Annotated in this window: 48 protein-coding genes (1 of these 48 running past the window's edge); 27 read left to right on the top strand and 21 right to left on the bottom strand. The window is 63.9% G+C overall.

What is annotated here, in order from left to right; all coding sequences use genetic code 11:
• From G522_RS0109245 to G522_RS0109210, 8 genes are all read right to left on the bottom strand, one after another.
• Positions 1 to 407 carry the start of an AGE family epimerase/isomerase gene (locus G522_RS0109245; RefSeq protein WP_026790796.1) on the bottom strand. 859 nt of this gene lie to the left of the window's left edge, so the window shows 407 of its 1,266 coding nt (coding positions 1-407); the start codon lies at positions 405 to 407; its stop codon lies beyond the left edge, outside the window.
• Positions 408 to 517: 110 nt separating this feature from the next.
• Positions 518 to 2,605, bottom strand: a complete 2,088-nt coding sequence (locus tag G522_RS0109240) for an alpha-galactosidase (protein WP_026790795.1) — start codon at positions 2,603 to 2,605, stop codon at positions 518 to 520.
• 204 nt (positions 2,606 to 2,809) lie between these two features.
• On the bottom strand, positions 2,810 to 3,733 hold the full coding sequence (locus tag G522_RS0109235) for a metal ABC transporter substrate-binding protein (RefSeq protein ID WP_026790794.1): 924 nt from the start codon (positions 3,731 to 3,733) through the stop codon (positions 2,810 to 2,812).
• An 87-nt stretch (positions 3,734 to 3,820) separates the two neighbouring features.
• Positions 3,821 to 4,048 (bottom strand): sulfurtransferase TusA family protein, encoded by a 228-nt coding sequence (locus G522_RS0109230; RefSeq protein ID WP_026790793.1) that lies wholly within the window; start codon positions 4,046 to 4,048, stop codon positions 3,821 to 3,823.
• Between the two features lies 1 nt (position 4,049).
• Positions 4,050 to 4,220 carry a hypothetical protein gene (locus tag G522_RS30010; protein WP_156886886.1) on the bottom strand — a complete coding sequence of 57 codons (171 nt, stop codon included), beginning with the start codon at positions 4,218 to 4,220 and terminating at the stop codon, positions 4,050 to 4,052.
• A 4-nt stretch (positions 4,221 to 4,224) separates the two neighbouring features.
• Positions 4,225 to 4,824, bottom strand: coding sequence for an SCO family protein (locus G522_RS0109220; RefSeq protein WP_026790792.1), 600 nt, complete (start codon positions 4,822 to 4,824; stop codon positions 4,225 to 4,227).
• Positions 4,825 to 4,936: 112 nt separating this feature from the next.
• The gene (locus G522_RS0109215) at positions 4,937 to 5,437 is read right to left on the bottom strand and encodes a disulfide bond formation protein B (RefSeq protein WP_026790791.1); all 501 of its coding nucleotides are present in this window, start codon (positions 5,435 to 5,437) and stop codon (positions 4,937 to 4,939) included.
• A 305-nt stretch (positions 5,438 to 5,742) separates the two neighbouring features.
• A complete protein-coding gene (locus G522_RS0109210; RefSeq protein ID WP_026790790.1) occupies positions 5,743 to 5,940 on the bottom strand; it encodes a DUF1674 domain-containing protein in 198 nt (65 codons plus the stop codon).
• 88 nt (positions 5,941 to 6,028) lie between these two features.
• Between G522_RS0109210 and htpX the strand changes: the two genes are divergently transcribed.
• The 9 genes from htpX to mbfA all read left to right on the top strand — a co-directional run bounded on the left by htpX (position 6,029) and on the right by mbfA (position 16,178).
• Positions 6,029 to 7,012: a zinc metalloprotease HtpX gene (gene htpX, locus G522_RS26250; protein ID WP_036838625.1), complete on the top strand. Its 984-nt coding sequence runs from the start codon at positions 6,029 to 6,031 to the stop codon at positions 7,010 to 7,012.
• A gap of 140 nt (positions 7,013 to 7,152) precedes the next feature.
• Positions 7,153 to 8,448, top strand: coding sequence for an RsmB/NOP family class I SAM-dependent RNA methyltransferase (locus tag G522_RS0109200; protein WP_036838749.1), 1,296 nt, complete (start codon positions 7,153 to 7,155; stop codon positions 8,446 to 8,448).
• A gap of 149 nt (positions 8,449 to 8,597) precedes the next feature.
• Positions 8,598 to 10,343, top strand: a complete 1,746-nt coding sequence (locus G522_RS26245) for a heparinase II/III family protein (protein ID WP_051228474.1) — start codon at positions 8,598 to 8,600, stop codon at positions 10,341 to 10,343.
• 114 nt (positions 10,344 to 10,457) lie between these two features.
• The gene (gene purH, locus G522_RS0109190; protein ID WP_026790788.1) at positions 10,458 to 12,047 is read left to right on the top strand and encodes a bifunctional phosphoribosylaminoimidazolecarboxamide formyltransferase/IMP cyclohydrolase; all 1,590 of its coding nucleotides are present in this window, start codon (positions 10,458 to 10,460) and stop codon (positions 12,045 to 12,047) included.
• Positions 12,048 to 12,254: 207 nt separating this feature from the next.
• Positions 12,255 to 12,542 carry a PepSY domain-containing protein gene (locus tag G522_RS0109185; protein ID WP_036838743.1) on the top strand — a complete coding sequence of 96 codons (288 nt, stop codon included), beginning with the start codon at positions 12,255 to 12,257 and terminating at the stop codon, positions 12,540 to 12,542.
• A 4-nt stretch (positions 12,543 to 12,546) separates the two neighbouring features.
• Positions 12,547 to 13,095: a cytochrome b/b6 domain-containing protein gene (locus G522_RS0109180; RefSeq protein ID WP_026790786.1), complete on the top strand. Its 549-nt coding sequence runs from the start codon at positions 12,547 to 12,549 to the stop codon at positions 13,093 to 13,095.
• Complete coding sequence (locus tag G522_RS26240; protein ID WP_051228473.1) at positions 13,095 to 13,796, top strand: response regulator transcription factor; 702 nt, start codon at positions 13,095 to 13,097, stop codon at positions 13,794 to 13,796. The genes G522_RS0109180 and G522_RS26240 overlap by 1 nt, the downstream gene beginning before the upstream one ends.
• Positions 13,793 to 15,190, top strand: coding sequence for a sensor histidine kinase (locus G522_RS0109170; protein WP_026790785.1), 1,398 nt, complete (start codon positions 13,793 to 13,795; stop codon positions 15,188 to 15,190). The genes G522_RS26240 and G522_RS0109170 overlap by 4 nt, the downstream gene beginning before the upstream one ends.
• 10 nt (positions 15,191 to 15,200) lie before the next feature.
• A complete protein-coding gene (mbfA, locus tag G522_RS0109165) occupies positions 15,201 to 16,178 on the top strand; it encodes an iron exporter MbfA (protein ID WP_026790784.1) in 978 nt (325 codons plus the stop codon).
• A 67-nt stretch (positions 16,179 to 16,245) separates the two neighbouring features.
• On the opposite strand, the gene acs is transcribed toward mbfA, so the two are convergent.
• From acs to G522_RS0109140, 5 genes are all read right to left on the bottom strand, one after another.
• The gene (gene acs / locus G522_RS0109160) at positions 16,246 to 18,207 is read right to left on the bottom strand and encodes an acetate--CoA ligase (protein WP_245586627.1); all 1,962 of its coding nucleotides are present in this window, start codon (positions 18,205 to 18,207) and stop codon (positions 16,246 to 16,248) included.
• 112 nt (positions 18,208 to 18,319) lie between these two features.
• Complete coding sequence (locus tag G522_RS0109155) at positions 18,320 to 18,973, bottom strand: class I SAM-dependent methyltransferase (protein WP_026790782.1); 654 nt, start codon at positions 18,971 to 18,973, stop codon at positions 18,320 to 18,322.
• Positions 18,970 to 19,383 (bottom strand): EVE domain-containing protein, encoded by a 414-nt coding sequence (locus tag G522_RS0109150; protein WP_026790781.1) that lies wholly within the window; start codon positions 19,381 to 19,383, stop codon positions 18,970 to 18,972. The genes G522_RS0109155 and G522_RS0109150 overlap by 4 nt, the downstream gene beginning before the upstream one ends.
• A gap of 31 nt (positions 19,384 to 19,414) precedes the next feature.
• The gene (locus G522_RS0109145; RefSeq protein WP_026790780.1) at positions 19,415 to 19,699 is read right to left on the bottom strand and encodes a YciI family protein; all 285 of its coding nucleotides are present in this window, start codon (positions 19,697 to 19,699) and stop codon (positions 19,415 to 19,417) included.
• Positions 19,700 to 19,960: 261 nt separating this feature from the next.
• Positions 19,961 to 20,281 (bottom strand): hypothetical protein, encoded by a 321-nt coding sequence (locus tag G522_RS0109140; protein ID WP_026790779.1) that lies wholly within the window; start codon positions 20,279 to 20,281, stop codon positions 19,961 to 19,963.
• A 314-nt stretch (positions 20,282 to 20,595) separates the two neighbouring features.
• Between G522_RS0109140 and G522_RS26235 the strand changes: the two genes are divergently transcribed.
• The 5 genes from G522_RS26235 (at position 20,596) to pyc (ending at position 29,639) form a co-directional block, all read left to right on the top strand.
• Positions 20,596 to 21,141, top strand: coding sequence for a peptide deformylase (locus G522_RS26235; protein WP_051228472.1), 546 nt, complete (start codon positions 20,596 to 20,598; stop codon positions 21,139 to 21,141).
• A 34-nt stretch (positions 21,142 to 21,175) separates the two neighbouring features.
• Positions 21,176 to 21,967, top strand: a complete 792-nt coding sequence (locus G522_RS0109130) for a DeoR/GlpR family DNA-binding transcription regulator (protein WP_026790778.1) — start codon at positions 21,176 to 21,178, stop codon at positions 21,965 to 21,967.
• 219 nt (positions 21,968 to 22,186) lie between these two features.
• Positions 22,187 to 23,746, top strand: coding sequence for an OpgD/OpgG family glucan biosynthesis protein (locus G522_RS26230; protein ID WP_051228471.1), 1,560 nt, complete (start codon positions 22,187 to 22,189; stop codon positions 23,744 to 23,746).
• Positions 23,734 to 25,917 carry a glucans biosynthesis glucosyltransferase MdoH gene (gene mdoH / locus G522_RS0109120; RefSeq protein ID WP_210162905.1) on the top strand — a complete coding sequence of 728 codons (2,184 nt, stop codon included), beginning with the start codon at positions 23,734 to 23,736 and terminating at the stop codon, positions 25,915 to 25,917. Before G522_RS26230 ends, mdoH begins: the two co-directional genes overlap by 13 nt.
• 281 nt (positions 25,918 to 26,198) lie before the next feature.
• Positions 26,199 to 29,639 carry a pyruvate carboxylase gene (gene pyc, locus G522_RS0109115; RefSeq protein WP_026790776.1) on the top strand — a complete coding sequence of 1,147 codons (3,441 nt, stop codon included), beginning with the start codon at positions 26,199 to 26,201 and terminating at the stop codon, positions 29,637 to 29,639.
• Positions 29,640 to 29,717: 78 nt separating this feature from the next.
• Here the strand turns inward: pyc and G522_RS0109110 are convergent, their stop codons facing one another.
• Positions 29,718 to 30,545 (bottom strand): inositol monophosphatase family protein, encoded by an 828-nt coding sequence (locus G522_RS0109110; protein ID WP_026790775.1) that lies wholly within the window; start codon positions 30,543 to 30,545, stop codon positions 29,718 to 29,720.
• Between the two features lie 130 nt (positions 30,546 to 30,675).
• On the opposite strand from G522_RS0109110, the gene G522_RS26225 reads away from it, so the two are divergent.
• The 4 genes from G522_RS26225 to G522_RS0109090 all read left to right on the top strand — a co-directional run bounded on the left by G522_RS26225 (position 30,676) and on the right by G522_RS0109090 (position 37,430).
• The gene (locus G522_RS26225; protein WP_036838622.1) at positions 30,676 to 31,557 is read left to right on the top strand and encodes a YihY/virulence factor BrkB family protein; all 882 of its coding nucleotides are present in this window, start codon (positions 30,676 to 30,678) and stop codon (positions 31,555 to 31,557) included.
• 112 nt (positions 31,558 to 31,669) lie between these two features.
• Entirely contained in the window at positions 31,670 to 31,984 is a 315-nt protein-coding gene (locus tag G522_RS0109100; protein ID WP_026790774.1) for a hypothetical protein, read from the top strand.
• Positions 31,985 to 32,179: 195 nt separating this feature from the next.
• Positions 32,180 to 36,928, top strand: coding sequence for an NAD-glutamate dehydrogenase (locus tag G522_RS0109095; protein ID WP_026790773.1), 4,749 nt, complete (start codon positions 32,180 to 32,182; stop codon positions 36,926 to 36,928).
• Positions 36,929 to 37,016: 88 nt separating this feature from the next.
• Positions 37,017 to 37,430, top strand: coding sequence for a DUF2794 domain-containing protein (locus G522_RS0109090; RefSeq protein ID WP_425414051.1), 414 nt, complete (start codon positions 37,017 to 37,019; stop codon positions 37,428 to 37,430).
• A gap of 1 nt (position 37,431) precedes the next feature.
• On the opposite strand, the gene G522_RS0109085 is transcribed toward G522_RS0109090, so the two are convergent.
• Genes G522_RS0109085 through G522_RS0109075 form a run of 3 tightly spaced genes read right to left on the bottom strand, consistent with a single transcriptional unit; the run spans position 37,432 to position 39,641 of the window.
• Positions 37,432 to 38,484, bottom strand: coding sequence for an aldo/keto reductase (locus G522_RS0109085; RefSeq protein WP_026790771.1), 1,053 nt, complete (start codon positions 38,482 to 38,484; stop codon positions 37,432 to 37,434).
• 20 nt (positions 38,485 to 38,504) lie between these two features.
• Entirely contained in the window at positions 38,505 to 39,038 is a 534-nt protein-coding gene (locus tag G522_RS0109080; protein WP_026790770.1) for a DinB family protein, read from the bottom strand.
• A 42-nt stretch (positions 39,039 to 39,080) separates the two neighbouring features.
• Positions 39,081 to 39,641: an arylesterase gene (locus G522_RS0109075; protein ID WP_156886883.1), complete on the bottom strand. Its 561-nt coding sequence runs from the start codon at positions 39,639 to 39,641 to the stop codon at positions 39,081 to 39,083.
• 191 nt (positions 39,642 to 39,832) lie between these two features.
• Between G522_RS0109075 and G522_RS0109070 the strand changes: the two genes are divergently transcribed.
• The 4 genes from G522_RS0109070 (at position 39,833) to G522_RS0109055 (ending at position 44,635) form a co-directional block, all read left to right on the top strand.
• The gene (locus G522_RS0109070; RefSeq protein WP_026790768.1) at positions 39,833 to 40,528 is read left to right on the top strand and encodes an ABC transporter ATP-binding protein; all 696 of its coding nucleotides are present in this window, start codon (positions 39,833 to 39,835) and stop codon (positions 40,526 to 40,528) included.
• Entirely contained in the window at positions 40,525 to 43,083 is a 2,559-nt protein-coding gene (locus G522_RS0109065) for an ABC transporter permease (RefSeq protein WP_026790767.1), read from the top strand. Before G522_RS0109070 ends, G522_RS0109065 begins: the two co-directional genes overlap by 4 nt.
• A 134-nt stretch (positions 43,084 to 43,217) precedes the next feature.
• Positions 43,218 to 43,967, top strand: a complete 750-nt coding sequence (locus tag G522_RS0109060; RefSeq protein WP_026790766.1) for a Bax inhibitor-1/YccA family protein — start codon at positions 43,218 to 43,220, stop codon at positions 43,965 to 43,967.
• Positions 43,968 to 44,098: 131 nt separating this feature from the next.
• Complete coding sequence (locus G522_RS0109055) at positions 44,099 to 44,635, top strand: GNAT family N-acetyltransferase (RefSeq protein WP_036838732.1); 537 nt, start codon at positions 44,099 to 44,101, stop codon at positions 44,633 to 44,635.
• A gap of 56 nt (positions 44,636 to 44,691) precedes the next feature.
• On the opposite strand, the gene G522_RS0109050 is transcribed toward G522_RS0109055, so the two are convergent.
• Complete coding sequence (locus G522_RS0109050; RefSeq protein ID WP_026790764.1) at positions 44,692 to 45,723, bottom strand: aspartate-semialdehyde dehydrogenase; 1,032 nt, start codon at positions 45,721 to 45,723, stop codon at positions 44,692 to 44,694.
• 533 nt (positions 45,724 to 46,256) lie between these two features.
• On the opposite strand from G522_RS0109050, the gene G522_RS26220 reads away from it, so the two are divergent.
• Complete coding sequence (locus G522_RS26220) at positions 46,257 to 47,537, top strand: methyl-accepting chemotaxis protein (protein ID WP_051228470.1); 1,281 nt, start codon at positions 46,257 to 46,259, stop codon at positions 47,535 to 47,537.
• 111 nt (positions 47,538 to 47,648) lie between these two features.
• Here the strand turns inward: G522_RS26220 and acnA are convergent, their stop codons facing one another.
• A complete protein-coding gene (gene acnA / locus G522_RS0109035) occupies positions 47,649 to 50,345 on the bottom strand; it encodes an aconitate hydratase AcnA (RefSeq protein WP_026790763.1) in 2,697 nt (898 codons plus the stop codon).
• 312 nt (positions 50,346 to 50,657) lie between these two features.
• Between acnA and ccmA the strand changes: the two genes are divergently transcribed.
• On the top strand, positions 50,658 to 51,299 hold the full coding sequence (gene ccmA / locus G522_RS0109030) for a heme ABC exporter ATP-binding protein CcmA (RefSeq protein WP_245586626.1): 642 nt from the start codon (positions 50,658 to 50,660) through the stop codon (positions 51,297 to 51,299).
• An 8-nt stretch (positions 51,300 to 51,307) separates the two neighbouring features.
• On the top strand, positions 51,308 to 51,967 hold the full coding sequence (gene ccmB / locus G522_RS0109025; RefSeq protein ID WP_026790761.1) for a heme exporter protein CcmB: 660 nt from the start codon (positions 51,308 to 51,310) through the stop codon (positions 51,965 to 51,967).
• A gap of 99 nt (positions 51,968 to 52,066) precedes the next feature.
• Here ccmB and G522_RS0109020 read toward each other — a convergent pair whose 3' ends face one another.
• Positions 52,067 to 54,085, bottom strand: a complete 2,019-nt coding sequence (locus tag G522_RS0109020; protein ID WP_026790760.1) for a HAMP domain-containing methyl-accepting chemotaxis protein — start codon at positions 54,083 to 54,085, stop codon at positions 52,067 to 52,069.
• 220 nt (positions 54,086 to 54,305) lie between these two features.
• A complete protein-coding gene (locus G522_RS0109015) occupies positions 54,306 to 55,265 on the bottom strand; it encodes a 2-hydroxyacid dehydrogenase (protein WP_026790759.1) in 960 nt (319 codons plus the stop codon).
• Between the two features lie 145 nt (positions 55,266 to 55,410).
• Between G522_RS0109015 and G522_RS0109010 the strand changes: the two genes are divergently transcribed.
• Positions 55,411 to 56,337 (top strand): SMP-30/gluconolactonase/LRE family protein, encoded by a 927-nt coding sequence (locus G522_RS0109010; protein ID WP_026790758.1) that lies wholly within the window; start codon positions 55,411 to 55,413, stop codon positions 56,335 to 56,337.
• Between the two features lie 170 nt (positions 56,338 to 56,507).
• Complete coding sequence (locus G522_RS26215) at positions 56,508 to 57,530, top strand: LacI family DNA-binding transcriptional regulator (RefSeq protein WP_051228469.1); 1,023 nt, start codon at positions 56,508 to 56,510, stop codon at positions 57,528 to 57,530.
• Positions 57,531 to 57,671: the final 141 nt, after the last annotated feature.

Genomic DNA, 57,671 nt, shown 5'->3' with positions numbered 1-57,671 from the left:
AGCACGTGAGCGTGGCCATAGGCCTGCTTGGTGGGATCGGTCAGCGTGCCGTAGCCGACACCCCAGTGATAGCCGCCATTCGCCGCGTCGCGGTGATCGTTCCAGAGGAAATCCATGCCCTGATCGATGACGGCATCGGCACCCGGCCGGCCCATCAGCGAGGCGATGCCGAAGGCGTGCACCATGCGGGTGGTGATGTGCAGATTGCGCGATGGCTGCAGGCCGCCGTCGGCACCCGGCGCCATCGGCTTCCCGGCTTCGTCGAGTTCGAAATAGCCGCCTAGGGGATTGCGGCAACCGGCTTCGAAAAAGGAAAACAGGGCGTCGGCGCGGCCGAGCAGCCACAAACGGTGGGGCGCACGCTCAACCCAACGGCTGCGCGCAGCGGATTTCAAGTCCTTGAGCATGTCCTCTCCTCCCGAACGTCGATGCGTCGGCTGCTTCTTTTTTAGCACCGCCCGCCGTCGGGACAACTTCAGGAGATCACAGAGCCCCGCCTTTCGTTTGGAATGGTTGATTACGGGGCGGGCCGCAGTTCCAGCAGAAGGGCGGTCTCCGGTCTTTGCATCGGCAACGGCAGGCCGGCGCTTGCCAGTGACGCGGCGCTGAAGGTCAGCTCGCCGGACAAGAGTTTCATCTGGCCATCGCTCATCCGGATGAAGCCGGTGGGGCAGTCACCGTGGGCGGCAGCGATGCGCCACATTTGCTCCGGTGCGCCCGGCAAACGCAGGACCAGCGGCTCCGGCTGCTCGGCGATCATCGTCGGCCCCTGCGCCACGAAGACGGCGGCGTGGTCGGAGGTCATCGCCCCCCAGACATAGCGGCCGTCACGCGGGTCCAGATTGAAGTTGGCGCCCGGTGCATACAGCAGCGGCCTCAGGCGCTTGTGAAGGGCGATGTAGCCGGCGAGCTCCGTACGCTCTGCTGCGGTCATGTCGAGCGGGTTAAGTTCGACGCCGAGGTGGTAGGCCATCGCCACCAGCGCCCGGAAGGTCAGAGACAGCGTCCGGCCGCTCTGGTGGCTGGGGTTGGCCGAGACGTGGGCGCCCATGATTTCCGGCGGCAGGAACAGGCTGGCGCCGCGCTGGATCTCCAGCCTGTCGAGCGCGTCGGTGCAGTCCGATGTCCAGACACGCTGGGTGTTGGCAAGCGCGCCGTAGTCGGTGCGGCCGCCGCCCGACGCACAGCTCTCGATTTCGACATGCGGGAAGGCCGCGCGGACGCGGGCCATCAGCGCATGTGTGGCGCGGGTTTGAGCGGTGGTTACCGCCCGGCCGTCGGCGCCACCGACATGCGTCAGATCGCGATTCATGTCCCACTTGATGTAGGAGATGGCGAGCGTGGACAGCACGGCCGCTATCTTGTCGAACAGATAGTCGGCAACTTCGGATCGCGTCAGGTCGAGCACCTGTTGATGGCGCGATCGCAGGAACGGGCGTCCCTCCACCTTGAGAGCCCAATCTGGATGGGCGCGATAGAGATCGGACTCCTCATTGACCATTTCCGGCTCGAACCAGATGCCGAATTGCATGCCGAGCGAAGTGACGTGGTCGACCAGCGGCTTCAGGCCGTCCGGATACTTGCGACGATCGACGATCCAGTCACCGAGCGAGGTGGTGTCATCGTCGCGGCGGCCGAACCAGCCGTCGTCGAGAACGAAGCGCTCGATGCCCAGGGCGGCGGCGGCATCGGCCTGCGCCTTGAGGGAGTCGAGGCGGTGGTCGAAGTAATTGCCTTCCCATGTGTTCAGCGTCACCGGACGTGGGGGCATTTTTCCGTCAGGCCAGGAGAGAACTTCCGAACGCACGAAGGCTTGCAGCGCCGCCGCGTCCTCGGCGGCATAGACGACGGGACTCTGATAGCTGTCGCTGCGGGACAGGCGGATTTCCCCCGGTTCGAACAGCGCACCGAGATGGACGAGGCGGCGGCCGTCGTCGAGCGTGTCGACGGCGACGAGATGGTTGCCACTCCAGCCGAGGTGGAAGGCGAAGCGGGCCGCGCCGACGGCGACGCCGAGGTAGGGTTGGCGATCATGACTGGTGCGGCCACGCCGGCTTTCCTGCAAGGTGATTCCGGGGGCGAAGGGATGGCGGCGAATCTGGAATTCCCGTCCCCACATACCGGTGAAGCGGGTGGCAGTGGCGTCACCCGCCGGCAGTAGGAAGCTGCCGGCCATGCAACGATCAAGGGTGTAGACCCCGTCCTTCACGGAACTCAGGCGGGTCGAGAGGCCGAACACACCGGCTTCGCTTGTCAGGATCGAAATCTCGATGTCGATGCCGGCAACGGCGTCGCTTGCCGTGAGCACCGTGATCTTGCCGTCACGACGGACGGCCCAACCGGAGAAATCGAGAAGGAAATCGCGGCCATCGCGGTGGCCGGAAATGGCCGGCCAGCCGAAGGCGCCAAGACCGGTCACCGGTAGTAACACGGCTGACGGGACGTCGACGTCCATACCGTTGATACGGCTCGAGCGTGGTACGTCCGGCCAGAAGGCCGGGGCCGCCGCGCCACGACCGAAAGCAAGGATTTCCGGCATGCCGCGGTCGGGAAGGCCGAGAACGAGCGAAAGCGGACCGGCGGAAAGGCTGAGGGTGGACGGCATGGGCGAATCCCGGATCGTTGGTTCAGAGGAGGACGATTGAGCGGCACAAGATTCCCCGCGCCATCACCATCGCCATCGCTCTGCCGGTATAGTTCGTCCCCAGTCCAGCGTTCCAGGGGCATTTTCAGGAAATCAGCTATTTGAGCCGAGATTCCCTGCCGTCAGCATGAAATTACTTGTTGAATTGCAATTCGCGTCCCTGGATCAATGCCCCTGCGTCAGCGCCTCGGTCAGGGTGCCGATATTGTGCCTGATCATGTCGACGTAAGTCGGCGCCGGGCCATCCGCTGCGGAGAGCGCGTCGGTATAGAGTTCGCCACCCACCACGGCGTGGGTCTCGGCGGCGATCTGATCGATCATCCGGCGATCCTTGATGTTTTCGACGAAGATCGCCGGAATGGCATCGTCTCGGATCTGGCGGATGATGCGGGCGACGTCGGCGGCCGATGCCTCGGATTCGGTGCTGACGCCCTCAGGCGCCAGGAGCGTCAGGCCGTAGGCGGTGCCGAAATAGCCGAAAGCATCGTGGCTGGTAATGATCTTGCGCCGGTCGGCCGGCAGCGCTCTCACCGCGGTGCGCGCCTCGGCGTCGAGCGCTTCCAGCTCGGCAATATAGGCGGCGGCGTTGGCGTCGTAGACTGATTTGCCCGCGGAGTCGGCCGCGTCGAGGCCGGCAGCGATGTTCTTCGCGTAAATGACGGCATTGGCGACGTCCTGCCAGGCGTGCGGATCGATGCCCTGATGGTCCGCGGAACCGCCCGCCTCGGTGTGATCGTGGCCGGCTTCTTCGGCCATCTTTCGAGGAGCGACACCGGTAGAAGCCACGATCACCGGTCCCTTGTAGCCGGAGGCTTCGGCGAGACGGTCCATCCAGCCCTCAAAGCCGAGGCCGTTGATGACCAAGAGCTTGGCACCGGCAACCGCTCTCACGTCGTCGGGCGTCGGTTCGTAAACGTGGGCATCGCCATCGGCGCCGACCAGAGTGGTGACGGTGATGCGGTCGCCGCCGACGCGGCTCACCATGTCGCCCAGGATGGAAAAGGAGGCGATCACTGGCAATCGGTCGGCGGCCATGGCCGGCCCAGCCGCGAGCATGGCAAGAAGGGAGGCGAGGCAGAGACGGTTCATCGGACTCTCTACGTTATGTTATAACATAACTATGGTTGGACCGGACGGGAGACGCTGTCAAGTCTCGCCGGGCTGGAGAAGCGCCTCTCAGCTCTTGGCGATGGTGAATCGCAGGACGGAGCCGTCCTTTTCCTCGCCGACCAGCCGATGTCCTTTTTGCCGGCAGAAATGAGGGATATCGATCGCCGCCATCGGATCGGTGGCCTCGACGATCAGAACACCGCCCGGCGCGAGTGCGTGCAGCGCCTTGCCCGTCTTCAAGACGGGCAGCGGACAGTTGAGCCCCTTGAGGTCGAGACGCAAAGGTTCGGTCATGTCAGGGAAGGGCGGAGCGGCAGAGATCGACGAAGGCGCGGACATTGTCCGATCCGGCCGACAGTGCCACGCCGAAGGCGATGACGGCCAAAGGCAAGGCGAGCGAAGCCAGGTAATCGGAGAGACGCGTCCCCTTGCCGGCACCCTTGCGAGTATCGCGTTGGTCGGTCATCGGCTCAGCTCCCGGCGATCAGCGTCTTGAGCTTTTCAAGTGCTTTGTCCTGGTCTTCCATGTAGGCGATGGTCCCGTGGAAACGGCCATCAGCGCCGAACATGAAGCTCGATGCGGTATGGTCCATGCCATAGTCCCCGTCGGTGCCGGGTACCTTGCGAGCGTAGATGCGGAAAGCCTTGATGGCGGCATCGATCTGCTCGCGGCTGCCGGAAAGGCCGAGCACGATATCGCCGAAGGATGATAGGTAGTCCTTCAGCACGGCCGGTGTGTCGCGCTCGGGATCGACGGTCACGAACAGCAGGTCGACCTTGGCGGCGTCCGGGCCAAGCTGCTGCTTCAAGGCCGCGTATTCACCGAGCGTGGTGGGGCAGACATCCGGGCAATGGGTGTAGCCGAAGAAGATGACATGCGGCCGCCCGGCGAAGGTCTTCTCTGTTACAGCGCGGCCATTCATGTCGACGAGGCTGAACGGGCCGCCGATGTCGCTCGCAGCGATGCTGGCCTTTTCCATGAAAGGCAGCCGGCCGCCGAACACCAGCCAGCCGGTGGCACCGAACAACACCGCCACAAGCAGCCAGACGACGATGCGCACAGCCTTCATGTCTTCCCCCAAGCGGATACGACCAGCAAACACCGGTAGGCATGATCCTAGTGTATTTACCGATCAACGCCTACTGGTTGGTCCCATGACCGACCACCCGATTTATCGCTCGTCAGATCAACGCATCGCGACGAGCGAAAATGCCGCGCCAGCTCATGATGCCGACAAACAGCATCGACAGCGTGTCCCAGCCGGCAAACGACAGGCCAAACAGGCTGACCGGCGCTTCCGAGCAGGAGACGAGGCGGGTGCCTTTTACTGCTGCCATCAGGTCGGCAGCGCTGTTGACCACGGTCGGTGCACCGCCGCAATCGGACGGACCTTCCCAAAGCTTCCATTCGGCGCCGGTATGATAACCCGCCAGCACCGAACCGCAGAGGAAAATAGCGCCGCCAACGAAGTAGAGGAGGCGGGCAAAGCGCGGCATACGCTTTGACAGGAGGAGGCCGATCAGAAGGATCGGCAGGCCGGCGTAATAGAAGAGGCGCTCTTCAAGGCAGAGTTTGCAGGGCAGATAGCCGCCGATGATTTGGAAGCCCCAGGCAGCAATAATGGCACAAAGACCGGCCAGAAAAGCGAGGCCGGGAGCACGAATGGCGGCGGGAGCGGACATGGAACACCTGATCGTCAAATGCGGCTGGTCCGGCCTAACACCTTGGAACGAGCCGTGCAATCGACGATTGGGTTGCTGAGTGTCGGCCGTCGGAGGGGAAAGCGCCCCCGGCCGCGCCATAAAGGCGCAACGCCTGCAAAAACGAATTCCGGGGGGCTGGGGGGCTGGATTGAGCCGGAACCCGTCCGCAGCGTCATTGCCGGGGGACGAAGGCATCCTGCTGGCCTCCCTTGGCGCCGCCAAGGCGGGAATGGGGCCAAACTGTGAAGATGATCAGAGCTTCGTGATAGCCTCGATCGGCGGGCTCAGAAGTCGGCAGCGATGCCTTTCACTTCCCAGTCGCCATAGCGGGCTGGCTCGAGGCCGCCTCGACCGCCAATTTCCTTCGGGCGGATCTCGGCCGCTGCGCGGCGGCGCTCCTCGGCTTCGGCCAATGCGCGACGGGCAGCGGATGACAGCACTTTTTCAGGCGCTGAGCGGGGTTTTTCCGGGGTGTCGGTCATGAACCTATCCTTGATGGCAGGCAGGCGGCGTACCATCTTCTTCATCTGAAATCCGGTTCAGAATAACAGCCGGAGACCGGAAGCACAGATGAATTTCTTCAAGACCTCCCTCCTGCTCGCCGCGATGACGGCGATCTTCATGACCGCCGGTTATCTGATTGGCGGTCAAGGCGGCATGCTGATCGCGCTGGTGGTCGCCGCCGGCATGAACCTGTTTTCCTACTGGAATGCCGACAAGATGGTGCTGGCGATGCACCGCGCCCGTCGCGTCGACCGGGTGAGCGCGCCGGAATACTATGACATCGTCGCGCGCTTGGCCGCCAACGCCGGTCTGCCCATGCCGGCGGTCTATATCGTCGACAATCCACAGCCCAACGCCTTTGCCACCGGCCGCGATCCTGAGCATGCCGCCGTCGCGGCCACCACCGGCCTGCTGCAGATGCTCGACCGTGACGAGATCGCCGGCGTCATGGCGCATGAGCTGTCCCATGTTCAGAACCGCGATACGCTGACCATGACGGTGACGGCAACGATTGCCGGCGCTATTTCCATGCTGGCCAATTTTGGCCTGTTCTTCGGCTCGATGGGCCGTAGCAGCGAGAACCGCAGTCCGCTCGGCGGCATCGGCATCCTTCTCGCGGCGATCGTGGCGCCGCTCGCCGCCATGCTGGTGCAGATGGCCATTTCCAGAACGCGCGAATACGCTGCCGACCGGCGCGGTGCCGAGATTTCCGGCAATCCGCTGGCGCTTGCCTCGGCTCTCGACAAGATCGCCGGCGCCGCCAAACGCGTGCCGAACATGACAGCGGAGCAAAATCCTGCTACGGCGCATCTGTTCATCATCAATCCGCTGTCTGGCGCCAGGATGGACAACCTGTTTTCGACCCACCCGGACACCGGCAACCGCATCCGCGCCTTGATGGCGATGGCGGATGACGGCGGCTTCGGGCGGCGCAGCCCCGAACCTGTTGCGGATGGCCCCTGGGCCAGGCCGAGCGGTTCCCGGAGTGGCCCGTGGGGTAACGGAGGCGGGTCTGCCGGACGGCCTTCGAACCGTGGACCGTGGGGATGACCGCAGACAACAGTGGCCGCAAGGGCGGCGGGAAAGCCGGCAATACATTCAGGCCGGCACGCCCCCATGATGGCCCGAAGGGCGCCTTCCAAGGCGGGCGTCCACCTCAGGCCGGTCGCCGTCCGCCACGGCCGCAGGGCATGGAGGCGCGCGCCGTCGCCGTGGATCTGGTCGACGGTGTCCAGAAGGGCCGCCTTCTCGACGCGCTGCTCGACAAGGGCGCCGCAGCCGAGCGCTATCAGCGCCTCGATCCGCGCGATCGGGGTCTTGCCCGTGCCATCGTCGGCTATGCCTTGCGCCGTCACGGTCAGATCGATGACGCCGTCGCCCGTTTTCTGACGCGACCGCTGCCGGATGACGCCGGTTCGCTCAAGGCGGTGATTGCCGTTTCGGCTGCCCAGATCCTATTCATGGATGTTGCCGACCACGCCGCCGTGGCGCTCGGCGTCGAGCTCGCCGGTGCCGACAAGGCGGCGCAGCCGTTCAAGGGGGTGGTCAACGCGGTGTTGCGCCGGGTCTCCGAGAACAAGGCGACCATCCTGGCCGAGCAGGATGCGATCACCCTCAACACGCCCGTTTGGCTGATGGAGCGCTGGACCGCCAACTACGGTGCGGATACCGCGCGCGATATCGCCGCCATGAACGCGTTCGAGCCGACGCTCGACCTTTCCGTAAAGTCTGATCCCGACGGATGGGCCGCCCGGCTCGGTGGCGTCAAGCTTCCTAACGGCTCGGTGCGCCTTCCCGTCATTGGCGCCGTGGAGAAGATCGAAGGTTACGAAGAGGGCGGCTGGTGGGTGCAGGATGCTGCCGCCACCTTGCCGGTCCACCTCTTGGGCGATGTCAAAGGCAAGAAGGTCGTTGATCTTTGCGCGGCGCCCGGCGGCAAGACCGCGCAGCTCGCCGCGCTTGGCGCCGACGTGACCGCCGTCGATGTATCCTATCATCGCCTGCAGCGTCTTGAGCGCAACCTCTACCGGCTTGGTCTCAAGGCCAACCTGGTCAAGGCCGACGCCACCGAATGGCTCGGCGGCACCTTCGATATGGTGCTGCTCGACGCGCCCTGCACGGCCACCGGCACGCTCCGCCGCCATCCCGATGGCGCCGTGGGCAAGAAGCTCGCCGATGTCGCCACGCTTGCCGCTCTGCAGCGCCGTTTGATCGATCAGGCGATCCGCATGCTCAGACCGGGTGGTCTTCTGGTCTTTTCCACCTGCTCGCTGGAACCCGAGGAAGGTCCCGATCAGATTCGTCGCCTCCGGTTGATCGAAGCGCCGCTCGACGTGGTGCCGGTAACGGCGGACGAGGTGTTCGGCATGGAAGAGATTGTCACGCCCGACGGCTTTGTCCGCACCCTGCCGTCGCACCTCAAGCTGGAAGATCCCCGGCTTTCCGGTCTGGACGGCTTCTTCGCCGCTCGTCTCCGACGTCAGTGACGGAGGGCAGCCGGCCCCGTCATCGAAAAATTTGATCGGTTCCGCATACCACTTGGTAACCAAGCCAGGCGTCTCATGCCGTGATGAGCGCCTCCGGTCCCTCCGGAGGGCGAGTGATTCTTGCTCCAGCACCGAAAGGGGGCCTGACGATGCGCGCACAAGTCGCCGGCACGGCCCGGCTGGTGCTGTTCGCCAGCGAACTGGCCCTGCGCCGCTTTGTGACGGCGCTGGAACGCGGCCCCTTCTCGCGCTGGCGGTGGCCGGGCTCGACGCCTGAACGGCTGGTCATCGCGCCCCAGGATATCCGCACCACCGATCCGACTGTTGCCGCCGACATCTACGCCGGTCTCTTCGCCTTTGCCGGCAAGATGGTGGAGACCGGTGGTCGCTCACCGTTTGACATGCCCTCGCCATCTCAGGAATGGACGCGGGCGCTGCATGGCTTCTCCTGGCTGCGACATCTGAGAGCGGCGGAGAACGCGCTCGTCCGCCAGAATGCGCGGGCTCTGGTCGCCGACTGGATCGCCCAGGAAGCACACGCGCCGCCTGAAGCCTATGAAACCGAGAACATGGCCCGGCGGGTGATCGCCTGGATCACCCAGTCGCCCCTCATCCTGAGGGATGCCGATCGTGCTTTCTATCGCCGTTTCCTGCGGTCATTGGTCAGGCAGGTGCGCCGGTTGCGCGGTCGCCAGAGCGATGCCGTCGATGGTTATCCGCGGCTGCTCGCCGCCGTGGCCGTCGGAGTATTCGCGCTCTCCGCCGATAATCAGGGTCGGCTTGCCCGTCAGGCCGGCTTGCGGTTGGAGCAGGAACTCCGCCGACAGATTCTGCCCGACGGTGGACATATCAGCCGCGATCCCTCGGTCATCGCCGATCTCCTGACCGACCTGCTGCCGCTGCGCCAGGCCTATTCCAACCGTGGCGTCAATCCGCCGCAGGCGCTGCTCGTCGCCATCGACCGGATGATGCCGATGCTGCGCTTCTTCCGCCATTCGGACGGCAGTCTGCCGCATTTCAACGGCATGAGCGTCAGCCACGCCGGTCAGCTTGCGACGCTCAACGCTTATGACGACACCCATGGCCGTCCGGTCGAAAACGCCAGCCATTCCGGCTACCAGAGGCTGGAGGCCAACGGTACGGTGATCCTGATGGATGCCGGCGGCATTCCGCCCGTTGGCGTCAGTCAGAAGGCCCACGCAGGCTGCCTGTCGTTCGAGATGTCGAGTGGCTCCAATCGTTTCATCGTCAACTGCGGCGCCGCCGACGATCCGCGCTGGCATTCGGCGGCCCGCTCGACACCGGCTCATTCGACGCTGTCTCTGGAGGACATCTCGTCGGGCGTGTTCCTCGACACGCCGCGCCTTGTGCGCCGGCTTGGACCGGTCATGATCGACGGCCCGCGCAACGTGCCGGTGGCTCGTGAGGACCGCGACGATGTCATCGCCTTGGCGGCAAGCCACGACGGCTATGTTGGCCGGTTCGGCGCCATCCACGAGCGGCGGCTCGTGTTGCGCATCGACGGCGGCGAAATCGTCGGCTCCGACAGGCTGACCTTTACCGGCCGCAAGCCGCGCCACGATCGCTTTGCCATCCGCTTCCACCTGCATCCGCTGATCCGGGCGAACCGCACTGCCGGCGGCGACGTGCTGCTCGTCGCGCCCGATGGCGAGGCCTGGACTTTTACATGCGGCCTGATCGCGCCGGAACTCGAGGACAGCGTGTTCCTGTCCGACACGCTCGGCCGGCGCAAGAGCCTGCAGATCGTGCTGCCGGGACGGGCGCGCGTGACGCCGGAAGTCGCCTGGGCGCTCACCCGCACCGCCGAAGGACAACGCGGTCGTCCGCGCGGCCGTGACCCTCGGTCCGGTCCGGACCTGTTCGCCGGCACCTGATAACGATTTTCGCGAAGAAAGCGGCGATAGCCGTCCCAAATCGATTGGGCGCGGGTTCCGCGCGGCGGCCTTTCGTGCTATCGCGCGGCCATCCCCACTTCCGGAGAAATCCCCATGGCTGGCCATCCCGATCGCGTCGCTCCCAAGCGCGCGCTGCTTTCCGTTTCCGACAAGACGGGCCTCATCGAGTTCGCTCGCGCCCTCGCGGACCGCGGCGTCGAACTGCTGACCACCGGCGGGTCGAAGAAGCTTTTGAGCGAGGCCGGCATTCCCGTCACCGAAGTGGCCGATTTCACCGGTTTCCCGGAGATCATGGACGGCCGCGTCAAGACGCTGCATCCCAAGGTGCACGGCGGCCTTCTCGCCGTTCGCGACGACGCCGGTCATGCCAAGGCGATGGCCGACCACGGCATCCTCCCCATCGATATCCTGGTGGTCAATCTCTACCCCTTCGAGGAGACGATCGCTCGCGGCGCCGGCTATGACGAGACCATCGAAAATATCGATATCGGCGGTCCGGCGATGATCCGCGCCGCCTCGAAGAACCATGCCTATGTTACGGTTCTGGTGGAACCGGCCGATTATGACAGCGTCATTGCTGAAATGGATCAGGGGGGCGTTACCTTCGACACGCGCCGCCGCCTTGCCGCCAAGGCCTATGCCCGTACCGGTGCCTATGACGCGGCGATCTCTGGCTGGTTTGCCAGCGTGCTCGGCGGCAAGACCGGCGATTTCGTCGCCATAGGCGGCAAGCTGGCCGAGGACATGCGCTACGGCGAGAACCCGCACCAGTGGGCGCGGTTCTACCGTTCGACGGAGATCCGGCCGGGCGTGTCGACGGCGACGCAGCTTCAGGGCAAGGTGCTCTCCTATAACAACATCAACGACACCGACGCCGCTTTCGAGCTGGTGGCCGAGTTCGACCGGGCGGTGCCGGCCGTCGCCATCATCAAGCACGCCAACCCCTGCGGCGTCGCCACCGGCGCGACGCTGCTCGAGGCCTATACCAAGGCGCACCGCTGCGATCCGGTATCGGCCTACGGCGGCATCGTGGCGCTGAACGGCACGCTCGATGCCGACACGGCCAAGAAGATCGTCGAAATCTTCACCGAAGTGATCATCGCGCCGTCGGCCACCGATGAGGCGATCGCCATCGTGGGCGCCAAGAAGAACCTGCGTCTTCTGGTCACCGGCGGTCTGCCCGACCCGAAGGCGCCGGGCATCACCGCCAAGACGGTGGCCGGTGGTCTGCTCGTCCAGTCGCGCGACAACGGCGTCGTCACGGCCGCCGACCTCAAGGTGGTGACCAAACGTGTGCCGACCGATGCCGAGCTTGCCGATCTGCTGCTCGCCTTCAAGGTCTGCAAGCACGTGAAGTCCAATGCCATCGTCTACGTGAAGGATGGCGCCACCGCCGGCATTGGTGCCGGCCAGATGAACCGCGTCGATTCGTCCCGCATCGCGGCCATTCGGGCTGGCGAAGCGGCGGAAACGGCCGGGTTACCGGAGTCGCTGGCCAAGGGATCGGTGGTCGCATCCGATGCTTTCTTCCCCTTCGCTGATGGTCTTGAATCGGCGATTGCCGCCGGCGCCACCGCGGCCATCCAGCCGGGTGGCTCCATCCACGACGCCGAGGTGATCGCGGCCGCTGACAAGGCTGGCATTGCCATGGTGTTCACCGGCATGCGCCACTTCCGGCACTAGAATGAAACGCTTCTCGAAGAATAAGGGATCGATCTAGTCCCTTGTTATTAAGCTGTGTTTTGCGGAGGGCCGAAGCCAAACTTTCCGCGGAACGCCTTGGGGGGCAGCGGCAATCCGCTCCTCCGACAGGAAGTCGACAGGTTTCTCGATCCAAGGTTGGCGGGCCGGCGCGATCAACGCGCCGGCCCGTTTTTCGAGGAACCGTTTATGAAGACCTCCCTGATTGCCGTCGCATTCGCCGTCGTGCTGACCCCTGTCGCCGCCTTTGCCGATGACGAAAACGCCAAGTGCACCGATGCTGCCAAGGATACCTGGCTGAGCATCGATGCCGTCAAGGCCAAGGCTGAGGCCGCCGGCTACACCAAGATCAAAAAGGTGAAGGTGGAAGGAACCTGCTACGAGGTCTACGCCTTCGACAAGAATGGCAAGAAGGCCGAAGTGCTGTTCAACCCGTCCACCGGCGAGAAGGCCGGCGACGAGACGGGCCAGAACTGACACCATGACTGATGCGTCCGCTGGCGGCAGCACGCCGCCGCGGACGGTCCGGGTCTGGGATCCGGTCGTCCGCCTCTTCCACTGGACGGTGGTGATAGCCGTCTGCCTGAATCTGTTCGTTCTCAAGCCGGGTCGGCTTTATCATCGCTACGTCGGCTATGTGGTGATCGGAGCCGTGGTGATCAGGCTCATTTGGGGCTTTGTCGGCACGCGCTATGCCCGCTTCTCGGATTTCTTTCCGACGCCGTCACGCCTCGTTCCCTACCTCAAGGCGCTCGTCCGGCGCGAGGAGCCGCGCCACATCGGCCATAATCCGGCCGCTGCGGTGATGATGCTGGCCCTCATGGTCTTGTTGCTGGCCACTGGAATTACCGGCTGGATGACCACGCTCGACGCCTTCTGGGGAGAAGAGTGGCTTGAGGAGTTGCATGGGGGCTTTGCCAACGCCATCATGGTGCTGGCGCTGGTCCATGCGGCTGCCGCCATCCTAGAAAGCCTGCGCCACCGGGAGAATTTGGTCTGGTCGATGGTGACGGGTAGAAAGCGCGCCTGATGCGTCTTCTTCTGGTCGAGGACAGTGCCCGCCTCGCAGCCCTGCTTGGAGAAGCAGTGCGCGAGGCTGGCTGGCGCCTCGATGCGGTTGGTACATTGACTGAGGCGGAAGCGGCAATTGCCGCGACCGACTTCGATCTGATCCTCCTCGATCTCGGCCTGCCGGATGGCGATGGGCTGGATCTGTTGCGAGCGATCCGTCGCGCCGCCGACGTAACGCCGGTGCTGATCATCACCGCCCGTGGCACCGTCGAGGAACGCATTGCCGGCCTCGACGCCGGTGCCGACGATTATCTGGTCAAACCCTTTCACCACCGCGAGTTCCTGGCGCGATGCCGGGCCATGCTGCGACGATCGCCGACGGCGTTGCAGCCGGTGCTGGTCGCCGGCCAGCTCACCTATGATCCGGCAACCGCCCTTCTGAGCGCCAATGGCGAAGCGATTGCCTTGCCGCCGCGCGAAAGGGCGCTCTGCGAGGCGCTGATGCGCGATGTCGGCCGTCTGGTGCCGCGCCGCCGGTTGGAGACGACATTGTCCGACTATGATAGCGAGCTCACCACCAATGCGCTCGACCTTGCCGTTTCGCGTCTGCGCAAGCGGCTCGAAGGCCTTGCCAGCGGCGTTGAGATCGCCACGGTGCGCGGCCTTGGTTATCTGATGCGGGAATGCCTTGCCGAGGATGCCGGCGAGGCGGCGCCATGAGCGGACGCCGGCGCAAGCGGCTTGCCGGATTGGTTGCCCGACGCATTCTGATTTTCGCTTTCCTGGCCATGCTGCTGCAAGTGGCCCAGATCTTCTCTCGCTATTGGTTCGACGACCAGGAACTCGGCTATATCCTGATCGAACGGGAGACCGAGGCGATCGCCGCATCCATCCATCGCGTGGCCGGGGTCTTGACGATCGACCCGAAAGCGCCGGTTCTCAGCCGTTATAGTGGTGTTGTCGACGAGGCCGATGACGCCGGTCTGATCCATGACGATGGCAATCTTGCCAACCATCTGCCGCCTGCCACCTTCGTGCGTATCCGCACCGAGGAGGGGCGGGCCGTCTACTCCAACTGTGGCGAAGAGTGCGAAGAGCATTTCCTCCCCCCATCGGAAGAGGCGCCGGATGACTGGCATCGAATGATCGAACCGGGCAAGCCGCTCAGCGTTGCTGGTGGCCGTGCCTTCCTCATCGATGGCGAGCGGGTGCTTGTCGATGTGGCGGTCCTTCACGACCCGGACGATTTCCTCGCCGCCATCCTGACCGGCGAAATGATCGATCACATGTTGGTGCCGATGGGACTGATGCTGGCCCTGACAATCGGCGCCAGCATATTCTCGATCAGCACGGCGCTCCGGCCTGTGTCGGCGGCGGCCCGAGCGGCCGATGCCATCGACCCTCGCTCTCCGGTGCCCCTGGCGATCGACGACGCGATGCCTAAGGAAATCGCCGGTTTTGTCGAAGCGATCAACCGGCTGTTTGCGCGCACCGCCGAGATGGTGAAGGCTCAAAAGGTATTTTCGGCGGCCGTCGCCCATGAGATACGAACGCCGCTGGCGGTCTTGCGCCTTGAGCTCGACAGGATCAACGATCCCCGTGCTCGCCGGGCCCAGGCCGATATCGAGCGCCTGTCGCATATTCTAGAACAGCTGACGGCGCTGGCTCGTCTCGATGTCGTGGATGACGCCGCTTTTGTTGAAACCGACCTTGCCGATCTCGCCGCCGGTATGGTTGCCGACATGGCGCCTCTCGTCATCGATCGGGGCTCGACCATTGCCTTCGAAGGTGGAGGGGCGGTGAAGGTGGAGTTGGTACCTTCGCTGATACAGAATGTGGTGCGAAATCTGATAGAGAACAGCCTGAAGCACGCTGGCCGCGGCGTCGATATTCTCGTAGTGGTCAGTGAGGATGGCAGTCTCACTGTCTCCGACAACGGCTCAGGTTTTGTTCCTTGCGAAGTGCAGGGCGAATTCGGTCGCGTGAAGGCATCGGGGTCGCTCGGCCTTGGCCTTACCATCGTCGAGCGGATTGCCGAACTGCATGGGGCTGCACTTTCCATTCGCTCCGCTCCGGGCGAAGGTTGCAGTGTCCGCTTCGCCTTCGCCCATTGATGAGGAAACGATGTTCAATTCACTTGGCAACCGCCGTCGGTTTTCCGACCTCAACGAGCAGGAGATCCTGGCGCTGGCCATCTCCAGCGAAGAGGACGACGCCCGCATCTATGCGAGTTATGCTGAAAAGCTGCGCAAGGACTTTCCCGCGACGGCGGCGATGTTCGATGACATGGTCAAGGACGAAGACGGCCATCGCCGCTTCCTGATCGCCGAGCACCAGCGGCTGTTCGGGCCGGTGATCCCATTGATCCGGCGCGAACATGTGGCCGGTTACTATGCCCGCCAGCCGGTGTGGTTGGTCGAAAATCTGGGGGTCGAGCGTATTCGCGAAGAAGCGGCGCGCATGGAGGCGCAGGCCTATAAATTCTATCTGGAGGCGGCCAAGCGGGTCTCGGATGCCGGTGCCCGCCGCCTGCTCGGAGATCTCGCCGAGCAGGAACGCCACCATATGGAAGGCGCCGAGGCTGCCCGCGAGGAGAATGTCGGGCCATCGGCGGAGCAAGAGGAGGCGATGGTCGCCCGTCGCCAGTTCATCCTCACCTACGTGCAGCCGGGTCTCGCCGGGCTGATGGATGGCTCGGTGTCCACCTTGGCGCCGATCTTCGCGACCGCCTTTGCCACGCAGAACTCCTGGACCACCTTCCAGGTGGCGTTGGCCGCCTCGGTGGGAGCAGGCATTTCCATGGGCTTCACCGAAGCCGCCCACGACGACGGCGTCATCTCCGGCCGCGGCTCGCCGATCAAGCGCGGCCTTGCCTCCGGTATCATGACAGCGCTCGGTGGCCTTGGTCATGCGCTGCCCTATCTGGTCCCCAATTTCCATCTGGCGACGGCGATTGCGCTCTGTATCGTCTTCATTGAGCTTTGGGCGATCGCCGGCATCCAGAACCGCTATATGGAAACGCCGTTCTTCCGGGCGGTGATTCAGGTGGTGATTGGCGGTGCGTTGGTACTTGCCGCCGGCATCCTGATCGGTGGTGGCTGACGTATCCGGCGGAATTTTACACACTTCGCGAAAAACAGCGGGGCGGCATGGGCCGCCCCCTTTGTTATCAGGCGTGCCGGTTCTGGCGATGATCGATCAGATCGGTCACCACCGAGGGATCGGCCAGCGTCGAGGTGTCGCCGAGCGAGCCGAAGTCATCCTCAGCAATCTTGCGCAGGATGCGGCGCATGATCTTGCCCGAGCGCGTCTTGGGCAACCCCACGGCGAACTGGATCTTGTCGGGCGAGGCGATCGGTCCGATCTCCTTCCTCACCCACTGCGTCAGCTCGCTGGCCAGCGTGTCGGTCGGTGTTTCGCCTTCCATCAGTGTGACATAGGCGTAGATGCCCTGTCCCTTGATGTCGTGCGGGTAGCCGACGACGGCGGCCTCGGCCACTTTCGGATGGGCGACCAGCGCGCTTTCCACTTCCGCCGTCCCCATGCGGTGGCCGGCGACATTGATGACGTCATCGACGCGGCCGGTGATCCAATAATAGCCGTCCTCATCGCGTCGGGCGCCGTCGCCGGTGAAATACATGCCCAGATACGTGGAGAAATAGGTCTGCACGAAGCGGTCGTGGTCGCCATAGACCGTACGCATCTGGCCGGGCCAGCTTGTCAATATCACCAGGTTGCCTTCAGCTGGCCCTTCCAGGACGTTGCCGAGCGCGTCGACGATGGCCGGCTCGACACCGAAGAACGGCCGCGTCGCCGATCCCGGCTTCAGGCGGGTGGCGCCAGGCAGCGGCGTGATCAGGATGCCGCCGGTCTCGGTCTGCCACCAAGTGTCGACGATCGGGCAGCGGCCGTCGCCGACCACGCGGTGGTACCAGAGCCAGGCCTCCGGGTTAATCGGCTCGCCGACCGTGCCGAGGATGCGGAGCGATGCTCTCGATGTGCGCTTCACCGCTTCTTCGCCATGGGCCATCAGCGAGCGAATGGCCGTCGGCGCCGTGTAGAAGATCGTCACCTTGTGGCGGTCGATCACTTCCCAGAAGCGCGACGGATTGGGATGGCTCGGCACGCCCTCGAACATCAGCGTCGTCGCGCCGTTGGCGAGCGGACCGTAGAGCACATAGGAATGGCCGGTCACCCAGCCGACGTCGGCGGTGCACCAGTAGACATCGTCTTCGTGACAGTCGAATACCCACTGGTGGGTCAGCGAAGCATAGACGAGGTAGCCGCCGGTGGTGTGCAGCACGCCCTTGGGACTGCCGGTCGATCCGGACGTGTAGAGGATGAACAGCGGGTCTTCGGCGCTCATCGGTGAGACGGGACAGTCGGTGGCCATGTCCTTGGCCGCCTCGTCATAGTAGACGTCGCGTCCCTCCTGCATGGCGACTGGCTTGCCGGTCCGGCGCACCACCAAGACCTTGGATACCCCTGGGCATTTTTCGAGCGCCGCGTCGACGTTAGCCTTGAGCGGAACGCGGCGGCCGCCGCGTATGCCTTCGTCGGCGGTGATGACCACCGAGCAGCCGGCATCGCGGATGCGGCCGGCAATGCTGTCGGGCGAGAAACCGGCGAATACTGCGGAATGGACGGCGCCGATGCGAGCACAGGCCAGCATGGCGAAGGCGGCCTCGGGAATCATCGGCAGATAGATGGTGATGCGGTCGCCACGCCTGACGCCAGCCGTCTTCAACACATTGGCAAACCGGCAGACCTCTTCCTGAAGCTCGCGATAGGTTATGGCGCGCTGGTCGGCCGGATCGTCACCTTCCCAGAGGATGGCCACCTTATCCGGCGTGCGGTCGGCATGGCGATCAACGCAGTTATAAGCGGCGTTGAGAATGCCGTCCTCATACCAGCGGATCGATACATGATGCGGATCGTAGGAGGTGTTCTTCACCCGCGTGAAGGGCTTGATCCAGTCAAGCCGGCCGGCCATCGCCCCCCAGAAGCCGTCGGGATCTTCGATGGAGCGCTTATAGAGCTCCAGGTACTTGTCGTTGTCGATAAAGGCCGACGCGGCAAGCGCCGCAGGCACCTCGAAAACCTCACCACCGGACATATGTGACACCTCCATCGCGCAGGGCTCCCCCTCGTCCCCACGCCAATCGGCTGCACTATGGTCCGGCAAAACACGTAAATCCATTAGCCGCCCGGCTAATTGGCGCGGCGACGATGCCGAGGCTTGCTCAGATGAAGCGCCAGACGCGGGTCGTTTTGACGTCGCGATCCTCGATGGCGCGGGGCACGGCTACCTCGTAGCTTGCCAGCGGCTCGATGCCGGCGGCGGGCAAATAGGTACGACCGGGATCGCCAAACAACACGGCGGCACCGGCCGATTGGGCAGCGCGCAGGAAGGGCTCGACACGCACGGCCATCGGCCGCTCGTAGAAAACGTCGCCGGCCAGCACGAGATCGAAGCCGGCGGCGCCACAGTCGAGAAAGTCGGTGTCCGGTGCGCTCAACACTATGCCGTTGTCGGCGGCGTTGATCAGGATGGCAGCGCGGGCGTAGGTGTCGATGTCGGCGGCGACCACCTCACGGGCGCCGGCGAGCTTGGCGGCGATGCCGACCACACCAGAGCCGGCGGCGAAATCGAGCACGCGGGCACCGCGAACGATATCGGGATGGTCGAGCACGTAACGGGCGAGGGCCTGACCGCCGGCCCAGGCAAAGGCCCAGAACGGTGGGGGCAGACCGGCGCGGCCGAGGTCGGTCTCGGTCGCCTGCCAAAGGTCCATCGCCTCGTCGGCGAGCCGCAAGCGGATCTCCGGCACCAGCGGCGGCGCCTTGGAACGGGTTTCGCGCAAAATGAATGCGCGCTCGCGGGAAAGGTCGGTCACCGCTCGGCCATGGCGAGGACGATATACCACTCCTCGTCGGTCACCGGCTGCACCGAAAGGCGCATCGAGGTGACCAGGCTCATCTTGGACAGCGAGGGCTCGGCCTTGATCTCGGCCAGCGTGACCGGACGCTTGAGGTCGCGGATCGCTCGCACGTCGACACAGTCCCAACGCGGATCATTGGTGGTGCTGTCGGGGTGGGAGAGGGCGGCCACCTCGCAGATGCCGACAACGGCGAGGCCCTCGTTGGAGTGATAGAAAAAGCCCTGATCGCCTACCTGCATCGCTCGCATGTTGTTGCGGGCGAGATAATTGCGCACGCCATCCCATTCGGTACCGGCCGCGCCCCGTGCCTTGAGGTCGGCAAAAGAGAACTTGAAAGGTTCGGACTTGAACAGCCAGTGGGCCATGGGCGCTCCCTGTTGCGGCGTGGCGGCGGCGTCAGCCGGGCGCGCCGATCACCCATTTCCATGGCTTGATGTCAACACTTTCGAACAGGCCGGCGCGGGCATAAGGGTCCTCGGCCAGCACGGTCTGCAGCGTCTTGAGGTCGACAGCCTCGGTGATCAGCAGCGAGCCGATCATGTTGCCGGCTTCGTCGAGATAGGGGCCGCCAACCAGGATCGTGTCGGCGTTGGCTTTAACGTAGTCGAGATGGGCAGCGCGGTTGGCCTGCCGGACGGGGAGAAGCCCCACCTTGTCGATGCAATTGACGACATAATGCATGGTTCGCCTCGAATGCGGACGATGGAATGAGGCGGACCCTAGAGCATTTCCCAGCGAGAGGGAACACTCTGATCGAAAAGGAGATGCCTGGGCTGGGGTTCCCGCCTCTCGTCATGAAATGCGAGGCGAAAGCTCGACCAGCGGTGTTCCAAAGCAAGCAACCCCAGCGGAACGAACCGCTGGGGCCACTTGTCGGAAGGTCTAGCATCTGTCGTCATCGCCCGTTGCGGCCGCTCGCGTTCCTGCGGCCGGTCCAGACGATCAGATGGCGACGACGTTCGGTACGGCGGAGGTAGCCGGCGCGCCGAGGGCGCGATGATAAGCAGCACCGATGCCGCTGAAGATGCCGGGAGCGAATACGTCGATCACCTCGGTGCGGACACGGGCGGCGTAATCGCCGGCCACCGACAGGAAGGTGAGCGGCGGGAAAACGAAGGTCCGCTCGGTGGAGCTGACGGTCGGCGCCGATATGGCTGCCATGACCACCGACTTCGGAACGTTCATGTTGAAGGCGAAGGCCCCGGTGGAAGAAGCGGCAACGAGGAGGGAAGCGGCTGCCGCGGCGACGAGAAGGCGTTTCATCTTGCAGGAACTCCGGAACGCGATTGCCTGGTTTGTATCAGTGCCGGTTGAAGGCCTCGTTCCGAGATAAACGGCAATTTTTGCCTTTCCGTCAGGTTTTTGTTAACCCGCGGCGCATCCCTCTTTACTGGTTGTTAGCCATGCTGGCGCCGCATTTACAGTAGCTTGGCGGAAATGGCGCTTCTTCGGCTTTTTCGCGGTGAATGGCCGTTAGGAATTATGAATTTTCCGATCCCATTAAATGGTAATACTTATGAAGTTCCCCGGCTGAGCAATGGTAAGACTTTGTTGATGCTGTTCAGAGATTCCCATCCATGACGTTGCCGAGCCTGCTGACATACCCAGATTTCCGGCTTCGGGTTGTTGCCGAACCGGTCACGGCGTTCGACGACGGGCTGGTCACGCTGGCCAACGATCTCGTTGCCGCTGTCGTCGCGGCACCGGCGATCGGCCTTGCTGCCTCGCATATCGGCGTTCTCCGGCGGGTTATTGCCGTACGGCCATCGGAGGCGGAAGCGGTGCGAGTCTACGTCAATCCGGTCATCGCGTGGGCTTCGGCGGAGACCATGATCAACGAGGAGGGATCGGTCTCCATGCCTGGCGTCAGCGCCGAAATCGAGCGGCCGCGCGCGGTGCGTGTCGGCTACTCGGATCTTCAGGGTATCAGTTGCGTCGAGGAAGCCGAGGGCTTTCATGCCGCCGTACTGCAACATGAGATCGATCAGCTCGACGGCGTGTTCTGGATCGTGCGGCTGTCGCGCCTCAAAAGGGAGCGGGTGATCAAGCGATATCAGAAGCTCGGCAGCCCTTCTGCCTCCTTTGCCACTTTACCGCCGCGAGATTTCCCCATTCATAGCTAGACTGAGCCCGCTAACTGCTTTTCCTTGGAGAGCTATGCTGATCGATCGCCAACACGCCATTTTGGATCTCGCTCGCGAGGTCGGCCGCGTTTTGGTCGACGATCTCGCGGCGCGCTTCGAGGTGTCGCCGCAAACCATCCGCAAGGATCTCAACGAACTCTGCGATCGTCGCCTGCTGGCCCGCGTTCATGGTGGAGCCGTGCTCGCCTCCACAGTGAAGAACGTCGGCTATGAGGCGCGGCGTCAGATCGCTGCTTCGGAAAAGCGGGCCATCGGCGAGGCGGCCGCCTCGCTCATTCCCAATGACGCATCGCTGTTCATCAATATCGGAACGACCACCGAGGCGGTGGCGCAGGCGCTGCTACAGCATTCAGGACTGATGGTCATCACCAACAATATCAATGTTGCCAACCTGATGCGCGCCTATGCGGGCATCGATGTGGTGATCGCTGGCGGACAGGTTCGCCATGCCGACGGCGGCATCATTGGTGAGGCGGCGGTGGATTTCATTCGCCAGTTCAAGGTGGATTTCGCCATCGTCGGCACGTCGGCCATCGACGAGGACGGCGCGCTTTATGACTATGATTTTCGCGAAGTGAAGGTGGCGCAGGCCATCATCGCCAATGCGCGTCGTGTCATCCTGGTGGCTGATGAGACCAAGTTCGAGCGCACGGCGCCGGTGAGGATTGGTTCGGTTGCGCAGGTTGATGTCTTCGTTACCGATCGTTGTCCCCGCGAAAGCGTGCGTCGCTTATGCGGCGAAGCGGAGGTTGAGCTCATTGAAACCGCTTCCAGTCATGGCGGGCATGCGGGTGACGCTGTATAATTTCGTCGGCTGGCCGCGTATGGTTCTTTGCACCATCGTGTCGGTCTGGTATCCACGTGACATGTTGGAATCCAACGGGGTAAGAGGGCATTTTGGGGAGGCCGGGTGAGCCGGCACCGCATCGTGGTGGTGGCGTGGGAACTTTATGTCTCGCGCACTGTTCCCGCGCCCAAGTGAATGACGAGTGGAGCCGCTGTGGACCTTTCTGACGGGAATCCCATGATCGATCGCCGTGACTTTTTGACGCAAGCATTGACGGCGATCGGCGCTGTCGTGGTTGCGACTGGCGTGCCAGTCGCGGCGCGGGCGGCGACGCAGCAGCACCAGTTCGCCGTCACCGGGCCGTTCACCCGTTCGACGGTGGCCGAGATCGCGCGTGCTCTGGCCAAGAAGGCCTACGAGGCGCCGGACACCAGCTTGCCGCCGATCCTCGAAAATCTGACCTACGATCAATATCGCGATATTCGATTCCGTCCCGAGGCAGCGATCTGGGCAGACAAAGGTTTGCCCTACCAGATGCAGCTCTTCCACCGCGGTTCCTATTTCAAGGAGCCGGTGGAGATGGCGCTCGTCGCGAATGGTCAGGCGACGCACGTTCCTTACGATCCCAATCTGTTCAGTTATGGGCCGTTGGTGCCGCAGCCGATTCCGGCTGAAGACATCGGCTTCTCCGGATTCCGTCTGCATTCGCCGCTCAACAAGCCCGATGTGTTTGACGAGGTGCTGGTGTTCCAGGGGGCGAGCTACTTCCGTTCGCTTGGCAAAGACCAGACCTATGGCTTGTCGGCGCGTGGTCTCGCTCTCAAGACCGCCGATCCCGAAGGCGAAGAATTTCCGCTGTTCCGAGCTTTCTGGGTCGAGACGCCGGCCGCCGGTTCGGATACCTGCGTCGTCAACGCGCTGCTCGACAGTCCCTCGGTGTCGGGTGCTTACCGCTTTACCATCCGACCCGGACTGCCGACCACCATCGACGTCGAGGCGCAGCTGTTCCCGCGTGCCGATCTCGAGAAGGTCGGTCTCGCGCCTGGCACGTCGATGTTCTACTTCTCGGCCAACGGTCGCACGGAGATCGACGACTTCCGGCCGGAAGTGCACGATTCGGACGGCATGCTGATGGTTACCGGCCGAGGTGACCGCTGGTGGCGGCCGCTGGCCAATCCTAAAGAGTTGCAGATTTCCGCCTTCCAGGATCGTAGCCCGCGCGGCTTCGGCCTTGTTCAGCGCGATCGCAGTTTCGATTCCTACCAAGATCTCGAAGCATCCTATCAGCGGCGGCCATCGCTTTGGATCGAGCCGGTAGGCGATTGGGGCGCTGGTGCGGTGACGTTGGTGGAAATTCCCACCAATTCCGAAATTCACGACAACATCGTCGTCTACTGGGCGCCGCAGGACAAGATTCCGGGCGGCACTGAGTATTTCTTCGCCTACCGTCTGTTCTGGGGCAATGACCCGGCATTGGCGGCCGGCTCTGCCTATGTCACCGCGACGCGGTCAGGGCGGGCGGGTGTCGGCGGACCGACGCCGGTGCGCCTCTTCGTCATAGACTACGGCTTCTTCCAAGGCGTCGATCCCGCCAAGCTCGGCAATGCCAAGGCATCGGTTCAAGCGTCCAAGGGCACGGTGAAAAACGTCGTCGTCGTCCCCAATTCCGAAACCAAGGGACTGCGCCTCTCGTTCGAACTCGATCCGCAGAACGAAACTCTGATTGAGCTGACGGCGGCGCTGACCTTCGAAACGGGGCCGGCAGCCGAGACCTGGGCCTTCCGATGGACAGCATAATTCGCGACGTCGCCGTCAGTGGGCGATACGCTACCGGAATGCCGCCGGAGCATCCGGCCGACATGCCGCCGCAGGATCTCAAGCGGTTCAGCCGCAAGAGCCGGCGGCATCTGGTGAATTCTCACAGTCGCTCGTCGTTTCTGAAGCGCTTCGCGGTGATCGGCGGTACGGCTGCGTTGCTCGGCTATGCCGTCAGCGAGATGTACGCGGTGCTGGCACTTGGCGATCTTACGCCCATCGAGCGTATCGTGCTGGGCCTGTTCACCATCACCTTCGCCTGGATCGCCCTGTCGTCGGTGGCCTCGGTGTTCGGGTTTCTGAAGTTGGTCAGCCGCCGGTTCGCCCGGCCGGCGCCATGGTCGGACGAGCCGCTGCGCAAGCGCACGGCGATGCTGATGCCGACTTACAACGAAGACCCGTCGCGCATCTTCGCCGCCATCGAGGCGATGGCCCGCGATGTCGAGTCGCTCGGTCAGAGCCACGCCTTCGACTGGTTCGTGCTGGCCGATACCACCGATCCTGACGTGGTGTTGCAGGAAGAAGCGGCGCTGCTGGCCGCTCGCGAGCGCATCGGCGGCTTTACCCGGATCTATTACCGCCGCAGGCGTAACAACACGGCCAAGAAGGCCGGCAACGTTGGTGACTTCTGCAAGCGCTGGGCGAGTGCCTACGACCATCTTCTGGTGCTCGATGCCGACAGCCTGATGGAAGGGCGGACCATCGTCGAGTTGGCGCGCCGGATGGAAGCCGACCCCGACGCCGGCCTCATTCAGACGATTCCCATGCTCGTCAACGGCACCACGATCATGGCCCGGCTGCAGCAGTTTGCCGGCCGTGTTTACGGACCGGTGGTCGGCACGGGACTCTCCTGGTGGGTCCAGAAGGAAGGCAACTTCTGGGGCCATAATGCCATCATCCGCACCGAGGCCTTTCTGAATTCGGCCGGCCTGCCGGAGCTCGGCGGCAAGCCGCCGTTCGGCGGCCACATCATGAGCCATGACTTTGTCGAGGCGGCGCTGATCCGCCGTGCCGGCTGGAACGTCATCATCGCCGACGATCTCTCCGGCTCCTACGAGGAAAGCCCGCCGTCACTGGTCGACCTCGCCATCCGCGACCGCCGCTGGTGTCAGGGTAACCTGCAGCATTTGAAGGTGATCGGCGGGCGGGGCCTGCACTGGGTGTCGCGCTCGCATATCCTCACCGGCATCATGAGTTATCTCGCTTCGCCCTTGTGGCTGCTCTTGATCCTCTCCGGTCTCGCGCTGACGCTGCAGGCCCATTACATCCGGCCGGAATATTTCAAGGACGAGTTCCAGCTGTTCCCGTCCTGGCCGCGGATCGACGCCGAGCGAGCGCTCAGCCTGTTCGCCCTTACCATGGGCGTGCTGTTCCTGCCCAAGGTGCTCGGCCTCCTCGCCTTCTTCCTGAACTCGCGCGACCGCAAGGCATCGGGCGGCTTCGTCGGCCTCCTACTGTCCTTCCTTTTCGAAATGGTGGTATCGGCCCTGGTCGCGCCGATCATGATGCTGATCCAGACGGGCGCGGTCACCGAGATCGTGCTACATCGCGATGCCGGCTGGAAGCCGCAGCGGCGCGACGACGGCGGCTTGCCGATCGGCGATCTTATCGTTCGCCATCGCTGGCACGTGCTGGCCGGCCTGGCGTTGGCCTGGGCAGCGATCGCCGACAGCTGGGAGCTGTTCGCCTGGTTGTCGCCGGCCATTGCCGGCATGGTGTTCGCCGTGCCGATTTCCGGCCTTACCGGTTCCAACGCCGTCGGTCGCTTCGTGAAATGGCTTGGTCTGCTGAGAATTCCGGAGGAGCACCATCGTCCCAATATTCAAGGACGCATGGATGAGGCTCGGCCTGCCTATGTCGAGGCGGTTGCCACCGCGCCCAACCTTGTCGAAATCGTCGCCGACCCTGATCTTTTGATGCAGCATCTCGCGTTGATCGATCGCATGGCGCCGCGTCCGCCCGGACGCGTCGACCCGGTGTCGGCACTGGCGCTGGCCAAGATCGGTGAGGCGGAGACCATTGAAGAGGGTGTCTCCTTCCTCGACTCCAAAGAGCGGGCAACGCTGATTGCCACGCCGCGCATTCTCGACGCGCTGGCGCAAAAGCCGCTGAGGCGCCACAGCGTGGCGGAGAAGACGGCTCGGTCCGCCTGAGCAAAGCGATGGCGGCCGCCGCCATCGCCATGCGTGCTGGATGCAGCCGGCATGCGCGTTTTGCATGACCTATTCCGCTTTCGACTGGACCGTCCCCGCGAGACGTGCCGTAAGTCGCGGTGAAATCTACCAAATCTAAATCGGTTTGATCGCTTCGGCGCCTTACGGTGCGTTTGGCCTTGCCCCCAAAGGACGATGGCAAAAAGTGCCGTGGGGATATGACATTAGCTCCCAAGCCTGCTAGGGAAACCCCCAACGTAGTTTCCCCTATGGAGCTTGCCGTGCCGATCACCAAGGTGCTTGTCGCCAACCGATCCGAAATCGCCATTCGCGTTTTCCGCGCTGCCAACGAGCTCGGCCTCAAGACGGTCGCCGTCTATGCCGAGGAGGACCGGCTGGCGCTGCATCGCTTCAAGGCCGATGAGGCCTATCAGATCGGGGCTGGCCTCGGACCGATCGAGGCTTATCTCAGCATTTCTGAGTTTCTGCGTGTCGCCAAGGAATCCAAGGCCGACGCCATTCATCCCGGCTATGGCCTCCTGTCGGAAAGCCCGGAGTTCGCCGAGGCTTGCCGCGACGCCGGCATTACCTTCATCGGCCCGTCACCCGAGACCATGCGCCAGCTCGGCAACAAGGTGGCGGCCCGCAATCTTGCCATCGAGGCGGGCGTGCCGGTGATGCCGGCCACCGATCCGCTGCCCGACGACATGGAAGTGGTCAAGGCGGAAGCCAAGCGCATCGGTTATCCGGTGATGCTGAAGGCCTCCTGGGGCGGCGGTGGCCGCGGCATGCGCGTCATTCGTGACGAGGCGACCTTGCTGCGCGAAGTGGTCACCGCCAAGCGCGAGGCCATGGCGGCCTTCGGCAAGGACGAGGTTTATCTCGAAAAGCTGGTCGAGCGGGCCCGTCACGTCGAGGTGCAGATCCTCGGCGATATCCACGGCAACATCGTCCACCTGTTCGAACGCGACTGCTCGGTGCAGCGACGCCACCAGAAGGTGGTCGAGCGGGCGCCGGCCCCCTACCTCACCGACGCCCAGCGCGCGGAAATCACAGGCTTTGGCGTGACGATTGCCAAGGCGGCCAATTATTACTGCGCCGGCACCGTCGAGTTCCTGATGGACTCCGACAGTGGCGCTTTCTATTTCATCGAGGTCAACCCGCGCATTCAGGTCGAGCATACCGTCACCGAGGAGGTGACCGGTATCGACGTGGTGCGCGCTCAGATCCGTATTCTCGAGGGCGCCAGGATCGGCTCGCCCGAGTCGGGTGTGCCGGTGCAGGAAGAGATTCGCCTGCATGGTCATGCGTTGCAGTGCCGCGTCACGACCGAGGATCCCGAGCAGAATTTCATTCCCGACTACGGCCGCATCACCGCCTATCGCGGTGCCACCGGCTTCGGCATCCGTCTCGATGGCGGTACCGCCTATGCCGGCGCGGTGATCACCCGCTTCTACGATCCGCTATTGGAGAAGGTGACAGCCTGGGCGCCAACACCGATCGAGGCGATCAACCGCATGATGCGTGCGCTGCGCGAGTTCCGCATCCGCGGTGTCGCCACCAACCTGACCTTCCTTGAGAGCATCATCTCTCATCCGAAGTTCCAGCAGAACCGCTACACCACCCGTTTCATCGACGAAACGCCGGAGCTGTTCCAACTGGTCAAGCGCCGCGACCGCGCCACCAAGCTCCTGACCTATATCGCCGATGTCACCGTCAACGGTCATCCTGAAACCCGTAAGCGTCCGAAGCCTGGCGAGGGCCCCAAGCCGGTGGTGCCGACCTTCTCCGGTGGCATCACTCCGGGGACCCGCGATTTGCTCACCTCGCGCGGGCCCGAGGCACTAGCGAAGTGGATTCGCGAGCAGAACAATGTCCTGATCACCGACACCACCATGCGCGACGGTCACCAGTCGCTTCTGGCGACGCGCATGCGTACGCACGACATGGCCAACATCGCGGAGGCCTACGCGCGTGGTCTGCCGGGACTGTTCAGCCTGGAATGCTGGGGTGGCGCAACATTCGACGTCGCCATGCGTTTCCTGACGGAGGATCCGTGGGAGCGCCTTGCCAAGATCCGTGACAAGGCGCCCAACATCCTCATGCAGATGCTGCTGCGTGGCTCAAATGGCGTTGGCTACAAGAATTACGCCGACAACGTCGTGCGGCATTTCGTGCAGCAGGCTGCCGCTAGTGGCGTCGATGTGTTCCGCGTGTTCGATTGCCTCAACTGGATCGACAACATGCGCGTCTCGATGGATGCCGTGCTCGACCAGGGCAAGGTGCTCGAGGCGGCGATCTGCTACACCGGCGACATCCTCGATCCCGACCGCGCCAAGTACGACCTGAAGTATTACGTCGGCATGACGCGCGAGCTGGAGCATGCCGGCGCTCATATCATCGCCATCAAGGACATGGCCGGCCTGTTGAAGCCGGCGGCCGCCCGCGTGCTGTTCAAGGCGATGCGCGAGGCGACCGACCTGCCGATCCATTTCCACACCCACGATACCTCCGGCATTTCCGCCGCGTCGGTGCTGGCAGCGGTGGAGGAGGGCGTCGATATCGTCGATGCCGCCATGGACGCCTTTTCCGGCAACACTTCGCAGCCTTGCCTCGGCTCGATCGTGGCGGCACTGGAAGGCGGGCCGCGGCCGACCGGCCTCGATCAGCAGGCCATCCGCCGCATCTCCTTCTATTGGGAGGCGGTGCGCAACCACTATGGCGCATTCGAGAATGACCTGAAGGGACCGGCTTCGGAGGTCTATCTCCACGAGATGCCCGGTGGCCAGTTCACCAACCTCAAGGAACAGGCCCGCTCGCTGGGCCTGGAGACCCGCTGGCACGACGTGGCCAAGACCTATGCAGACGTCAACCGCATGTTCGGCGACATCGTCAAGGTAACGCCGTCGTCCAAGGTCGTGGGCGACATGGCGTTGCTGATGGTCTCCTCGGCGCTGACCTCGGCCGACGTGCTCGATCCGGATAAGGACGTCACCTTCCCTGACTCGGTGGTGGAGATGTTCCACGGCGACCTCGGACAGCCGCCGGGGGGCTGGCCCAGGGATCTTCAGGCCAAGATCCTGAAGGGTGCGGAGCCGATCACCGTACCGCCGGGGTCGCTGATCCCGCCGGTCGATCTCGAGGTGACGCGTGCCGAATTGGCGGAGAAGCTGCCCTGGACGCCGACCGAGCAGGATCTTGCCAGCTACCTGATGTATCCCAAGGTGTTCCTGGATTTTGCCAAGTCGCAGGAAACTTACGGACCGACGTCGGTGCTGCCGACCCCGGTCTATTTCTACGGCATGCAGGCCGGTGACGAGCTGAACATCGAGCTCGAACGCGGCAAGTCGCTGGTGTTGATTTGCCAGGCGATCGGCGAGCCGGACAATGAGGGCATGGTCCGGGTGTTCTTCGAACTCAATGGCCAGCCGCGCATGGTGCGCGTGCCCGACCGGTCGAGCGCTGCCGCTGCCCAGACCCAGCGACGCAAGGCCGATGCCGGTGACCCGAACCATGTGGCAGCGCCGATGCCGGGTGTCGTGTCGACGCTGGCGGTGAAGCCGGGCCAGGTGGTGAAGTCCGGCGACGTGCTGCTCTCCATCGAGGCGATGAAGATGGAAACGTCGATCCACGCCGAGCGCGACGGCACCGTCGCCGAGGTGCTGGTCACGGCGGGCTCTCAGATTGACGCCAAGGATCTTCTGATCGTCCTCAAGGAGTGAGGCCTCAGCCCCAAGCCTGGAGCTCTAACGAATTGGCCGGCGAAAGCCGGCCTTTTCATTGTCGTGGTGTTTGATCCATTAGCCACGCAGCGCGGTGGCAAGCTCGTTCCAGCTGGCCTGATCCGGCGCCATCAACAGGCCACCGCTCCTGAGATCTGGCCGATAGGGTGACCCGTCGAGCAGCGCCGAGTAGCCACCAGCTTCGCGGTGGATCAGCCAGCCGGCTGACTGATCCCACGGCGACAGCTTGTGATAGTAACAGAAGTGAATGCGGCCATCGACGAGCAGCCGCATTTCCTGGCCGCCACAGCGATAGTTCATGGTGCCCCAGACGCGCCCAAACCCGGCCAGCAGGCGGGCTCGCTCTTCGGGAGTGGCATAGTACCAGCCGGCGCAGCCCTGCATGCCAGAAAGCGGCGCGGCCGGCGCCACCCGGAGCGGCCGGTCCGGCCGGCCATTGCCGGCGAGGAAGGCACCTCCACCGGCGATCGCGCAGGCGGCGTCGCCGCGCACCGGATCATAGATGATGCCGCCTTTGACTTCCCCGCGCTCGATGACCGAGATGATCACCGCGAAGGCGGGAACGCCGTTGGCGTAGTTGAAGGTGCCGTCGATCGGATCGACGACGACGGCGCGCGGGGCTTCCATCAGCCGATCGATCAGTGTCGGCTCACGTTCCATGACCTCTTCGCCGACGAACAGGAAATCGTTGCCCCAGGCGGCGCGGATACGTTTCTCGATCAGTTCCTCGGCAGCGACGTCGGCGATGGTCACGAAGTCCGAGGCGTGAGCCTTGGTCTTGATGTCGGCGGCGGTCAGGTTCGAGAAGTGCGGCATGATCTCAGTCTCCGCCGCTGCCTTGGCGGTGGCGACGAGAAAATCGATGTCCTGGCGGGTGACGGTCATTGCGAACTCCGGATTATCCGCAGGATGGAATGCACCCAAAGCACGACGGGAGCAAGACGGCAGGCTATGGTAAGCCCTTGCATTTCGCCCCGTTTCGCCCACCTTCTTCAAGGAATTAGGGAGAGACGCTGTGCGGGCACTTAGTCGCTTCATCGGCCCGTTCTGGCGGGCCGCTCTGACCTTCAACGCCGCCGATGGCTGGGCGATCGCCTCGCATGTGGCCTTGTCCTCCCTGATGGCCATTTTCCCCTTTCTGATTTTTCTGACCGCGATCGCCGCCTTCTTCGATCTCAGCGCACTTTCGGCCACCGTGGTGGCATTGCTTTTCGAAAGCGTGCCGGCCCGCATCGCCGCTCCCATCGCGAACGAGGTGAAGAATGTGCTGCTGGTACCGCGTGGTGATGTGTTGACCTTTGGTGTGGCTTTGGCGCTCTGGTTCGCTTCGTCGGGGGTCGAGGCGATGCGGGTCGGCCTCAACCGCGCCTACGGCATGGTCGAGAATCGCAATTTCGTCTGGCTCAGGCTCGAGAGCATCGGCTTCGTGCTGCTGGGCACGCTGACCTTCCTGACCATAGGCTTCCTGGTGGTTCTTGCGCCGGTGGCGTGGAAAGCGCTCGTGCATCTCGTGCCGGCCATCGATGACTTCGCCTGGACACTGACGCTCCTGCGCTTCGGCCTGACGCTGCTGATCGCCGGCGGAGGTCTGTTGGCCTCCCATCTCTGGCTGCCAGCCGGGCACCGTAGCATCATCGAAATTCTGCCGGGTGTCATCCTGACGCTCGCGGCCTGGATTGCCGGTGCCTATGGCTTCTCGCTCTATATCGCCGATTTCGCCAATTATGCTTCGACTTACGCCGGCCTGGCCGGCGTGATGACGGCCATTGTCTTTCTCTATCTGATGGCGCTCATTCTGCTCTATGGGGCCGCTCTCAACGCCGCTCTCGGCGAGCGGCGGCGGCGGCTTGCAAAGACTTCTTCGTCGGACGAACCATTGACATCCCTCTGGCCATGAGGGAAGCCGTAGGCTGCGGTTTCGCCGCCGGGCCAACCCGGCCGGCGGCCGTCAACACGCCAACCCTCAAGTATCGGTCCGGTCCTTTCGCTCGGACAACAGGGAGACAGCCATGTACACGCTCGAAATCGCCGGCATCGCGATTGCCACCACCGACGCCGACGAGGCGGAAGCGCGCGAAATCTTCGAGAGCGAGGACTTTCTCGACGACGTCCGCGGCTTCACGAGCGCCGGCACCCCGGTTTGGGACGGCGTTTCCGCCTTTGTCGTTCGTCCGGCCACCGAGGATGAGATCGACGCCTTCGGTGAAATCGAAGACTTCGAAGAGGAGGACATCGAGGGCGAGGAGGCTGATGAATTCGACGAGGAGGGCGCCAATATCATGTTCCTCGTCGACATCGACCAGTTCGACGACGAGGGAGAATGAGGTCGGTTCCTATGGAATCGGTCACGTCATGTCCGCAACAGCGCGAATTGGAATTCTCGCGCGCATAGGCTTGACTGAATATCTCAAGAATTCGGGCGGCGGCTTTACCGCCGCCCTTCCGGTTGCGTCTCGTTCTGGTCGGCCGGAGTGGCGCAGCAGCTGGCGCTGGCCTGTCCGGGGCGGCAGGAGTTGTCGATGAAGCGCGTGATGGAAGTGCTGAAAGAGGCGCGCCTTGACGAGGCGGCCGATCTCCTCGTCCGCGACAGCAGGCCGGAACTGGCCGGCCTCCTGAAGATGCTCTACGGCAAAGGCGCGGCGGAGGATGTCGTCGCCTACACGGCGAGCGAGCTGATCGCCTTCGCCGAGGGAGCGATGTCCAGCCTGTCGCTCAGGGTGCCGGGGATTCACTCCATCCGCATCTACACTCCGGTTTGGGACGACGAGGCCAGTCACCGCAAGGAAGTGACGGTCGTCGACATTCTCAACGACAACATGCCGTTCCTGGTCGACTCCGTGATGCAGGAGCTGACCGACGCCGGTATTGAAGTCCGCCTGATGGTGCATCCGATTCTCTCGGTGGTGCGCGGCATGAGCGGCCGGCTGCTGTCGATCGGCGAGGACCTGGACGCCAACCGCGAGAGCTTCATTCAGATCCACATCGCCCGACTGCCGGACGCCATTGCCGCCGCCCAGTTGGAAACCCGGCTCGATGGCCTGCTGACGGAGGTGCGGGCCGCCGTTGACGATTGGCCGCGTATGCAGGCGCTGGTCAAATCGGTCATCAACGTCTATCGGCACACGCCCCCGCCGCTGCCGCCTGAGGCGATAGCCGAGGCTGTCGAGTTTCTGAACTGGCTCAACGCCGACAATTTCACCTTCCTGGGCCTCCGCGAATATGTGGTCGGTGACGAAGGAAAAGGCGGCGAACTGCCAGCGCTTCTGAGTGCCGGCGCCGGCTACGGCCTGCTGCGTGATCCCGCGGTGCGCGTGCTGCGCCGTGGTCGCGAAATGGTGCAGGTGACGCCGGAGATCACCGAGTTTCTGCGGCAGACCGAACCGCTGATGGTCGCCAAGGCGAACGTCAAGGCACGCGTCCATCGCCACGCCTATCTCGATTACGTCGGCATCAAGCGCTATGCCGCCGATGGTCGGCTGATCGGCGAGATCCGGCTGCTCGGCCTGTTCACCTCATCGGCTTACACCCGATCCACCCATTCTATCCCCTATCTCCGCCGCAAGGTGGGGACGACCATGGCCCGCGCCGGCTTCGATCCGGAAAGTCACTCCGGACGGGCGCTGCGCAACATCCTTGAAAGCTACCCGCGCGACGAGCTGTTCCAGACCGACCTCGATACGCTCCTGGAGTTTTCGCTGGCCATTCTGGAGCTCGGCGAGCGGCCTCGCATTCGTGTGTTGGCTCGTCGCGACAAGTTCGATCGCTTCGTCTCTCTTCTGGTCTATGTGCCGCGCGACCGCTACACCACGGATACCCGGATTGCCATCGGCAACTATCTGGCCGAAGCGTTTGCCGGCCGCGTCTCGTCCGTTTATCCCGCCTTCCCCGAAGGGCCGCTCGCCCGCGTCCACTACATCATCGGTCGCGACGAGGGACCGACCCCCGCCGTGGCTCAGACCGAGCTGGAAGCAGCCGTTGCCCGCATTACCCGCAATTGGGGGGATGGTTTCGCCGATGCCTGCAGGGCGAAGTTCGGCCCGGCACGCGGCCGCAAGCTGATCGAGCTCTACGGGCGGGCGTTCCCCGAGGCCTATCGGGCAAGCTATGATGCCGAGGCGGCGGTGGCCGATGTGACGCTTCTCGAACTGTTCGTTGGCGAGCGCTGGACGGCGGTGGACTTGATCGGCGGCAGCCTGGCATCGCCGCGCGTCTCCATGCGCCTGATGAATCGTGGTGGACCGGTGCCGCTGTCAACTCGGGTACCCGTTCTGGAAGCCATGGGCTTCATGGTTCTCGAGGAGAAGACCTTTGAGATCGATCGTCCGGGCGAGATCATCGTGCTGCACGACATGGCGCTCCGCCGCGCCGACGGCGGCGATGTCGACCTTGCCCGCGATGGCAATCGGCTGAAGGCGCTGTTCATGGCGGTCTGGCTTGGTAAGGCCGACAGCGACCGGCTCAACGCGCTGACCCTGGTCGCCGGCCTCGGCTGGCGCGAAATCGCCATGCTGCGCGCGCTGTCCCGCTATCTCGGGCAGATCGGCCTCGCCCATGGCCACGCCTATGTTGCCGAGGCACTGGTGCGCAACGCCGGTGTCGCCGGCCTCCTGATCGCACTGTTCACCACGCGTTTCGACCCGGCCTTCTCAGGCGATCGGCCGGCCCGTCTCGCATCGCTGCGTCGTGACCTCGAGGCGGCGTTCAGGGACGTGCCGATCCTGGACGACGATCGCATTCTGCGGCGGCTGGCCAACCTGATCGAGGCGGCGACGCGCACGACCTTCTTCCAGATCGGTATCGACGGCGATCCGCATCCGGTGATGGCTTTCAAATTCGATGGCGCGCGCATCGACAGTTTGCCGGCGCCGCATCCCTTTGCAGAAATCTGGCTGCATGCTCCCGATGTCGAGGGCGTCCATCTCCGCTTCGGCAAGGTGGCGCGCGGTGGTCTGCGCTGGTCGGATCGGCCGGAGGACTTCCGCACCGAGATTCTCGGCCTCGTCAAGGCGCAGCAGGTGAAGAACGCGGTGATCGTGCCGGTGGGCGCCAAGGGTGGTTTCGTTGCCCGCCGCATTGCCACCGGTGCCGAGCGGGCGGCCGCCGGTGTTGCTGCCTATGAGCGCTATGTTGGAACACTGATCGACCTCACCGACAATATCATCGGCGATGCCGTGGTGCCGCCGGTCGGTATGGTCCGATATGATGGTGACGATCCCTATCTGGTGGTCGCCGCCGACAAGGGGACAGCCAGTTTCTCCGACATTGCCAACCGCATCGCTCTGTCGCGGGGCTTCTGGCTTGCCGACGCTTTCGCCTCCGGCGGCTCGGCCGGTTACGACCACAAGAAGATGGGAATCACCGCGCGCGGCGCCTTCGAGGCGGTGAAGCGGCATTTCCGCGAACTGGACCTTGATGCCGAAGCCGATTCCTTCACTGCGGTTGGCGTCGGTGACATGTCGGGCGACGTGTTCGGCAATTTCATGCTGCTGTCACCGTCGCTGAGGCTGGTTGCCGCTTTCGACCATCGCCACATCTTCATCGATCCCATGCCCGACGTCGAAGCAGCGCTTGCCGAGCGACGGCGGCTGTTCGCCCTGCCGCGTTCGAGTTGGGCCGACTACGACCCGGCGAGTCTGTCGACCGGCGGCGGCGTTTTCTCACGGACGCAAAAGTCGGTCACACTGTCAGCCGAGGCTCGGGCGGCGCTTGGCATCGAGGCTGCAAGCCTCAGTCCGGATGAGCTGGTCGCTGCGATCCTCAGGGCGCCGGCCGACCTTCTGTTCTTCGGCGGCATCGGCACTTTCGTCCGGGGCGATGGCGAGAGCAACGTCGAGGCTGGCGACCGCGCCAACGACGGCGTTCGCATCCCGGCCCGCGAGCTCAGGGCACGCGTTGTCGGCGAAGGCGCCAATCTCGGGATGACGCCGCGAGCGCGCGTCGATTTCGCCCGGCGCGGTGGCCGCGTCAATTCCGATGCCATCGACAACGTCGGTGGCGTCGCCACCTCGGATGCCGAGGTCAACATCAAGATCGCGCTCGGGCGGGCGATGGCCGCCGGTCGGCTGACGCTTGCCGAGCGTGATGAGCTGCTGGCCAGCATGACCGACGACATTGCCGTCGGCGTATTGCGGCTGTGCCGCCGGCAAGTGGTTGCGCTTTCCGTGACGCGGGCGCGTGGGTCCGGCGAGCTGCCGCGCCTGATGCGCCTCTCGGCTCTGCTCGCCGAGCGAGGGCTGCTCGATCCACACCGTGAAGGCCTTCCCGACGAAGTGACGGCGGGCCGTCTTGCCGCCACCGGCGAGACATTGTCGCGGCCGGAGACTGCCATCCTGATGGCGCATGCCAAGCTGATGCTGGCCGATGATCTGCTGGCCGGCCGGTTGATCGATGATCCTGCCCTCGGCGATTGGCTGACCCATGCCTTCCCGCAAGCCATGCGGACGCGTTTTGCCGAAGACATCGCCGCTCATCGCCTCGCCCGCGATATCCTGGCGACCCGTGTCGCCGGTGCCGCCGTGGACGCCGCTGGACCCACCTTCGTCAGCCGGCTCAACGATGAGGCTGGGGTCGATGCCGAGGCAGCTGTGCGGGCGCTTGTCGTTGCCGCGGCAGCCTTTGGTACCGATGCGGTAACGGCTGAAATCGATGCTCTCGAGGGGAAGGTTGCCGGCGCCGTCTGGGTGGAACTCCGCCGCCGCGTTGCCGATTTTCTCACCGACGCCGCATTGTGGGTGGCGCAGAACGGGACGCCTGAGGGCGAACTCGCTGCCGCCATCGAACGGCTTGCCAGCGGTGTACGCCGCTTCCGCGAGAGTGCACCGGCTGGCGCGGCCGATCCGGAGCTGGTTGCTGCCGGTGTGCCCGAGCCGCTGGCAACCCGTCTTGCCAGCCTGCCGGCCGAACTCGGCAGCCTCGATCTCATCGTCATCGGCGAAGAGGTGGGCCGCGCCGTCGACGAGGTGTTACCGGTGATGACGGCGATCGATGAGGCGATTGCCGCCGATCTCGTCGCCCGTCTGTCGGCGGTGGTTCGGCCGACCGATCTCTATGAGGGGCAGGCGGCGGAAATCGCTCGCCGCACCTTCGCCGCCGCTCGCCGGCGTATCGTCGCCGCGGCGATTGCCGAGGGCGGTGCCGACCTCTGGACAACGGCCCGCGAAGCACGCATCGGCCGCCTGAGACAGCTCATCGGCGATCTGCTCGCCGGTGCGCCGACGGTGGCCAAGCTGACGGTGGCAGCCGGACTTATCGCCGAACTTGCCGAATGACCGCCGCCACCGGTGCGTTTCTTCGTTGCATTCGGTGGTGACAGGCGCAATCATGACGGTGACGTGACGATCACCGTCGGAGGTGCGCTTGAGCGGCGAGATCAACGAGGGAGCAACCGAACCGGCAAATCTGATCGCGCTGGCGCGCGGGGCTCCGCAAACGCCAGCGCCGGCGGGTGCCCGCCCGGTAACGCGCGAAACGCCTTATGTCGCGTTCGACCGTCACGAGCTGTCCGAGATATTGAAGATCTACGGCCGCATGGTGGCCGCCGGTGAATGGCGCGACTATGCCATCGATCATCTTCCCGATCGCGCCGTCTTCTCGATCTTCCGCCGCACGTCGGAAGTGCCGCTCTATCGTGTCGAGAAAAATCCCAAACTGGCCCGCCGGCAGGGCGCCTATTCGGTGATCGCCCAGACTGGCATGATCCTGAAGCGCGGCGGCGAGCTGGCCCGCGTGCTGCGCGTCATCGACAAGTCCTGGCTCTCTGTCGCTGAATGAGTCAGGGGCAGGGATTGCCGAAGCGCTGATGCAGGTCGTCGACGGCCGCCTGCATGTCCGCCGTCCACGCAAACTCCGCGGCAGCGAGATTGTTGGTCAACTGGTCCTCGGCACTCGGCCCGATGATCACCGAGGTCACCGTTGGCTGGTTCATGGCAAAGGCGATGGCGAAGGTGACCGGATTGGCGCCGAAGCGATGGGCGAGGTCGACATAGGCGCCGATCGCCGCGTCGGCATGTGGCTTTTCATAGCGCTGCAGACGATTGTACAGGGCCTTGCGGCTCGATGCCGGTAGCGCGCCGTTGCGATACTTGCCGGTAAGGTAGCCCTGGGCCAGCGGAGAGTAGGGCAGAAGGCCGATCTCCTCCCGAAGGGCGATCTCGGCAAGGCCTCCCTCCCAGGTGCGATTGACGAGGCTATAGGCGTTCTGCACCGAGACGGGGCGCGGCCCGACGCCGTGTTCGGCAGCGCCCAAGAAACGCATCAGCCCATAGGGGCTCTCGTTGGAAAGGCCGAAGTGGCGGATCTTGCCAGCGGCGATGAGTTCGGCGAAGGCGGCGGCCGTCTCTTCGATGGCCGTCTCGTCATTGGCCGGGACGAAGGGCTTGAAGCGCGAGGGCATCGTCCCCCAGTCGGAGACCACGCGGTCTGGCCAATGGATCTGATAGAGATCGATGTAGTCGGTTCTCAGCCGGCGGAGCGATTTCTCCACGGCCTCGAAGATCTGCGCTCGGATGAGGCGGGTCGGCGCGCCATCGTCACGGAACCAATCGTTGGCGCTGCGGCCGCAGACTTTCGTCGCCAACACGACGTCGTGGCGACGACCGTTGGTAGCCAGCCAATCGCCGACGATCGTCTCGGTCGCGCCTTGTGTCTCACGCTTCGGCGGCACCGGATACATCTCTGCGGTATCGAGGAAATCGATGCCGAAGCCGACGGCACGATCAAGGATGGCAAAGGCTCCTTCCCTGGCGGTCTGCTGGCCATAGGTCATAGTGCCCAGGCAGAGGGGCGTGACGAAAAGATCCGAGCGGCCGAGGCGGCGTTTCTGCATGAAAAGGGCTTTCTTTGAGATCAGTCGATGTTGGGAATGAGCGCCAGGAGGTCGGTGACGCCCACGTCGATGCCGGCTTGGCTGAGCAGCGTTGTCACCTGGCCGCGATGATGGGTCTGATGATTGAAGATATGCGACAGGACCGACGACAGCAGCTTGCGGTTCGGTGTGCCGTCGGTGCGGCGATAGCTGAAAATGCCGCCGAGGTCGGCCTCGGTCAGGCCGTCGGCGAAACCGACGATCAATCGGTCGATGTGCTCGCGGATCGGTCGCAACTCGGAAAGATCGTTGGAGACGATGAAGCGAATACTGGCCGGCTGCGGCAGCCCGGTGAGATCGATGCGGCCGACAAACGGGGGATGGACAGCAAGGCGGCCGAACCAGATGAGGTCGGCAGCCGCGAGATGATTGAGCGTGCCGAGGATCGAACCGAAGAATGCACCGCGATCTCGCGCGAGTTCGTCGGCCGTCAGTCGCTCGGCGGCGTCGTAGACCTTGGCGTTCATCCACGCATTGTAGGACGCCATCAGGCGAAAATGGTCGAGGCTGCTCACGTGTCTTCCCCCGCTCGCGATGTGCCCGAAGGATTGTGAATATCAGGCCTTGCTCTTGATCCGCTCGATCAGTGCCTCGACGGAGGGCAGGATGTGGTCGACGATGATTTCCACTCCGGCGGCGTTGGGATGCATGCCGTCGGCCTGGTTGAGGCTGGTATCGCCGGCGACGCCGTCGAGGAAGAAAGGATAGAGCAAGGCGCCATGTTTCTTGGCCAAGTCCGGGAAGATCGGATCGAAACGGGCGGCATAATCGGTGCCGAGGTTGGGTGCCGCTCGCATGCCTGTCAGAAGTACGGGCGCGCCGGTCTCACCGAGACGCGACATGAGCTCCTCGAGGCTTTCGCGCACCAAGGCCGGGTCATGGCCGCGCAGCATGTCGTTGGCGCCAAGCTCGACGATGACGCCATCGGCGCCGTCGGCCAACGCCCAGTCGAGACGGGCAAGGCCGTCGGCCACCGTGTCGCCGGAGACGCCAGCGTTCACGATGTCGACGTCATAGCCACGTTTTTTGAGCGCGGCTTCCAGACGATCGGGAAAGGCCTCTTGGCTAAGCACGCCATAACCGGCGGTTAGACTGTCGCCGAGCGCGACGATGCGCATGGGTTTGGACTCCGCGCTGACAGTGCAGGCGAAGAGGGCGAGAACGAACGCAAATATCCGATGTCTCACGGCCTTTTGACCCTGCTTGCAATGGTTTCCGGGCGGCCCATATGACAGGCTCGGGCTTTCTTCGGCAAGCCCTGCCGAAGTCACCTGTGCCTGAACCCGCCCCAACTCCGGAAGTTCCGTCCTTGCCCGATCCCGCCATCGCACTGGCCGACGTCGACCTCAGTCTCGGCAACGGCGCCGCTCGTGTCCATATCCTGAAAAACCTCTCGTTCTCCATCGAGGCCGGCACCAGCGTCGGCATCGTCGGGCCGTCGGGCTCGGGCAAGTCGACGCTTCTGATGGTGCTCGCTGGTCTCGAACGGGTCGACGGCGGCGTCGTCACGGTCGGCGGCGAGCGGCTCGATCGCATGAACGAGGATGCGCTGGCCCGCTTTCGCGGTCGCTCCGTCGGCATCGTCTTCCAGTCGTTCCATCTGATGCCGACCATGACGGCGTTGGAAAACGTCGCGGTGCCGCTGGAGCTCAGCGGCCGGCGCGACGCTTTCGAACGGGCGCGCACCGAGCTCGAAGCGGTCGGTCTCGCCCACCGGCTCGATCATCATCCGGCTGAATTGTCCGGCGGCGAGCAGCAGCGCGTCGCCATTGCCCGGGCGCTTGCTCCGGAGCCGTCGATCCTGATCGCCGACGAACCCACCGGCAACCTTGATGCCGACACCGGCCGCGACATCATTCGCCTGATGTTCGAAGCCAGGGCGCGGCGCGGGGCGACGCTGATCCTGGTGACCCACGACCGGGCATTGGCCGATGCCTGCGATCGCCGCATTGTCATGCGGTCCGGCGAAATCGTCGAAGACATTCGCTCTGAGGCGGTTCTATGAGTGGCGGCGCGCCGGGCTGGCCGGTGGCCTTCCGTCTCGCCGTCCGCGAGGCGCGAGGCGGTCTTTCCGGCTTCCGCATCTTCATCGCCGCCATTGCGTTGGGTGTCGCAGCGATTGCCGCCGTTGGCTCGACCAGCCGGGCGATCACCGAGGGCATTGCCCTGCAGGGCCGGGAAATCCTCGGTGGCGATATCGCGGTGCGCTTCGGTGGCGAGGTGCCGCCCCAAGATGTGCTGGCCGCTCTTGGCACGCGCGGTCGGCTTTCAACGGTGACGCTGGTCAATTCCATGGCGCGGCGCACCGACGGCGAGGCTCAGGCGCTCGTCCGGATCAAGGCGGTGGATGACGCCTATCCGCTCGCCGGCGAGCTGCGTCTCGACGGTGGCGGTCGGCTTGCCGACGCCCTTAGGCCGGCGGCGGATGGGGCGATTGGCGTGGTTGTCGAACCGATCCTTGCCGACCGTCTCGACGTGAAGGTGGGCGATCGGATCGCCATCGGTCGGGCGACTGCCGAAGTGCGAGGGCTGATTGAAAAGGAGTCCGATCAGGTCGGCACCGGTGTCGCCTACGGCCCGCGCGTCATGATGAGCCGGGCAGCACTCGCGGCAACCGACATCGTTCAGCCGGGGAGCCTGGTTGAAACCACGGTGCGCATCGCCTTGCCCGATGGAACGACCGATACCGCCGTGGCCGCCATCGCCGCTGAAGTCAAGGCCGCCCAATCCGACAGTGGTCGGCGCGTGTCCACCCGGCTCGACGCGGCACCGGGCCTGGAACGCAATGTCGACCGCTTTTCGGAATTCCTGACGCTGGTCGGTCTCACCGCGCTGATCGTCGGTGGTGTTGGTGTCACCAATGCGGTCAAGGCGTTCATCGACCGGAAGCGCGACACGATCGCCACGCTGAAGGCGGTGGGCGCGCCGGGCCGCTTCGTGGTTACCGTCTATTTGATCGAGATCGGCGTCATCGCCGGCATCGGCGTGGTGCTCGGCCTCGCTCTCGGCCTTGTGCCGCCGTTCTTCGCCGGGGGGCTGATTGCATCCGCGCTCGATCTGCCGATCAAGATCGGCGTCTATCCGGGCGAACTGCTGCTGGCCGCCGCCTATGGCTTCCTTACCGCTTTCGCCTTCGCCATCTGGTCGCTCGGTCGAGCCCACGACGTGCCGGTTAGCGCGCTTTTCCGCGAGAAGGTGGCGCCTGAGCGACGTCTGCCACGCCGTGCCTATGTGGTGACGACGGCGGTTGCCATCCTGCTTCTCGCCGCACTCGCCATAGCCGCCGCATCCGATCGCTTCGTGGCGGGTATCTTCGCGCTGTCGATGGCAGGCATCTTCGTCGTGCTGACGGGTGTCGCCGGATTGATCCGCCGGTTGGCCGGTCGCATTCCGGCAGTTGGCTCTGCCGAGTTCCGTCTGGCCTTACGGAATATTCATCGGCGCGGCGGCCTGACGCTGTCGGTCGTTCTCTCGCTTGGCCTGGGGCTGACGTTGATGGTGGCGCTGGCGCTGATCGACACCGGCCTCAGGCGACAGCTCACCTCCACCTTGCCGGCAAAGGCGCCGACCTTCTTCGTTCTGGATATCCGTTCAAACGAGCTCGATGCCTTTTCCCGCCTGGTAGAGGCGACGGTGCCGGGCACAACGCTTGAGACGGTGCCGATGCTGCGCGGCCGCATCACTGCGCTGAAGGGCGTTCCGGTCGACAGGATCGACGCGCCCGAGAGTGCGCGTTGGGCGCTTTCGGGTGACCGGGGCATAACGCTGTCGGCCGAGCCGCCGGCTAATTCGGTGCTCGCCTCCGGTGCCTGGTGGCCTAGGGATTACAAGGGCGAGCCGCTGGTGTCCTTTGAAGATCAGCTGGCACGCGAGTTCGGTCTTTCGATCGGCGACACGGTCACCGTCAGCGTGCTCGGTCGCGAGATTACCGCCAAGGTTGCCAGCACGCGCAAGGTCGAATGGCAATCGCTCAGCATCAACTTCGTGATGGTATTCTCGCCGAATACCTTTGCCGGAGCTCCCTATTCAGTGCTGTCGACGGCGGCCTTGCCAGGTGGTGGCGATCGGCAAACCGAGGGGCGGCTGATCAAAGCGGTGGTCGCCGCCTTCCCGACGGCGACCATGGTGCGTGTCAAGGATATGCTCGCCACCGTCAATGATCTGGTGTCCTCGCTGACGCTGGCGATCCGTGCCGCCGCGTCGATCGCGCTTGCCGCCTCGGTGCTGGTGCTGGCCGGCGCTCTGGCGTCCGGCCATCGTCAGCACGTCTATGACGCCGTCCTTCTCAAGACATTCGGAGCGACGCGCGCCCGCGTTCTCCTGGCTTTCGCGCTGGAATATGCGGCGCTCGGTCTTCTCACCGCCATTTTCGCGCTGATAGCCGGCGCGGCGGCCGCCTGGGGTGTACTGACCGGCATCATGGACGTGCCGGTCGACTTCAATCCTTGGGTGGCAATGAGCGCGGTGGCCGTGGCGCTCGTTTTGACCATCGGGCTCGGCCTGCTCGGCACCTTCCGGGCGCTGTCGGCCAAGGCGGCGCCCATTCTGCGGAATCTTTAAATCTTCGTCATGTTCGGCGGCTGCTCGGGTGCCGCCCTTGAGCTTTCCCCGGTGTGCGCCCATATTGTCTTCTCGGGCAGGGGAGGCTCGTCCTCCCCATAGCCTTGAGTTTCTAGAGAAGGATCAAGACGCCAATGGCATTCCCTGAACGCAACATCCCCTCGGGCTACGGTTCCCGGGCCTATTCCGCGGAGATCGATCAGGGTCTCCGTAGCTATATGCTGTCGGTCTATAACTACATGGCAATCGGTCTCGCCGTGACCGGTGGCGTGGCGGCTCTGGCCGCCAATGCCGCTGTGGCGACCTGGGATCCGATCACCCTGACCTCCTTTGGCGCGGCCCTCTATACCAGCCCGCTGCAGTGGCTGGTCATGCTGGCCCCCATCGGTCTGGTGATGGTGTTCTCCTTCGGTATCCAGCGCCTCAGCATGCCGGTGGCGCAGGGCCTGTTCTGGGCTTTTGCGGCCCTGATGGGTCTGTCGCTGTCGTCGATCTTCCTGGTCTACACCCAGCAGTCGATCACACAGGTGTTCTTCATCTCGGCCGCCGCCTTCGCCGGCCTCAGCCTCTATGGTTACACGACCAAGCGCAGTCTCAGCGCCATGGGTTCGTTCCTGATCATGGGTCTGTTCGGCCTGATCATCGCCTCGCTGGTCAATCTGTTCATGCAGTCGTCGGCGATGCAGTTCGCCATCTCGATCATCGGTGTCGGCATCTTCGCCGGTCTGACGGCCTACGACACGCAGACCATCAAGGAGATGTATTACGAGGGTGACGACAGCACGACCATGGGCCGCAAGGCGATCATGGGCGCCCTCAATCTCTACATGGACTTCATCAACCTGTTCCTCATGCTGCTTCGCCTGATGGGCGACCGCCGCTGACGAGAACTGAAGAGGTCCTGACTAAAGATGCGGCGCCGGGTCTTCCCGGCGCCGTTTTCGTTTGAGACAGAGGCCTGAGCGTGCGATCTAGGGTCCGGCGCACCATGGCGCCGATCGTTCCGGACTCGACCATGCTGACTATTCGTCCCGCCCGCGCAGCCGACATTTCTGCGATCGCTGCCATCTATCAAGAGGCCGTCCGCACCGGCACCGCTTCATGGGAGCTCGAACCACCCAGTGACGCTGAGATGCTGAAGCGCTTCGAGGCCATCACCGGCGGCGGTTATCCCTATCTCATCGCCGAAATGGGCGGGGTTCTCGCCGGCTATGCCTACGCGAGCGCCTACCGGCCGCGCCTCGCCTACCGCTACACCGTCGAGAACTCGATTTACGTCGATCCAACCCGCCAGGGGCAAGGCATCGGCAAACGCCTTTTGCAGGCACTCATCGATGACTGCGCCCGGCGTGGCTTCCGGCAAATGATTGCGGTGATTGGCGATAGCAGCAATGTCGGTTCGCGCAAACTGCACGCCGCTCTCGGCTTCACGCTTGTCGGGGTCGCCCCGGCGCTCGGCTACAAGTTCGATCGTTGGCTCGATCAGGTGCTGATGCAGCGGGCGCTGGGCGACGGCGAGCATTCGGCGCCCGGCGATCTCTCGCGAAGCTAAAACAAAAGCCGCCGCGAGGGTATCGCGACGGCTCATAAATCATGCTGCTATAGCGCTCAGGCGGCCTTCTTGGGCTTCAAGAGGCCGCGATTGATCAGCACCTCGGCGATCTGCACGGCGTTGAGCGCGGCGCCCTTGCGGAGATTGTCGGACACCACCCACATGGTCAGGCCGTTCTCCACCGTGATGTCCTCGCGAATGCGGGAGATGTAGGTGGCGTCTTCACCGGCTGCCTCGTAGGGGGTGATGTAGCCGCCGGGCTCATGCTTGTCGATGACGAGACAGCCGGGAGCTTCGCGCAGGATCGAGCGGGCTTCGTCGGCGCTGATCGGCTGGTCGAACTCGATGTTGACCACTTCCGAATGGGAGACGAACACCGGCACGCGCACGCAGGTGGCGGTCAGCTTGATCTTCGGATCGAGGATCTTCTTGGTCTCCGCCATCATCTTCCACTCTTCCTTGGTAAAGCCGTCTTCCATGAAGACGTCGATATGCGGAATGAGGTTGAAGGCGATGCGCTTGGGAAACTTCTTCGCTTCGACAGGATCGGAGACGAAGATGGCGCGAGTCTGGGTGAACAGCTCGTCCATCGCGTCCTTGCCGGCGCCCGACACCGACTGGTAGGTCGACACGACCACGCGCTTGATGTGGGCCTTGTCATGCAGCGGCTTCAGCGCCACGACCAGCTGGGCGGTGGAGCAGTTGGGATTGGCGATGATGTATTTCTTGGTGAAACCGGCGACGGCATCGGCATTCACTTCCGGAACGACCAGCGGCACGTCTTCGTCGTAGCGCCAAGCCGAGGAATTATCGATGACGACGCACTTCTGAGCGCCGATCTTCGGCGACCATTCCTTGGAGATCGATCCGCCGGCCGACATGACGCAGATGTCGACGTCGGAGAAGTCGACGTGCTCGAGCGCCTGCACCTTCAGCGTCTTGTCGCCGAACGACACTTCGGTACCCTGGCTCCGGCGCGACGCGACGGCAATCACCTCGTCGGCAGGAAAGCCTCGCTCGGCGAGGATCGAAAGCATTTCGCGGCCCACGTTTCCGGTGGCACCGACCACAGCGACCTTGTAACCCATGTTGGACTGACCTTCTGAAAGTGTGGCTTGCGCCGTAAAAGTCGTCCCCCGCCTTGCTTGGCGGCCGGTCGCTCTTCAGTCTGTCAGGGAGACGTTCGAGGAGGCCACCATCCGCCTCCTCCAACCCCGAGGACGACGGTGCGGGGCGAGGAAGCGTCGATCACGTCGTGGTCGTTTTCGTCGTCGCCGTTTTCGTCATGGCAAGCCCGGCCGGGACATTGCCCAGCGCGAAAACCGCCTGACGGGAACCATTCGCGAACGACATGGACCATTCCTCTCTCGAATGTCCGGCTTTATGGCCGAAAGGGCAGGGCGGGTCAAGACGAATCGGGACGGGTGCATGGGATGGCCAGCCCATCACGCAGTGAGCGTGTCGCCCTGTTTTCCAAGGCATATCCGAGACTTCTCCGCACTACTACCTAGGCAGATCACGTGCCATGCATGAGGTAAAACAAGCAATCCTTTACCTGCTGGGTTGTAGACCACTCTATGATTCCCGTTTGTGGGACATATGGATTTGAGGCGAGGCGAGCATGTCGCTGTTCGGACGCAGGACTTCCTCCGAGAGGATCAAGATCAACTTTTTCGACAGCACACCTGATGCTGTCATGGTCATCGCCGATGGCAAGTTCATCGAGTGTAACGCCGCCGCGGTCAAAATGTTCGGCCTGTCCTCGAAGGCGGCGCTGACTGCCAGCACGCCGGCGGCCTTGTCGCCGCCAACGCAGCCCGATGGCCAGCCGTCAGGCGCCAAATCCGAGGCGCTGATCCGCGAGGCGATGACCGCCGGCTACAAGCGCTTCGAGTGGATGCATCGCCGCGCCGACGGCACCGACTTCCCGGTTCTGGTGACACTCATTCTGTCCAAGGTGGATGGCCAGCCAGTCGTTCTCACCAATCTCGCCGATCTCTCCGGTGCCCTGCGGGAGCGTGAGGCGCGGCGCGAGGAGGAGGCGCGGAACGCCAAGGCGTCGATGCTGCAGCGGCTCACCGTCGACTTCGATCGCAACGTCTCGTCGGCGCTCGGCACGGTGGGGCAAGTTGCCGACCAGCTCGAATCGTCGTCGCAGGCGATGTCGGGTTCGGCCGACCAGACCAACCGCCAGCTCACCGAACTCGCCGCTGCCTCGGAGCAAGTCTCGGCGGCCGTCAGTGTGGTTTCGGAATCGGCGGGGGAGCTATCGGCGTCGATCGCTGAAATCGGCCGGCAGGTTCATCAGTCGAGCAGCATTTCCAGCGCCGCCAACGAAGAAGCGCGCCACACCAACGAGATCATCAAGGGATTGGTGGAGAGCTCCGCCAAGATCGGCGAGGTGATCAGCCTGATCAATGGCATTGCCAGCCAGACCAACCTTCTCGCCCTCAACGCCACCATCGAGGCGGCGCGGGCCGGCGAGGCGGGGCGGGGTTTTGCGGTGGTCGCCCAGGAAGTGAAGGCGCTCGCCAATCAGACGACCCGCGCCACCGACGAGATCGGTTCGCAGATCGGCGCCGTGCAGGCGGCAACCAACCAGGCCGTGGGCGCCATCGGCGGCATCGCCACGCGCATCGGCGAGATCAACGAGATCGCCGGCGCCATCGCTGCGGCGGTGGAACAGCAATCGCGCGCCACGTCCGCCATCGCCACCAATATCCAGCAGGCTTCGGTGGCAAGCCAAAAGGTGTCGAGCAACACCAATGGTGTTGCCCATGCCTCGGTGGAGACGCGCAAGGCGGCCGAAGCAGTCCTGACCTCGGCCAAGGCGTTGTCCGGTGAGGCCGGTGGCCTGCGCTCGACGGTCGACCGTTTCCTGCAGGGCGTGAAGCGGGCCTGACAACCAAGCCCAGTCGTGAAAAAAGGCCCGCCTGCAAAGGTGGGCCTTTCCTATTGATGCCATGAGCCTTCAGCTGGTCCCGGCCGGCATATGGAGCCGGCCGGCCGTTTCTCAGGCGGCGAGCTGTCTCAGCACGTAGTGCAGGATGCCGCCGTTCCGGTAGTAGTCGAGCTCGTCGAGCGTATCGATGCGGCAGAGGAGCGGCACGTTGATCTCCGCGCCGTCGGTCCGAGTGATTTTGGCCGTCAGCGTCTGGCGCGGCTTGACGTCGGCGATGCCCTCGATGGTCACTGTCTCCTCGCCGGTCAGACCGAGGCTCTGCCAGTTGGTTCCTTCCTCGAAGGTGAGCGGAACGATGCCCATACCGACCAGATTGGAGCGGTGGATGCGCTCGAAGCTTTCGGCGATCACTGCCTTGACGCCAAGAAGGTTGGTGCCCTTGGCGGCCCAGTCACGCGACGAACCGTTGCCGTATTCCACGCCGGCGAAGATGACCAGCGGCACACCTTCCTCACGATAGCGCATCGCGGCGTCGTAAATGTACATGCGGTCGCCCGAGGGATGATGGATGGTCCAGCCACCCTCGACCACGTTGCCGGCGTCGTCCTTCACCATGTTGTTCTTGATGCGGATGTTGGCAAAGGTGCCGCGCATCATCACTTCGTGGTTGCCACGGCGCGTGCCGTACTGGTTGAAATCGGCCGGTCGCACCTGATGGCCGGTGAGATACTGGCCAGCCGGGCTCGCCACCTTGATCGAGCCAGCCGGCGAGATGTGATCGGTGGTGATCTTGTCGCCGAACAGGCCAAGGATGTGGGCACCGACGATGTCGGTAACCGGCGGCGGCGTCATGGTCATGCCGGCAAAGTAGGGCGGATTCTGCACATAGGTCGAGCCGGGCTTCCAGCCGTAGGTCTGGCCGATCCCCGCCTCGACGGCGCGCCAGCGCTCATCGCCCTTGAACACGTCGGCGTACTTCTCTTTGAACATGCCGGCGGTGATGAACTCGGAGATGGTCTCGTTCACCTCCTGGCTCGACGGCCAGATGTCGCGAAGATAGACCGGCTCGCCATTGGAGCCGGTGCCGAGCGACTCGGTCGAAAGGTCCTTCTGCACACTGCCGGCCAGCGCATAGGCAACGACTAGCGGCGGCGAGGCAAGGTAGTTGGCCTGCACGTCGGGGCTAACGCGGCCCTCGAAGTTGCGGTTACCCGAGAGAACGGCAGCCGCGACGATGCCGTTGTCGTTGATGGACTTGGAGATCGCCTCCGGCAGCGGACCGGAGTTGCCGATGCAGGTGGTACAGCCGAAGCCGACCAAGTTGAAGCCGAGCGCGTCGAGGTCTTTCTGGAGACCTGATTTGCTGAGGTATTCGGCAACGACCTGCGAGCCGGGCGCCAGCGACGTCTTCACCCAAGGCTTGACGGTGAGGCCTTTCTGCCGCGCCTTGCGGGCGAGCAGACCGGCGCCGACCAGCACGCTCGGGTTGGAGGTGTTGGTGCAGGAGGTGATGGCGGCGATCACCACGTCGCCGTGGCCCAGGTCGAAGTTGCCGCCCTCTACGACATAGCGTGTGCCGATGTCGGTGAGCTTCTTGTATTCGGTTTCCATGGCGGCGGTGAAGCCGGCCTTGGCATCGCTGAGCGATACCCGGCCCTCCGGCCGCTTGGGACCGGCCAGCGATGGCACGACCGTGGAGAGATCGAGTTCCAAAATGTCCGTGAACACCGGATCGGGCGTTTCGGCGGTGCGATAGAGTCCCTGGGCGCGGGCATAGGCGTCGACCAGGGCAACGCGATCATCGGCGCGGCCGGAGAACTTCAGATAGCGGATGGTCTCGGCATCCACGGGGAAGAAGCCGCAGGTGGCGCCGTATTCCGGACCCATGTTGGCCATGGTCGCACGGTCGGCCAGCGTCAGGCTGTCGAGGCCTGGGCCGAAATACTCGACGAACTTGCCGACAACGCCCTTCTTGCGCAGCATCTGGGTGACCGTCAGCACCACGTCGGTGGCGGTCACGCCCTCGGTCACCTTGCCGGTCAGCTTGAAGCCGACCACCTGGGGAATCAGCATGGAAACCGGCTGGCCCAGCATGGCGGCCTCAGCCTCGATGCCGCCGACGCCCCAGCCGAGAACCGACAGGCCATTGACCATGGTGGTGTGGCTGTCTGTGCCGACACAGGTGTCGGGATAGGCGTAGGTGACCTTGTCCTCTTCGTTGGTCCATACGGTCTGGGCCAGATATTCGAGGTTGACCTGGTGGCAGATGCCAGTTCCCGGCGGCACGACGCGGAAATTGTGGAAGGCGTTCTGGCCCCATTTCAGGAAGTTATAACGCTCCATGTTCTGTTCGTATTCGCGGGCGACATTCTGGGCCAGCGACGAGGTGGTGCCGTAATAATCGACGACCACCGAATGGTCGATGACGAGGTCGACGGGAACCAGCGGATTGATCTTGCCGGGATCGCCGCCCAGGGCGACCATGGCATCGCGCATGGCGGCGAGGTCGACGACGGCCGGCACGCCGGTGAAGTCCTGCATCAGAACGCGGGCGGGCCGGTAGGCGATTTCCTTGTCGACCATGCCCTTGTTGTCGAGCCAGGCAGCCATGGCCCGGATGTCCTCTTCGGTCACCGAGCGGCCATCCTCGAAGCGCAGCAGATTTTCGAGGATGACTTTCAGCGACACCGGCAGGCGCGAGATCCCGGCTAGGCCGTTCTCCTCCGCCGCCTTCAGGTCGTAGTAGACATAGGTCTTCGAACCGACCTGAAGTTCTCTTCTAGACTTGAAGCTGTCGAGCGACGGCATGCACAGGCCCCTTTCCGTGCCGGGGGCGCCTTGCCAAGGACGGACGGCGGTGCGCCGGCATCCGTTCGGCAGGGTCCTCGCCGCCGGCGAGCTGTTTGACGTTTACGTAATGGTCATATGGTGACCGGAGACTTCCTTGCGCCTTATAGAGAATAAGGTGGCGCCTCACCAGACCTTGTGTACGAAATTCTACCACATGGCGCTTCATTCCATGGTCGGCGTCCGTTCGTCCGGCCTGGAAAACGAAAGCGGCTTACGCCTCCAGTCGCGATGCTCTATTGGGAAAAGACGCCGCCCAAGCCGGAGATACCCGTGAGCCTGCCTTTTCAGCCCTTCCGCCTCCTCGTGGAGGCGCTCTGTGTCGACCGCGGCGGTCGTCGGGTGATCGAGGGAATCGATTTTGCAATCGCTGACGGTGAAGCGGTGTTGGTCACCGGTCCCAACGGTGTTGGTAAATCGACGCTGTTGAGAGCGCTCGCCGGTCTCAGCCGGCCGGCGAAAGGGTGGGTGCGATTTCTGGCGGACGGCGTGGAGGATTCTGACGAGGTCGGCCGTCACATCCATTATCTCGGCCACCGCGATGCCGTGAAACCGGCACTGACAGTCGGCGAGAACCTTGGGTTTTGGCGAGATTTTCTCGGAGCCGACGGCGGTGCATCGGTGGATGTGGCCCTCGATCGCGTCGGACTTCTCGATCTTGCCGGTCTGCCGGCGGCGTATCTCTCGGCGGGACAACGGCGACGCCTTGCCATAGCCCGCTTTATCGCCGTGCGGCGGCCGCTCTGGTTGCTCGATGAACCGACCGCCGCCCTGGACGCCGCGTCGGAGGCGAGCCTCGTCGCTCTCATGGCTGATCACCTCAAGGTCGGTGGCGCCGTCATCGCGGCGACCCATCTTGCCATTGATCTGGCCGGCGCCCGCTCGCTTCGCCTGGTCGCCGGGGAGACCGTCTGATGTCTCCGCTGACCGCCCTCTATATCCGCGAACTGCGCCTTGCCGTCCGCATCGGCGGCGGCGCCATGATGGGCGTGCTGTTCTATCTGATCGTGGTGACGATCTTTCCCTTCGCCATCGGCCCTGACCTCAACCTGCTGTCACGCCTCGGCCCGGCGATCCTGTGGATCGGGGCGCTGCTGGCCACCCTGCTTGGCCTCGATCGACTGTTCGAAGCCGACCGCGACGATGGCGCCCTCGACCTGATGGTCGCTTCCGGCCGGTCGCTGGAACTTCTGGTGGTCGTCAAGGTGGCGGCTCACTGGACGGCAACGGGCTTGCCGCTGGTCATTGCGGCGCCTTTCCTGTCACTGCTCTTGGCCATGCCTGCCGATGTGACACTGGCCACCGTGGCGACCCTTCTCGTCGGCACGCCGGCACTGACGCTGCTCGGGGCAATCGGCGCCGGTCTCACCGTGTCGCTCAGGCGTGGCGGCCTGCTGTTGCCGATCCTGGTGCTGCCGTTTGCCGTACCGGTGCTGATCTTCGGCGTGGCGGCGGCTACCGCCGTCGCCTACGATCCCGCCGCCTTTCGGATGCCCTTCCTTCTCACCGTCGCCCTAACGCTGACGGCGGCGGCGATCTCGCCGATCGCCACCGCCGCTGCGCTCAGAAATGGACTGGACTAAGAGCATGTTGCTGAACTCAGGTTCACCAACATGCTCTATTGTATTGTTCACGCAATTCCGGGCGCAAAACCGGTTCCCACTTTTGCTGGAATTGCTTGGTCAGGCTGCCCGGATGGTGGCCAGGAAGCGCTGGAGCTCGTTCTGCAGACGCTCGGCCTGGGCCGACAGCGCGTCGGAGGCATGCAGCACCTCCTGGGCGGCCGAGGCCGATTCGCTGGCTGCCTCGCCGACCTCGACGATGTTGCTCGCCACCGTACTGGTTCCTGCGGCCGCCTTCTGAACCGAATCGGCGATTTCCTGCGTGGCCATGCCCTGGTCGCGAACCGAGCCGGCCACCGTGTTGGACACCTTGGAAATGTGGCCGATGGTCTCGGTAATGCGCATGATGGCGTCGCTGGAGTCGGCCGTCGAAGCCTGGATGGCTGCCACCTGAGCGCCGATTTCGCTGGTCGCCTTGGCGGTCTGGTCGGCGAGCTGCTTCACCTCGGCGGCGACGACGGCAAAACCCTTGCCCGCCTCGCCGGCGCGCGCCGCCTCGATGGTGGCGTTGAGCGCGAGAAGGTTGGTTTGGCCGGCAATGGTGTTGATCAGATCGACCACCGCGCCAATCTTCCGTGCGGCTTCCGACAGCTCCCGCACCTTGGCTGCCGTCTCGGAGGCATCATTTACGGCTTTCGAAGCCACTTCGGTCGATTCGTTGACCTGCCGTCCGATCTCGGTGATCGACGACGCCAGTTCCTCGGCGGCGGCTGCGACGGTGCCTACGCCGGCCGAGGCCGCTTCAGAAGCGGCGGCCACGGTCGATGCCTTCTGCGTCACGTCGGTCGACGATTGGGAGAGGGTCTGAGCCGAGCCGTTGAGCTGGCCGGCCGCGGCGGCGAGCGACGAGGCGATCCCGCCGACGGTCTGTTCGAACATATCGGCAAGCTGGTGCACTTCGGCGCGCCGCAGCTCGGCCTGTGCCGCCGCATCGGCCTCGCGTGCGGCACGTGCGTCGGCCGCCTGGGCGAGGCTGGTCTTGAACACTTCGAGAGCTTCGGCCATGACGCCGACCTCGTCCTTGCGGCCGAGACCGGGGACCACCGTCTTGAGGTCCCCATCGGACACTTGTCCCATGGCGTGCGAGATCGCCACAACCGGGCGGGAAATCGAACGGCCGATCACGAAGGCCAGCACCACGGCACCGACGACCGACACGCCGGCTACGATCAGCAGCATGCGACGAATGGTGTCGAGAAGACCGGTGGTGGCAACGCCGATCGCCGTCGACTCGACCGAGGCGGCGGAGCGGACGCCCGCCACCTTGTCGGCAATCGCCGTCGAGGCGTTGAGCAGGTCCTTGGACGTCAGGGTGCGGAGATCGGCGGAGATCTGATTGGCCTGGTGATAGGCATCCTGATAGGTGGTGGCGGACTTCAGCACTTTGCCGAGCTGAGCGGCTTCCTGTCCTTCGCCGACCGCCTTGATCACCAGATTGAGGCGCTGGACAAGGCCGTTGAAGCCGGCGTCCGCCGCCTTGAGGTCGTCGGCCGTGCCGTTGTTCAGCAGCTTGTAGACCGCGAGACGACCGGCGTTGTACTGCTCGGTTGCCTTGGTGGCGATGGGGATGATCTCAGGCTTGTCCAGTTTGTCGACCTTGGACGAGAAGAACAGCATGTCGTTCTTCAGTTTTTCGCCGAGCGGCTCGACGCTGTCGTGAACGATTTTCTGCTGGCTGGTCTTGAGGTCGACGAGCTTGGTCAATACCGCGCTGTAATTGTCGAACAACGAGGCAATGGCGGCCATGTTGTCCTTGCGGACACCCTGCTCGATCTGGCTGGCAGCGTTGGTGATCGAGGTGCGCGTGGTCTCGGCGGCGGCCTTGGCTGCCGAGAGGGCCGTTTCGTTGCCGGCGACCAAATAGGCATCAACCTTGGCGGTGAGATCCAGGAACGCATAGTCGATGTCGCGCGTCAGCTCTACCTCGCTGACGCGGCTCCGATGCTGACCGAAGGAGCGCTCGAAGGAGCTGATCGAGAAAAGCGATAGACCGGCACAGGTAATGAGCAACGCAATGACCAGCGCGAAGGCTACGAATACTTTGGAGCCGATGGACAGATTATTAAACAGACGCGCCATCGCTTCTACCCCCGAGTGCTCGGAAACTTCCATTTTTTAGCTCGCGCTGGCCGAGCCATGACAACGGCGTCGGGTTCGCACACAGCCTTGCGTATCGCGAGAGGATAAAGGCGCGCTATTAAAGTTTTCCAAACAACAGAGTAGCCGGCTCCAGTTTCTTTCCTAGTTAAAAATGACAGTAAGTAGATGTTCAGGTTAGGAGAAGCGACTGCCGCCGGTTTCATCTATGGCGGTGAAGAACCGTGGTGGGCAACGTCTCTCCGGCGAAATGCGCAGCGAGGTTGGCGCGTACCAGTTCACCCATGGCTCGCCGCGTCGCAACGGTTGCGCTGCCTTGATGCGGTGACAGCACCACGTTGCCGAGGCTGAGGAAACGCCGATCAATGGCCGGCTCATTCAGAAACACGTCGAGACCGGCGCCCGCGATGGTTCCGCTCTCAAGGGCGGCAATCAACGCCGCCTCATCGATGGTGGTGCCGCGGGAGATGTTGATCAGAAGACCGTCTCGGCCGAGAGCCACAATGGTTTCGGCATTGACGAGACCAACGGTATCGTTGCCGCCGGCCACCGCGACCACTAGAATGTCGGCCCAGGCGGCAAGGGTCGCCGGGGTCGGAAAGGCCCGCCAGGAGGAGAGTGGCTTCGGAGAGCGGTTCCAATAGCCGATTTCCGTGTCGAAGCCGACGAAGCGGTTGGCGATCGCTTCGCCGATGCGGCCGAGCCCGACGATGCCGATCTTGCGCCCGGAGATGCTGCCGGTCAGCGGCATGCTCTTTTCCGACCAGGCACCCGACCGCACGAGGGTGTCGCCGTCGACGATGCGACGGGAGAGCGCCAGCGTCAGGGCCAATGCCATGTCGGCAACGTCGTTGGTCAGCACGTCGGGCGTGTTGGTCACGGCGACGTTGCACCGCGACGCCGCGTCGAGGTCGACCTTGTCGTAGCCGACGCCATAGACGGTGATCAGCGCCAGCGCCGGCAACGCCTCGATCAGTGCCGCATCGGCCCCCTTGCCTCCGGAGGTGACGAGGGCCGCGATGTCGGCAGCCGAGGCAAGGCCGCTCGGGCCGTCAGCCGGCAGGTCTATGAGGTCGTAGGCCTCGCGCATCGGCGCAAGGTCCCATTCGGGCATGGACGACACCATCAGAACTTTCGGGCGGGACGACCGGGTGGCGGACATAAACGGACTCCATTTGGACGAGAGGATATAGCCGCCGGACGCGATGGCGCATTCCTTGACGCTCTTCATTCGTATGAAGATAGTGCCGTTCCGCAAGGCGGGAAATGGCGGAGGCCGTCGAGGCGACGACGCGTGGGGGGAAAGAATGGGCAGCTATGACACATTCGACGATCGATTCGGATCGCTGGTCATCGGCAGCGCCGTCGTTGAACGGCTGTGGACCGGCGGCCGCTGGACCGAGGGGCCGGTCTGTGTGCCCGCCGCCAAAGCTGTCGTCTGGTCGGACATTCCCGAGGACCGTCTGCTGCGCTACGATGAGACAAGCGGCGCCATATCGGTGTTCGAGCGCCCCTGCGGTTATCACAACGGTCATACGCTCGACGCCTTCGGCCGCATCGTCGCCTGCGAGCACAGCAACCGTTGCGTATCCCGCCTCAGCTTCGATGGCCGCTGGGAAACGATTGTCGATCGCTTCGACGGCAAGCGCCTCAATTCCCCCAACGACGTGGTGGTGAAGGCGGACGGCAGCATCTGGTTCTCCGACCCGAGCTACGGCATCGACAGCGACTATGAGGGCCACGCGGCAAAAAGCGAGATCGGTACCTGCAATGTCTATCGCCACGATCCTCGGACCGGCGAGACGACGGCGGTGGTGACCGGCCTCGATCGTCCCAACGGTCTCGCCTTTTCACCGGATGAGCGCATCCTCTACGTGTCGGACACATCGCTCGTCGATACGCCGGCGATCCATGCCTTTACCGTCGCTGCGGATGGACGAACGGTCGGCGACGATCGGATATTCGCGGTTTCCGAAGTGGGATTTTTCGATGGCTTCCGCCTCGATCTGATGGGCAACCTCTGGACGTCCAGCGGCGACGGCGTCCGGGTCTACGCGGCCGATGGCACACTGCTCGGCCTCATCATTATTCCCGAGGCGGTATCCAACCTTTGCTTCGGTGGTCCCAAGCGTAATCGGCTCTACATCACAGCTACCTCTTCGCTCTATGCCGTCTATGTCAATGCGGCGCCGGCCAACGGGCGATTGCAGTCGGTGGAAGCGCGGCCCATTTGAGGCGACAGGCGCGTGTTGGTAGGCATTACCACGTAAGTCTGCCTACCCGCTGTGGTTTTCTGAGTGTAGCAAAGCCGATGAGCGGCGTTACTGGACAACAAAACTGTCGACAGGCTCATCAAAATCGATATTGATCGAAGACAATTGACAGTCTCCGGAGTTGACCCAACGTGGGCGATGATCGTGCTCGGCTCAATCTGAAAAGTCTGGCCCGCCACCTCGATCTGTCGATCACGACCGTCAGTCGAGCTCTCCGCAACGGGCCGGAGGTGCGCAAGGAAACCATCGAGCGCGTTCAGAAGGCGGCGGCGGAACTGGGTTATGTCCGCGACGTCGGCGGGCTGACGCTGAGGACCGGGCTTTCCTATTCGATCTGCGTGCTGATGTCGGCAGTGCCTCCGGACGATATCGCCGACACCGGCTCGGTCGGCCTGCTGCAAGGCGTGCATGAGGTGGCTCAGGCGGCCGGTTACGCCGTCACTGCCGTGCCGCTCGCCCCTGGTGCCGATCCGATCGACGCGCTGAAAACGATCATCGACGGTCGGCGTGCCGATGGGCTGATTTTCGATCATACCTTGCCGATGGACCCGCGCGTCCGCTTCCTGCTGGAGCGTGACTTTCCGTTCGTCACCTTCGGGCGCACCGAACTTTTCACGCCGCATGCCTGGTTCGACATCGACGACGAGGATGCCACTTACCGGGCGTCGCAGCATCTTCTGGCAAGCGGATACCGCCGCATCTGCCTGATCAATCCGCCGGCCGAATTCATGTTCTCGCAATACCGGTTGCGCGGCTATCGCAAGGCGCTGACCGAGGCGGGCATCGACATCGACCCGCGCCTCATCCTCGATCTCGACCTGACGGCGCGGCGAACGCGCGCCTCGGTCAAGGACCTGATGCTGCAGGAAAGCCCGCCCGATGCCTTCATCTGCGTCAACGACATCACCTCGCTCGGCATGATGACGGGTCTTCGCGACATCGGCCTCGATCCGGCGGATTTCGGCTTCTGCGCGTCGACCACCACCCGGCTGATCGAATATGTCGAGCCGACGCCGGTCAGCTTCTATTTCCCGCTGCAAGAGGCCGGCCGCCGATTGACGCGGCTGATGTTGCGCCGCCTCGAAGGCGAGACCGACATTACACACCTGCAAGAGCTCGCAACCGCCGAAATGCACGTACCGACACGGCGGTGAAGCCCGGAGCGGAACCTTCATCTACCTGATCGCGTATCTTTCTGGTCCCGCAATCGTTTCGTTTGCCCGACCGGGTGGGGCGGGCTATGGTATTGCGATTCCTCAGCGTGTGTCGCTCCGCGAGGGGAAGGGACGTTCGTC

This window comes from Pleomorphomonas oryzae DSM 16300, assembly GCF_000422965.1.
GTDB classification, from domain to species: Bacteria; Pseudomonadota; Alphaproteobacteria; order Rhizobiales; family Pleomorphomonadaceae; genus Pleomorphomonas; species Pleomorphomonas oryzae.
Note: the sequence above shows the minus strand (reverse complement) of the source record. Positions and strands in the feature narration are given on the sequence as shown.

Excerpts from the sequence above, each read along its gene's own strand:
- G522_RS0109240 (WP_026790795.1), bottom strand. The coding sequence starts at position 2,605 with ATGCCGTCCACCCTCAGCCTTTCCGCCGGTCCGCTTTCGCTCGTTCTC.
- G522_RS0109235 (WP_026790794.1), bottom strand. The coding sequence starts at position 3,733 with ATGAACCGTCTCTGCCTCGCCTCCCTTCTTGCCATGCTCGCGGCTGGG.
- G522_RS0109230 (WP_026790793.1), bottom strand. The coding sequence starts at position 4,048 with ATGACCGAACCTTTGCGTCTCGACCTCAAGGGGCTCAACTGTCCGCTG.
- G522_RS30010 (WP_156886886.1), bottom strand. The coding sequence starts at position 4,220 with ATGACCGACCAACGCGATACTCGCAAGGGTGCCGGCAAGGGGACGCGT.
- G522_RS0109220 (WP_026790792.1), bottom strand. The coding sequence starts at position 4,824 with ATGAAGGCTGTGCGCATCGTCGTCTGGCTGCTTGTGGCGGTGTTGTTC.
- G522_RS0109215 (WP_026790791.1), bottom strand. The coding sequence starts at position 5,437 with ATGTCCGCTCCCGCCGCCATTCGTGCTCCCGGCCTCGCTTTTCTGGCC.
- G522_RS0109210 (WP_026790790.1), bottom strand. The coding sequence starts at position 5,940 with ATGACCGACACCCCGGAAAAACCCCGCTCAGCGCCTGAAAAAGTGCTG.
- htpX (WP_036838625.1), top strand. The coding sequence starts at position 6,029 with ATGAATTTCTTCAAGACCTCCCTCCTGCTCGCCGCGATGACGGCGATC.
- G522_RS0109200 (WP_036838749.1), top strand. The coding sequence starts at position 7,153 with ATGGAGGCGCGCGCCGTCGCCGTGGATCTGGTCGACGGTGTCCAGAAG.
- G522_RS26245 (WP_051228474.1), top strand. The coding sequence starts at position 8,598 with ATGCGCGCACAAGTCGCCGGCACGGCCCGGCTGGTGCTGTTCGCCAGC.
- purH (WP_026790788.1), top strand. The coding sequence starts at position 10,458 with ATGGCTGGCCATCCCGATCGCGTCGCTCCCAAGCGCGCGCTGCTTTCC.
- G522_RS0109185 (WP_036838743.1), top strand. The coding sequence starts at position 12,255 with ATGAAGACCTCCCTGATTGCCGTCGCATTCGCCGTCGTGCTGACCCCT.
- G522_RS0109180 (WP_026790786.1), top strand. The coding sequence starts at position 12,547 with ATGACTGATGCGTCCGCTGGCGGCAGCACGCCGCCGCGGACGGTCCGG.
- G522_RS26240 (WP_051228473.1), top strand. The coding sequence starts at position 13,095 with ATGCGTCTTCTTCTGGTCGAGGACAGTGCCCGCCTCGCAGCCCTGCTT.
- G522_RS0109170 (WP_026790785.1), top strand. The coding sequence starts at position 13,793 with ATGAGCGGACGCCGGCGCAAGCGGCTTGCCGGATTGGTTGCCCGACGC.
- mbfA (WP_026790784.1), top strand. The coding sequence starts at position 15,201 with ATGTTCAATTCACTTGGCAACCGCCGTCGGTTTTCCGACCTCAACGAG.
- acs (WP_245586627.1), bottom strand. The coding sequence starts at position 18,207 with ATGGAGGTGTCACATATGTCCGGTGGTGAGGTTTTCGAGGTGCCTGCG.
- G522_RS0109150 (WP_026790781.1), bottom strand. The coding sequence starts at position 19,383 with ATGGCCCACTGGCTGTTCAAGTCCGAACCTTTCAAGTTCTCTTTTGCC.
- G522_RS0109145 (WP_026790780.1), bottom strand. The coding sequence starts at position 19,699 with ATGCATTATGTCGTCAATTGCATCGACAAGGTGGGGCTTCTCCCCGTC.
- G522_RS0109140 (WP_026790779.1), bottom strand. The coding sequence starts at position 20,281 with ATGAAACGCCTTCTCGTCGCCGCGGCAGCCGCTTCCCTCCTCGTTGCC.
- G522_RS26235 (WP_051228472.1), top strand. The coding sequence starts at position 20,596 with ATGACGTTGCCGAGCCTGCTGACATACCCAGATTTCCGGCTTCGGGTT.
- G522_RS0109130 (WP_026790778.1), top strand. The coding sequence starts at position 21,176 with ATGCTGATCGATCGCCAACACGCCATTTTGGATCTCGCTCGCGAGGTC.
- G522_RS26230 (WP_051228471.1), top strand. The coding sequence starts at position 22,187 with ATGATCGATCGCCGTGACTTTTTGACGCAAGCATTGACGGCGATCGGC.
- mdoH (WP_210162905.1), top strand. The coding sequence starts at position 23,734 with ATGGACAGCATAATTCGCGACGTCGCCGTCAGTGGGCGATACGCTACC.
- G522_RS0109110 (WP_026790775.1), bottom strand. The coding sequence starts at position 30,545 with ATGACCGTCACCCGCCAGGACATCGATTTTCTCGTCGCCACCGCCAAG.
- G522_RS0109100 (WP_026790774.1), top strand. The coding sequence starts at position 31,670 with ATGTACACGCTCGAAATCGCCGGCATCGCGATTGCCACCACCGACGCC.
- G522_RS0109095 (WP_026790773.1), top strand. The coding sequence starts at position 32,180 with ATGAAGCGCGTGATGGAAGTGCTGAAAGAGGCGCGCCTTGACGAGGCG.
- G522_RS0109085 (WP_026790771.1), bottom strand. The coding sequence starts at position 38,484 with ATGCAGAAACGCCGCCTCGGCCGCTCGGATCTTTTCGTCACGCCCCTC.
- G522_RS0109075 (WP_156886883.1), bottom strand. The coding sequence starts at position 39,641 with ATGCGCATCGTCGCGCTCGGCGACAGTCTAACCGCCGGTTATGGCGTG.
- G522_RS0109065 (WP_026790767.1), top strand. The coding sequence starts at position 40,525 with ATGAGTGGCGGCGCGCCGGGCTGGCCGGTGGCCTTCCGTCTCGCCGTC.
- G522_RS0109060 (WP_026790766.1), top strand. The coding sequence starts at position 43,218 with ATGGCATTCCCTGAACGCAACATCCCCTCGGGCTACGGTTCCCGGGCC.
- G522_RS0109055 (WP_036838732.1), top strand. The coding sequence starts at position 44,099 with ATGCTGACTATTCGTCCCGCCCGCGCAGCCGACATTTCTGCGATCGCT.
- G522_RS0109050 (WP_026790764.1), bottom strand. The coding sequence starts at position 45,723 with ATGGGTTACAAGGTCGCTGTGGTCGGTGCCACCGGAAACGTGGGCCGC.
- G522_RS26220 (WP_051228470.1), top strand. The coding sequence starts at position 46,257 with ATGTCGCTGTTCGGACGCAGGACTTCCTCCGAGAGGATCAAGATCAAC.
- acnA (WP_026790763.1), bottom strand. The coding sequence starts at position 50,345 with ATGCCGTCGCTCGACAGCTTCAAGTCTAGAAGAGAACTTCAGGTCGGT.
- G522_RS0109020 (WP_026790760.1), bottom strand. The coding sequence starts at position 54,085 with ATGGCGCGTCTGTTTAATAATCTGTCCATCGGCTCCAAAGTATTCGTA.
- G522_RS0109015 (WP_026790759.1), bottom strand. The coding sequence starts at position 55,265 with ATGTCCGCCACCCGGTCGTCCCGCCCGAAAGTTCTGATGGTGTCGTCC.
- G522_RS0109010 (WP_026790758.1), top strand. The coding sequence starts at position 55,411 with ATGGGCAGCTATGACACATTCGACGATCGATTCGGATCGCTGGTCATC.